50 protein-coding genes and 1 other RNA gene (2 of these 51 running past the window's edge) are annotated in these 57,671 nt (G+C 58.6%); 24 read left to right on the top strand and 27 right to left on the bottom strand.

The genetic code is table 11. The features are described from left to right. The 4 genes from CDA63_RS05665 to CDA63_RS05650 all read left to right on the top strand — a co-directional run. A protein-coding gene (locus tag CDA63_RS05665; protein WP_088463473.1) for a PAS domain S-box protein crosses the window boundary here: on the top strand, positions 1-3,161 show its 3' portion. It extends 985 nt beyond the left edge of the window; the window shows 3,161 of its 4,146 coding nt (coding positions 986-4,146); the start codon falls outside the window, past its left edge; the stop codon is at positions 3,159-3,161. Positions 3,162-3,236: 75 nt separating this feature from the next. Beyond that, positions 3,237-3,620: a response regulator gene (locus tag CDA63_RS05660; protein WP_088463472.1), complete on the top strand. Its 384-nt coding sequence runs from the start codon at positions 3,237-3,239 to the stop codon at positions 3,618-3,620. A 104-nt stretch (positions 3,621-3,724) separates the two neighbouring features. Then, entirely contained in the window at positions 3,725-4,492 is a 768-nt protein-coding gene (locus tag CDA63_RS05655) for an MBL fold metallo-hydrolase (RefSeq protein ID WP_088463471.1), read from the top strand. Between the two features lie 78 nt (positions 4,493-4,570). Next, positions 4,571-4,933: a cupin domain-containing protein gene (locus tag CDA63_RS05650; RefSeq protein WP_088463470.1), complete on the top strand. Its 363-nt coding sequence runs from the start codon at positions 4,571-4,573 to the stop codon at positions 4,931-4,933. Between the two features lie 23 nt (positions 4,934-4,956). On the opposite strand, the gene CDA63_RS05645 is transcribed toward CDA63_RS05650, so the two are convergent. Further along, the gene (locus tag CDA63_RS05645) at positions 4,957-5,412 is read right to left on the bottom strand and encodes a hypothetical protein (RefSeq protein ID WP_088463469.1); all 456 of its coding nucleotides are present in this window, start codon (positions 5,410-5,412) and stop codon (positions 4,957-4,959) included. 180 nt (positions 5,413-5,592) lie between these two features. Between CDA63_RS05645 and CDA63_RS05640 the strand changes: the two genes are divergently transcribed. Next, a complete protein-coding gene (locus CDA63_RS05640) occupies positions 5,593-7,170 on the top strand; it encodes an NFACT RNA binding domain-containing protein (protein ID WP_088463468.1) in 1,578 nt (525 codons plus the stop codon). 517 nt (positions 7,171-7,687) lie between these two features. Here the strand turns inward: CDA63_RS05640 and CDA63_RS05635 are convergent. From CDA63_RS05635 to CDA63_RS05620, 4 genes are all read right to left on the bottom strand, one after another. Continuing rightward, positions 7,688-8,053 carry a CZB domain-containing protein gene (locus CDA63_RS05635; protein ID WP_088463467.1) on the bottom strand — a complete coding sequence of 122 codons (366 nt, stop codon included), beginning with the start codon at positions 8,051-8,053 and terminating at the stop codon, positions 7,688-7,690. Between the two features lie 38 nt (positions 8,054-8,091). Continuing rightward, positions 8,092-9,333, bottom strand: coding sequence for a PAS domain-containing protein (locus CDA63_RS05630; protein WP_088463466.1), 1,242 nt, complete (start codon positions 9,331-9,333; stop codon positions 8,092-8,094). A 96-nt stretch (positions 9,334-9,429) separates the two neighbouring features. Beyond that, on the bottom strand, positions 9,430-9,828 hold the full coding sequence (locus CDA63_RS05625; RefSeq protein WP_088463465.1) for a hypothetical protein: 399 nt from the start codon (positions 9,826-9,828) through the stop codon (positions 9,430-9,432). A 141-nt stretch (positions 9,829-9,969) separates the two neighbouring features. After that, positions 9,970-10,386, bottom strand: coding sequence for a hypothetical protein (locus CDA63_RS05620; protein WP_088463464.1), 417 nt, complete (start codon positions 10,384-10,386; stop codon positions 9,970-9,972). Between the two features lie 371 nt (positions 10,387-10,757). Here CDA63_RS05620 and CDA63_RS05615 point away from each other — a divergent pair, with 371 nt between their 5' ends. The 9 genes from CDA63_RS05615 (at position 10,758) to CDA63_RS05575 (ending at position 18,215) form a co-directional block, all read left to right on the top strand. Then, positions 10,758-11,081: an ArsR/SmtB family transcription factor gene (locus tag CDA63_RS05615; protein WP_242434559.1), complete on the top strand. Its 324-nt coding sequence runs from the start codon at positions 10,758-10,760 to the stop codon at positions 11,079-11,081. A gap of 65 nt (positions 11,082-11,146) precedes the next feature. Further along, on the top strand, positions 11,147-11,965 hold the full coding sequence (locus tag CDA63_RS05610) for a sulfite exporter TauE/SafE family protein (protein WP_088463463.1): 819 nt from the start codon (positions 11,147-11,149) through the stop codon (positions 11,963-11,965). Between the two features lie 34 nt (positions 11,966-11,999). Further along, on the top strand, positions 12,000-13,355 hold the full coding sequence (locus tag CDA63_RS05605; RefSeq protein ID WP_088463487.1) for an MBL fold metallo-hydrolase: 1,356 nt from the start codon (positions 12,000-12,002) through the stop codon (positions 13,353-13,355). Between the two features lie 60 nt (positions 13,356-13,415). Further along, positions 13,416-13,757: a rhodanese-like domain-containing protein gene (locus CDA63_RS05600; RefSeq protein WP_088463462.1), complete on the top strand. Its 342-nt coding sequence runs from the start codon at positions 13,416-13,418 to the stop codon at positions 13,755-13,757. Between the two features lie 63 nt (positions 13,758-13,820). Further along, positions 13,821-14,390 carry a YeeE/YedE family protein gene (locus CDA63_RS05595; protein ID WP_199797501.1) on the top strand — a complete coding sequence of 190 codons (570 nt, stop codon included), beginning with the start codon at positions 13,821-13,823 and terminating at the stop codon, positions 14,388-14,390. Between the two features lie 27 nt (positions 14,391-14,417). Then, positions 14,418-14,828, top strand: coding sequence for a DUF6691 family protein (locus tag CDA63_RS05590; protein WP_088463460.1), 411 nt, complete (start codon positions 14,418-14,420; stop codon positions 14,826-14,828). Positions 14,829-15,194: 366 nt separating this feature from the next. After that, a complete protein-coding gene (locus tag CDA63_RS05585) occupies positions 15,195-16,511 on the top strand; it encodes an ABC1 kinase family protein (protein ID WP_088463459.1) in 1,317 nt (438 codons plus the stop codon). Positions 16,512-16,627: 116 nt separating this feature from the next. After that, positions 16,628-17,491, top strand: coding sequence for a dienelactone hydrolase family protein (locus CDA63_RS05580; protein WP_165768202.1), 864 nt, complete (start codon positions 16,628-16,630; stop codon positions 17,489-17,491). Between the two features lie 256 nt (positions 17,492-17,747). Then, complete coding sequence (locus CDA63_RS05575; protein WP_088463458.1) at positions 17,748-18,215, top strand: Mpo1 family 2-hydroxy fatty acid dioxygenase; 468 nt, start codon at positions 17,748-17,750, stop codon at positions 18,213-18,215. A gap of 81 nt (positions 18,216-18,296) precedes the next feature. Here CDA63_RS05575 and phhA read toward each other — a convergent pair whose 3' ends face one another. From phhA to CDA63_RS05510, 14 genes are all read right to left on the bottom strand, one after another. Continuing rightward, positions 18,297-19,055, bottom strand: a complete 759-nt coding sequence (gene phhA / locus CDA63_RS05570; RefSeq protein WP_088463457.1) for a phenylalanine 4-monooxygenase — start codon at positions 19,053-19,055, stop codon at positions 18,297-18,299. Positions 19,056-19,333: 278 nt separating this feature from the next. Further along, on the bottom strand, positions 19,334-20,131 hold the full coding sequence (locus CDA63_RS05565; RefSeq protein WP_262490644.1) for a phenylalanine 4-monooxygenase: 798 nt from the start codon (positions 20,129-20,131) through the stop codon (positions 19,334-19,336). A 570-nt stretch (positions 20,132-20,701) separates the two neighbouring features. After that, on the bottom strand, positions 20,702-21,091 hold the full coding sequence (locus tag CDA63_RS05560; RefSeq protein ID WP_088463455.1) for a hypothetical protein: 390 nt from the start codon (positions 21,089-21,091) through the stop codon (positions 20,702-20,704). Between the two features lie 88 nt (positions 21,092-21,179). Then, positions 21,180-22,466, bottom strand: a complete 1,287-nt coding sequence (locus tag CDA63_RS05555; protein ID WP_088463454.1) for a helix-turn-helix domain-containing protein — start codon at positions 22,464-22,466, stop codon at positions 21,180-21,182. Between the two features lie 486 nt (positions 22,467-22,952). After that, positions 22,953-23,363 (bottom strand): hypothetical protein, encoded by a 411-nt coding sequence (locus CDA63_RS20355; protein ID WP_126546749.1) that lies wholly within the window; start codon positions 23,361-23,363, stop codon positions 22,953-22,955. 374 nt (positions 23,364-23,737) lie between these two features. Continuing rightward, positions 23,738-24,751 carry a 3-deoxy-7-phosphoheptulonate synthase gene (gene aroF / locus CDA63_RS05550; protein ID WP_088463453.1) on the bottom strand — a complete coding sequence of 338 codons (1,014 nt, stop codon included), beginning with the start codon at positions 24,749-24,751 and terminating at the stop codon, positions 23,738-23,740. An 82-nt stretch (positions 24,752-24,833) separates the two neighbouring features. Next, entirely contained in the window at positions 24,834-25,610 is a 777-nt protein-coding gene (trpA, locus tag CDA63_RS05545) for a tryptophan synthase subunit alpha (protein ID WP_088463452.1), read from the bottom strand. Between the two features lie 106 nt (positions 25,611-25,716). Then, a complete protein-coding gene (gene trpB / locus CDA63_RS05540; protein ID WP_088463451.1) occupies positions 25,717-26,913 on the bottom strand; it encodes a tryptophan synthase subunit beta in 1,197 nt (398 codons plus the stop codon). Next, a complete protein-coding gene (locus tag CDA63_RS05535) occupies positions 26,910-27,554 on the bottom strand; it encodes a phosphoribosylanthranilate isomerase (protein WP_242434558.1) in 645 nt (214 codons plus the stop codon). The genes trpB and CDA63_RS05535 overlap by 4 nt, the downstream gene beginning before the upstream one ends. Before the next feature lie 129 nt (positions 27,555-27,683). Further along, a complete protein-coding gene (trpC, locus tag CDA63_RS05530; protein WP_088463450.1) occupies positions 27,684-28,469 on the bottom strand; it encodes an indole-3-glycerol phosphate synthase TrpC in 786 nt (261 codons plus the stop codon). A 108-nt stretch (positions 28,470-28,577) separates the two neighbouring features. After that, positions 28,578-29,570 carry an anthranilate phosphoribosyltransferase gene (trpD, locus tag CDA63_RS05525; RefSeq protein WP_088463449.1) on the bottom strand — a complete coding sequence of 331 codons (993 nt, stop codon included), beginning with the start codon at positions 29,568-29,570 and terminating at the stop codon, positions 28,578-28,580. Positions 29,571-29,756: 186 nt separating this feature from the next. Next, positions 29,757-30,323, bottom strand: coding sequence for an anthranilate synthase component II (locus CDA63_RS05520; RefSeq protein WP_088463448.1), 567 nt, complete (start codon positions 30,321-30,323; stop codon positions 29,757-29,759). A gap of 95 nt (positions 30,324-30,418) precedes the next feature. After that, positions 30,419-31,834, bottom strand: a complete 1,416-nt coding sequence (locus tag CDA63_RS05515; protein ID WP_088463447.1) for an anthranilate synthase component I family protein — start codon at positions 31,832-31,834, stop codon at positions 30,419-30,421. A 307-nt stretch (positions 31,835-32,141) separates the two neighbouring features. Then, positions 32,142-33,581, bottom strand: a complete 1,440-nt coding sequence (locus tag CDA63_RS05510) for an alpha/beta hydrolase-fold protein (RefSeq protein WP_088463446.1) — start codon at positions 33,579-33,581, stop codon at positions 32,142-32,144. Between the two features lie 952 nt (positions 33,582-34,533). Here CDA63_RS05510 and CDA63_RS05505 point away from each other — a divergent pair. The 3 genes from CDA63_RS05505 to CDA63_RS05495 all read left to right on the top strand — a co-directional run bounded on the left by CDA63_RS05505 (position 34,534) and on the right by CDA63_RS05495 (position 40,037). Beyond that, on the top strand, positions 34,534-37,557 hold the full coding sequence (locus CDA63_RS05505; protein WP_088463445.1) for a SusC/RagA family TonB-linked outer membrane protein: 3,024 nt from the start codon (positions 34,534-34,536) through the stop codon (positions 37,555-37,557). 160 nt (positions 37,558-37,717) lie between these two features. After that, positions 37,718-39,142, top strand: coding sequence for a RagB/SusD family nutrient uptake outer membrane protein (locus tag CDA63_RS05500; protein ID WP_317044038.1), 1,425 nt, complete (start codon positions 37,718-37,720; stop codon positions 39,140-39,142). 94 nt (positions 39,143-39,236) lie between these two features. Next, positions 39,237-40,037 (top strand): SusE domain-containing protein, encoded by an 801-nt coding sequence (locus CDA63_RS05495; RefSeq protein ID WP_088463444.1) that lies wholly within the window; start codon positions 39,237-39,239, stop codon positions 40,035-40,037. A 425-nt stretch (positions 40,038-40,462) separates the two neighbouring features. Here CDA63_RS05495 and CDA63_RS05490 read toward each other — a convergent pair whose 3' ends face one another. Next, the gene (locus CDA63_RS05490; RefSeq protein ID WP_088463443.1) at positions 40,463-41,569 is read right to left on the bottom strand and encodes a T9SS type A sorting domain-containing protein; all 1,107 of its coding nucleotides are present in this window, start codon (positions 41,567-41,569) and stop codon (positions 40,463-40,465) included. A 355-nt stretch (positions 41,570-41,924) separates the two neighbouring features. Here CDA63_RS05490 and CDA63_RS05485 point away from each other — a divergent pair, with 355 nt between their 5' ends. Continuing rightward, positions 41,925-42,776 (top strand): N-acetylglucosamine kinase, encoded by an 852-nt coding sequence (locus CDA63_RS05485; RefSeq protein ID WP_088463442.1) that lies wholly within the window; start codon positions 41,925-41,927, stop codon positions 42,774-42,776. Positions 42,777-42,964: 188 nt separating this feature from the next. On the opposite strand, the gene CDA63_RS05480 is transcribed toward CDA63_RS05485, so the two are convergent. Next, positions 42,965-45,856: an alpha-amylase family glycosyl hydrolase gene (locus tag CDA63_RS05480; RefSeq protein WP_242434557.1), complete on the bottom strand. Its 2,892-nt coding sequence runs from the start codon at positions 45,854-45,856 to the stop codon at positions 42,965-42,967. A 216-nt stretch (positions 45,857-46,072) separates the two neighbouring features. Here CDA63_RS05480 and CDA63_RS05475 point away from each other — a divergent pair, with 216 nt between their 5' ends. Beyond that, complete coding sequence (locus tag CDA63_RS05475; RefSeq protein ID WP_242434556.1) at positions 46,073-47,014, top strand: YfiM family protein; 942 nt, start codon at positions 46,073-46,075, stop codon at positions 47,012-47,014. Here CDA63_RS05475 and CDA63_RS20350 read toward each other — a convergent pair. Continuing rightward, complete coding sequence (locus tag CDA63_RS20350; RefSeq protein WP_126546748.1) at positions 47,011-47,316, bottom strand: hypothetical protein; 306 nt, start codon at positions 47,314-47,316, stop codon at positions 47,011-47,013. The two genes, CDA63_RS05475 and CDA63_RS20350, sit on opposite strands and share 4 nt — an antisense overlap. A gap of 27 nt (positions 47,317-47,343) precedes the next feature. Here CDA63_RS20350 and CDA63_RS05470 point away from each other — a divergent pair, with 27 nt between their 5' ends. Further along, positions 47,344-48,471 (top strand): Smr/MutS family protein, encoded by a 1,128-nt coding sequence (locus tag CDA63_RS05470; RefSeq protein ID WP_088463441.1) that lies wholly within the window; start codon positions 47,344-47,346, stop codon positions 48,469-48,471. A gap of 168 nt (positions 48,472-48,639) precedes the next feature. Then, positions 48,640-50,508, top strand: coding sequence for a M1 family metallopeptidase (locus CDA63_RS05465; RefSeq protein ID WP_088463440.1), 1,869 nt, complete (start codon positions 48,640-48,642; stop codon positions 50,506-50,508). Between the two features lie 97 nt (positions 50,509-50,605). On the opposite strand, the gene CDA63_RS05460 is transcribed toward CDA63_RS05465, so the two are convergent. Further along, on the bottom strand, positions 50,606-51,826 hold the full coding sequence (locus CDA63_RS05460; protein WP_242434555.1) for a S8 family serine peptidase: 1,221 nt from the start codon (positions 51,824-51,826) through the stop codon (positions 50,606-50,608). 427 nt (positions 51,827-52,253) lie between these two features. On the opposite strand from CDA63_RS05460, the gene rnpB reads away from it, so the two are divergent. Continuing rightward, positions 52,254-52,668, top strand: an RNA gene (gene rnpB, locus CDA63_RS05455) — RNase P RNA component class A. 66 nt (positions 52,669-52,734) lie between these two features. Here rnpB and CDA63_RS05450 read toward each other — a convergent pair. Further along, entirely contained in the window at positions 52,735-53,187 is a 453-nt protein-coding gene (locus tag CDA63_RS05450) for a c-type cytochrome (RefSeq protein WP_088463439.1), read from the bottom strand. 8 nt (positions 53,188-53,195) lie between these two features. Continuing rightward, positions 53,196-54,491, bottom strand: coding sequence for a PQQ-dependent sugar dehydrogenase (locus tag CDA63_RS05445; RefSeq protein ID WP_088463438.1), 1,296 nt, complete (start codon positions 54,489-54,491; stop codon positions 53,196-53,198). A 236-nt stretch (positions 54,492-54,727) separates the two neighbouring features. On the opposite strand from CDA63_RS05445, the gene CDA63_RS05440 reads away from it, so the two are divergent. Then, positions 54,728-55,906: a sigma-54-dependent transcriptional regulator gene (locus CDA63_RS05440; protein ID WP_088463437.1), complete on the top strand. Its 1,179-nt coding sequence runs from the start codon at positions 54,728-54,730 to the stop codon at positions 55,904-55,906. Between the two features lie 87 nt (positions 55,907-55,993). Here the strand turns inward: CDA63_RS05440 and CDA63_RS05435 are convergent, their stop codons facing one another. Both CDA63_RS05435 and CDA63_RS05430 read right to left on the bottom strand, forming a co-directional pair. After that, on the bottom strand, positions 55,994-56,428 hold the full coding sequence (locus CDA63_RS05435) for a hypothetical protein (RefSeq protein WP_088463436.1): 435 nt from the start codon (positions 56,426-56,428) through the stop codon (positions 55,994-55,996). A gap of 60 nt (positions 56,429-56,488) precedes the next feature. After that, positions 56,489-57,490 (bottom strand): acyl-CoA synthetase family protein, encoded by a 1,002-nt coding sequence (locus CDA63_RS05430; RefSeq protein WP_088463435.1) that lies wholly within the window; start codon positions 57,488-57,490, stop codon positions 56,489-56,491. A gap of 118 nt (positions 57,491-57,608) precedes the next feature. On the opposite strand from CDA63_RS05430, the gene CDA63_RS05425 reads away from it, so the two are divergent. Further along, a protein-coding gene (locus tag CDA63_RS05425) for a hypothetical protein (RefSeq protein WP_126546747.1) crosses the window boundary here: on the top strand, positions 57,609-57,671 show its beginning. It continues 504 nt past the right edge of the window; the window shows 63 of its 567 coding nt (coding positions 1-63); it begins with the start codon at positions 57,609-57,611; its stop codon lies off the right edge, out of view.

Raw genomic sequence — 57,671 nt, 5'->3', positions numbered from 1 at the left:
AGCTGGGCTACGACGACGAGGAGCTGCCCCAGCTCACGCTCTCCAATGTGGTGCACCCCTACTACAAGGCCAAGCTGCTCTACCAGTTGCGGAACCTCTACAAGGGCGAGAAGGTCAACAAGCTCGAAACCGTATTCCTGACCAAATCGGGCAAGCCCATTCACCTGATTGGCTCGATTTCCTGCTCTTGGCAGGACAACGAGCCGGTGAGCACCCGCGCCATTCTGCACGACATTACCGACCGCATCAAGGCCGAGCGGTTGCAGAAGGTGTACTACAGCATTGCCAACCTGGCCATCAGCTCCAAAGACCTGCACTCCTTATATGGGGCCATACATCGGGAGCTGAGCAAGATTATCGAGACCAACAACTTCTACATCGCCCTCTGCGACGAGGCCCGCACCCAGCTCCAGTTCGCTTACTTCGTCGACCAGAACGCCCAGGGTGACCAGAGCATGATGGCCCGCCCGTTCTCGTCGGGCGTGTCGGAGTATATTATTCGCACGGGGCGGCCCCAGTATTTGCTGCGCGACGACTTGCAGCAGCTCATCGATGGTGCCGCCATCACGGCCTATGGCCTGATGCCGGAGGTGATGCTGTGCTCACCACTAAGCATCGGAGAGCGGATCATCGGCGTGATTGCCGTGCAGGACTACCAGAAGCCCAACGCCTACGCGCCCTCCGATATCGAGATTCTGCACTTTATCTCCAACCAAGTAGCCCTGGCCATTGAGCGCAAGCGCAACGAGGTGCAGATTCAGAAGCAGAACGCCCGCCTGAACGCTATTTTTGAGAGTGGCTCCCACCTGATGTGGTCGGTGGATATGCAGTCGCGCCTGGCCTCTTTCAACCGCAACTACGCCGCTTATTTCCTGCGCCGCAACGGCGTGTACCCGGCCCTGAACGTGAACATGTGGCAGGCCGACGTGGCCATGATGGAAGAGGAAGCCCGCCGCTCCTTTATCGAAAACTACCGCCGGGCTTTCCAGGGCCACCCGCAACGTTTCGAGGTGCGCCTGCGCGATGCCCGGGGCCAGGATACGTGGCGCGAAATCTACCTCAACCCCATTTACCTCGACGACGGCTCGTTCGAGGAAATTTCGGGTATTGCCCACGACATCACCGAGAAAAAACGCTCCCAGCTCGAACTGGCGGCCCAGGAGGAGAAGTTCCGGGCCATCTTCGAGTCGTTTCAGGATGTGTATTACCGCACCGACCACCAGGGCCTGATCACGCTGCTCAGCCCTTCGGTATCCGATATGCTGGGTTACCAGCCCGAGGAGGTACTCGGCCATTTCATCGGCGACTACTACATCAACCCTCAGGAGCGCGACAACCTGCTGCGCCAAGTACAGGAGCACGGCGAGGCCCGCAACTTCGAGCTGGCCATGCGCCACAAGCAGGGCCATGCCGTGAGTGTGCTCGTGAATGCGCGCCGGCTCGCCGGCAGCAGCCCCGACGACAGCAGCACGAACGGCACCGAAGGTATTGGCCGCGACATTACCGGTCTCAAGCAGATGCAGGATGACCTGCGCCGGGCCAAGGAGGCTGCCGAACTGGCCCTGGAGGCCAAAACGTTGTTTTTGGCCAACATGAGCCACGAGCTGCGGACGCCCATGAACGGCATCATTGGCATGATCGACCTGTTGCACCAAACTGTGAGCAGCGAGGAGCAGGAGGAGTACGTGGATACGCTGCGTAAATCGTCGGACGCGCTGCTCGCCATCCTCAACGACATTCTGGACTTATCCAAGATCCAGGCCGGTAAGCTCCAGCTCAACGAGGTGGGCATCGACCTGCATTATACCCTCGACAAAATCTACTCGCTCTTCTCGAACCGGGCCAACCAGAAGCGCCTGCGGTTCACCTACCATATCACGCCCCACACGCCGCGCTTCATTATCACCGACGAAACGCGCCTGCTCCAGATTCTGAGCAACCTCACGTCCAACGCCATTAAGTTCACGGCCCAGGGCACAGTAAACATCGTCGTGTCATCGTCGGTGGCCGATGAGAACGAGCATGTGATACGATTTGCCGTGCAGGATTCGGGCATTGGCATTTCGCCCGACGACGAAAAACTACTCTTCACCAACTTCACCCAGCTCGATACCACGCCCACCAAAGCATTTGGCGGCACCGGCCTCGGCCTGGCCATCAGCAAGCAGCTGTCCGACATGCTGGGGGGCGAGATTGGGGTGTACTCCAACGTGGGCGAGGGCTCCACGTTCTGGTTCACCATCCGCTGCCAGGTGGCCCACAACGAGGCCCAGATTGTGCAGGAGCGCCTCACGGCCCGCGAGCGGCCCCAGGAAGTAGTGCGCTTCGAATCGACGCCGCGCGTGCTACTCGTCGACGATAACCCCATCAACCAGCAAGTAGCCTCGCGCCTGCTCGACAAACTGGGCTGCGACGTAGTGGTGGCTTCCGATGGCTTCGAGGCCATCAGCCGGGCCATTGCCCCTGATACGCAGTACGACCTGATTTTCATGGACATCCAGATGCCGGAGATGGACGGCGTAACGGCCATGCACGAAATCCGCCGACGCCTGGGCACTATCTGTCCGCCGATAGTGGCCATGACGGCTTACTCGATGAAGGAGGACGCCGAGCGTTTCGTGCAGGAAGGCATGGACGACTACATTTCCAAGCCTGTTAAGAGCCAGGACCTGTACGCGGTGATGCGCCGCTGGACCATTGGCGAGCCCGGACCGGAAGACCTCCCGGTTACCGAAGCCACCGTGGCCATTCCGGCCCCCGAAGCCCTTGCACCTGCTCCGACCCCCGCCCCGGCCGAGGCGGCCGCGACTTCATCGGCCGCCATTATCGATCTGGCCATTCTGGAGCAGTTGCGCCAGCTGGGCGGCGGCGAGTTTGCGGCCCAGCTCTACGCCGACTTCGAACAGGAGGCTGACCAAGTACTGAGTGAAGCGGCCAAGCTGGTAACAGAAGGCCAGTACGCCCAGATTTTACCACATTTGCACCAGTTGAAAGGCACCAGCTTCACGCTGGGCATCCGGGAGGTGGCCGAAAGCGCACAGGCCTTGGAACATGAACTCAAAAATGAGCGTACGCACAATACGGCGCGCGATTTTCAATTTTTACTTGGTTTCTTTGCACAATACAGGGCCGTTTATGCCGACCTAACGCAGGCACCCTGAACCAATTATCACCGGCCTGCCTTCCCGCAATTTGGCCTTACTAACTCCTAACCCTACTTCTTCTCCCCCCTTCCCATGGCCGACTCTACTCCCAAAACCATTCTGATTGCCGAAGACAGTTCCGTTATCCTGAACCTGACCAAGAAAATTCTGGAGCTCCAGAAGTACCGCATCGTATCGGCCAAGAACGGGGGCGAAGTCATCAAGCAGATTGAAAGCCAGCCTATCGACTGCGTGCTGATGGACATTAATATTCCGGTAAAAGATGGCATGGAGTGCACCCGCGAAATCCGCCGCCACTCCGACCCAAACATTGCCAAAATCCCGGTTATCGCCATTACTGGCAACGCCAACAACTACTCGATGGAGCAGTTCCGCGAAGCCGGCGTAACCGATTATCTGCCCAAACCGCTCGATTTCGATGCTCTGGTACGGGTAGTAAAGCAGTACGTAGGGTAAGGGGGAAGTGAGATTATGAGAGGTGAGAAGTGAGACTCTGTTCTGACGTTTGCACCGCTGCAACGTAGTCTCACTTCTCACCTCTCATAATCTCACTTCTCCTTATGCAAGTTACTTTCCTGGGTACGGGCACGTCGCAGGGGGTGCCCATGATTGGCTGCACCTGCGCCGTGTGCCGCTCCGTTGATTACCGTGATAAGCGACTGCGCGTGTCGGTGCATCTGCAGGTAGACGGGAAAAGTATCGTGATTGACTCGGGCCCCGACTTCCGGCAACAGGCCCTGCGCGAGCGAATCGACCACCTCGACGCCCTCGTGTTCACTCACGAGCACAAGGACCACACCGGTGGCCTCGACGATATAAGGGCCTATAACTTCCGCCAGCAGCAGGATATGCCGCTACACGCCGAACCCCGGGTGCTGGAGCAGCTGCAACGTGAGTACGCCTACATTTTTGCCGACCGCAAATACCCGGGCATTCCGCAGGTGGAGCTGCACCCGATTGTAAGCGAAACGGCGGTTTTCGAGGTGGCGGGCATCCCGTTCGAGCCCATTCGGGCCATGCATTACAAGCTGCCCGTGCTCGGCTACCGGGTAGGCAACTTCACGTACCTGACCGATGCCAACCACCTCGGCCCCGAGGCCCTGGAGCAGATGCGCGGCTCGGAGGTTATCGTGCTCAACGCGCTGCGCCACGAGAAGCATATTTCCCACTTCAATTTCCAGGAGGCGGTCGATATTCTGGAAGACCTTGCCCCCACCCGCGCCTACCTCACCCACATCAGCCACCAGCTCGGCCGCCACCGCGACGTGGAGGCCCAACTACCCGCTTTCATCCGCCTGGCCTACGATGGCCTAAGTGTTAGCTGTTAGCTGTTAGCGAAGGGAACGACCCTGCTCCAGGCTTGGGTTTGAATTACCAAAACAACCAGTTCCCTGCACCTCTGAAATATGAACGTTATCCGGCTTGAAGACAAGTTTGCCCAGTTTACCGACCAGTGGAATCCGCGCATCATCGGGGAGCTTAACGACCAACACATCAAAATTGCGCGGGTGCAGGGCGAATTCATCTGGCACAACCACGCGCAGGAAGACGAGCTGTTCATTGTGGTAAAGGGTCAACTGCTGATTGATTTCCGTGACGGGACGACTGCCGAAATCAACCCTGGCGAGTTGCTGGTGGTACCCCGCGGCGTCGACCACCGCCCCCACAGCCAGGATGAAACCTGGATTATGATGATTGAGCCCCGCACCACCGTGAACACCGGCGCCGTGCAAAGCGACCGGACCCGCACCAACCTAGAGCAGCTCTAACCTAGCCCCTGCCCACCTGAGACTCAGGGGCGCGCTACCCGCAGGTTAAGGATGATATCGGCCTTCCCAGGCGTGTCCTTGCTTCGGGCAGCCGTCCAGCTCCGGTAGTAAACCACGTAGCGGCGGCCGTTGGCCCGCACGCTAGCCGTGTCGATCCAGGTAGGGCTATAGGGGCGAACGCCCTCTACGGGTAGTTTCAGCTGCTGCGGTTGCCCGTTGGCAGCGGTAATGGTCAGCGTGGGAGCCGCGTAATCGGGGGCGATGCAGTTAACGTTTTTTGGGCAGATACTGTAGTCGAGCTCCGCTACGGCAATGGTTAGCTCCGGGGGCGATGCGGCGGCGGGCAGGGAGGCCGACTGGCGGTAGTGCAGGGCAAAATCCTGATTGAAGGCGGCCGCGACGGTTTGCGGGCCGTCTTCCTTGGATGAGCAACCGCCCAGAGCGGCCAGCACTAAGGCGGCAAGTACGTAGTGTTTCATGGCAATAGCGTAACAGTAGGCCGGGGTGGTAGTTAGGGCCGGGGCGGAATATAAGCGGGAGTCTCTAACCGGCCGCCCAGGTTGCATGCAGCGGCAGGTAGTTGGCCAATTCGGGCGTTATTTGCGAGGCGGACAGCATTAATTCCAGCCGCCACCTGTACCTTTTTTCCTCTCGTCGCCATGCCCAGTAATTACTATTTCCTGCGCCAGCTGGCCCCCGCGCTTACCCGGCAGCTGGCGGGCTACCGGGTGGCTACCTGCTTTTCGCAGGAGAAAGATGAGCTGGCCGTGGGCCTGACCAACGGCGGGGCCGAGTTCTGGCTGAAAATTACGCTGGCCGCAGCCGGCACCTTGCTGGCTTTGCCCGAATCGTTCCAGCGGGCCCGCCAGAACTCGCTGGATTTGCTGCCCGGCCTGTTGGGCCAGGAGGTAGCCGCCGTAAACGCCTGGCCCCAGGACCGGGTGCTGGAGCTGGGCTTCCGAAGCGGGGCCCGGCTGGTGCTCAAGCTCTACAGCACCCGCCCCAACGCCATCTTCCACCCCGCCGACCCCACTGCCCCGGCCGAACTGTTCCACCCCCGCTACCTGGCCGATGCCGAGCTGCGCCCCGCCGACCACGCCGAGCCGTTGGCGCCACCAGCGCCCGCCGCCGACCCCGCTAAAGCCTACCCCGGGCTCGGCGACCTGGGCCGGGCCTACCTGCGTACGCTCGGCTACGATCCGGCTCCGCTGTCGACCAAGCAAACCCTGGTGCAACAAGTGGTGGAGGAGCTGGAAAACCCAGCGGCCTTTTTCATCATTCGCCTCGCGCATCGCACCCGCCTGAGCCTGTTGCCCGTGGGTGAAATAGAAACCGAACTACCTGCCGCCGACCCCATCGGGGCGTTGCGGTACTTTGCACCCCGGCTGCTCAATCGCCAGGCCTACGAAACGGAGCTGCGCCAACTGCAGCAGGCACTGGAAAAACGGGCGGGCGAGGCCGAAGCCGCTGCCCAGCACGTGCGCCAGCGCCTGCACACGCTCGAAAACACGGCTGGCTACCGCCAAACCGCCGATCTCATCATGGCCCACCTAACCCAGATTCCGGTCGGGGCCACTCAGGTGGAGGTCGAGGATTTTTACCAGCCCGGCCAGCGGCGCGTCATCAAGCTGAAGCCCACCGAAACACCTCAACGCACAGCCCAAAACCTGTACCGCAAGGCCAAAAACCAGCAGCGTGAAACCCAGGAGCTGGCTGCCCGGGCCGAGCGGCGCGAAACCGACGCCTTCCGGGCCCTGGAACTACTCGACGAGCTGGCCGCTCTGCCCGCCGACGAGCTGCGGCCGTTACGCCAGTGGCGCAAGCAACGGGGCCTCGATGCCGCCACCGTTGCCCGCGCCGCCGCTGCCGAGCTACCCTTCAAGGTGTTTGAAGACAGCGGCTTCACGATTCTGGTAGGCCGCAACGCCGTCAACAACGACCTGCTCACCCAGCGCTACGCCCACAAAGACGACCTCTGGCTGCACGCCAAAGACGTAACGGGTTCGCACGTAATAATCCGGCAGCGCCCGGGCCAGTCGGTGCCCGCGCCGGTGCTGGAACGGGCCGCCCAGCTGGCGGCCTGGTACTCGCGCCGCCAAAACGATTCGCTCTGCCCGGTTACCTACACCCCGAAGAAGTACGTGCGCAAACCCCGCGGCGCCAAACCGGGCCAGGTAGCCGTGGAGCGCGAAAAGGTGCTGCTGGTGGTGCCGGCCAACCCCTTCGAACGGGACTAGCACTCAAACGAGACGTAAGGCGGAAGCAGGATGGCTGCCGCCGCGACCATACCCCGCATAACCTCTCAGCACTGCGCAAGCGGACCCAAATGCTGTTACGGCGCGAGCCAACCGTAATGAGCCTCGGCCAGGAAGCTGCCCATAAGGCACAGAACAACGATTTTTTGCTTCAGGCATTGGCTCGACTCGACTACCCGCCTGAACCCGCCCAAACCTGACTACCAACTTGGTGCAATAACCATACATCAGCAGCTGTTACTTGCGCCGAGTTAGTGGCGAAGCTGTTTGGAAAGTACCCAGAATCAAGCAGAAGGGCATGAAGACGACTATTCCGATCGGTCTACGGCGGCGGCCCACCGGTACCCGCTGGGTCGTCGCCAAAAAAACGCAAGCCTGAGCCATTGCTATGGATGCGTTTGAACGGCGGCAGGCAGTCCAAGAAAATGCCCGGTAAATAGCCGAGTAGCAGCCGCAGCAGCTGACCGACAAGGCCCAGACGCGGCCTTCAATCCAAGCGTCAGGACGCCAGCTTCGGCGAGGGGGAACTGAGCTGCTGCAGCACGGCGACCATCTCTTCTCCCACTCGCTCGATGCGAGTAAGGCCGCGGCGGGCTTCGTCGATCTGGCCCTGGCTGTACTGGGCCGCCAACTCGCGGCCGATAGCAAGGAGTTGCTGCAGCAGGCGTTCGGCTTCCTGGACTTCGGGGCGGTCGGGGTAGCGGGGCTTGACTTCCGTGCTCAGCCACTGGCCCAACGCGTTACGCTGAAGTGAGAACATGGCCTCATCGGCCTCGCGCACGCCATAAAGCACCGAACGCAGCTGCGATTTAAACAGAATCTGCTTAATGCGGGCTTGCTGAAGATCGAGGGTGGTCAGGTCCATGAGGGAGGAAGAGGGCAATGAAGAGGCGGCACACCTGCTTAAGAAGCAACGGGGGGCGGAGTCAGGAGCGTTTCGAGTTTGTGCTGGGCCTGCACCAGTTCCGTCACGTCGAAGGCAAAACTGAGAATGCCCACAATCTGTCCATTTTCGCGGAAGGCCTGGTAGCTGAAATCAAAGTAGCGCTCCTCTATCTGGCCCGTGGCGCGGCGATGAAGCTGCAGCAGCATTTGTTTGCCGTAGAAGGGTTCGCCGGTTTCGTAAACCTGGTCGAGCAGCGCGATAAAGCCCTGCTCGCCGGCTTCGGGCACCACATCGAGCACCGTGCGGCCGAGGATATCGTCGGTAGCGAACAGCTCGTGATAGGGTGGGTTGGCAAACTCAAACACGTACTGCGGCCCCCGGGCAATGGCAATGAGAGCGGGTGCCTGCTGAAACAGGGCATAAAAGGTTTCGCGCTGCGACTGGGCCAGTTGGTAGGCCTCGTATGCCTGGTCGGAAAGGGCGGCCTGCTCTTCGCTGGCCTGCAACAGCTCCTGCACCATCAGCTTCTGGTCGTGGATATCGATGCTGCAACCTACCCACATGGTAATGGCCCCCTCGGCGTTGTGGCGCGGGACACCGCGGGCCAGCACCCAGCGGTAGTCGCCGTCGGTGCAGCGCAGGCGGTACTCGGTCTGGTACGGCTGGCCCGACTTGTAGGCCCCACGCCAGGCCTTGGCCGCGCCGTCGCGGTCTTCGGGGTGCACGCCATCGAGCCAGCCCGAGTCTGTTTCGGCCGCCAACGGCTTACCGGTAAAGTTGAGCCAGCGCTGGTTGAAGTAGTCGGCCGCGCCATCGGGCTGGGTAGTCCAGACCATAACGGGCAGCGACTCGAGAATAAAGCGCGAACGTTCCTGGCTTTCGCGCAGTTCGCGCTGCATGATTGTAGCCTGCTGCTCGGCGCGGTGCTGAGCGGTTACGTCCTCGGTTTTGAGCAGAATGTACTGGAGCCGACCCTGGTCGTCGAGCTGGGGGTAGTTGGTGGTTTGCCAGTAGCGCTCTTCCAGGCCGCCTTGCCCGGCAGGGCGCTGCAGGTCGTAGCGGATGCGGGGCATCGTGTGGGCCGTGGCATGCTGGCGCACGTATTCCAGAGAGTTGAACAGCACCTGCCACTCGCTCTGCTCTTCGCGCGGAAAAACATCAAACACGTCGCGCCCCACAATGGCATCGCGCTCCAGTAGCGTGGTGGTCAGGTACCGGTCGCTGGCGTCCAGAATAGTGAAATCCGGTGCTACCAGCATATAGTGCTCCGGCAGCTGCCACAGAGAGTAGAATGTACGGGGGCGGGAAGAGGAGGAGTCATAGCGCGAAAATAAGACGAGGCAGGCGACGGGAGATTACATGCTACGGAGCCATGCGGCTGCCATGGACAGATCGTTGAACGCCATAAAAGTAATACCAGCAGCGGTTTGCTGTACGGCTAGCTCGGCCGAAAGCTGGCTGTAACGCTCGGGCGAATGCACCCACGAGAAGTAGCGGCAACCCACCGCGTAGAGCTGCGGAAAAAACACGTCGCTGCCCCACTTGGCCGCGTCAGCCCACAGGCCCGTGACGCGGGTGTTATCGTTAAGCACTTTGGCACAGCGCTCCTGGGGCAGCAGTTCAAGCAACTTGAGGGCTCCGGCCATGGCCTTGTCATCGTCGAGATTGCCGTGCCAGTCGAGGTAGAGCCAATCGTCGAGGTAGCTGAAGGAGATGGTGAGGTTAGGACTTTCGTGGAGGATGCGTTGGGCCATGGCAGGATGGTTTTCGGCGGGTATCTGGTGGCTTTGACGAGGGGTGGCGCCGGACCTGCGTAGGCAGACCTGACCTGACCTAGCCCGGCGCTGTTGCGGCCGCTTTCCACCAGCCTCTTCCAGCCGGTGGGCTGCCAGGCCTTACGGCACTTGCCGCAGCCATTCCTGGGCTGCTGCCTCCGAGTCGAACAGGCGGTAAGTGAGGGCGGCGGCCTGGGCTTCGGTCATGACCTGGCTCACGGAAAGACGGGCAAAGACATCATGGGGCAGCAACACGGCCCCGTAGATAGTTGCGCTGCCGCGCTGCTCGGCCGTGAGCCAGTAATCGACAATCCACTGGCTTTCCTCGGGCGTGTAGGGGGTCATCAGGCGCTGGTCGCCGAAAAGCTTGTGCCAGCCCCGCAGGCGTAGCAGTTGGCCCGTATGGGTGAGGAAGGCCTGGAGGTAGTCTAGCCGGCGGGGGCCGGGCTCGTAGATAAGGTGAGCATACCCATCAGGGTGTTCCATAATCCGTCCTACGGGGTTGTTGAAGTAGAGCCGGGAGGCAGAGGTGGGCATGAGCAGTAGCTAATTGATCAACAGACCAAAGATAGGTAGGAGCCCAATGTAATTTCACCTGCCCGTGCATAGAAAATGCAGACGAGCTCCTAACATTGCTCACGACCGTTGAGCTAGTCGTTGTTGCGGAAGCACGCCTGCACGCCATACTGACAGATCCCAACTACTTCACAGGCAGTTTCTTTTCCCGCACGCCGAGCATCATAGGGATTACGCCAAGGGGAGCCAGATGCTTGTAGCGCGAGCCGCAGGACAGCGAAGCGTATGGCTCCCTTTTGCCTAAATCCTGCGGAAGAAGTTATCGAATGCCATGAACTTATGGGGGCTTATGGCTGTATGCATGACAAGTTGTTCATATATTTACTCCCGTCATGCTACCTGCTACCTCCACCCTTGCTGTTGATATGGGCCTCTCCATCGAGAAGATGGAAAAGGTGGCCTTCATTCTCAAGGTCACGGCCCACCCTACCCGCATTGCCATCGTGCAGCTGCTGGCGGCTCAGGAGAGTCTGTCGGTAACCGAAATCAGCGACAAGCTGAGCGTGGAGCAGAGCCTGCTCTCGCATCACCTGTCGGGTATGAAGCTCAAGGGCATTCTGAGCAGCACCCGCGAGGGCAAAAACATCTTTTATTCGCTCAAAATGCGGGAAGTAGTAGATGTGATTCAGTGCCTGGCCGGCTGCACCTTTTTGTAGAGGGCCGGCATTTTTTTTGTCTTTACACATGAACAAACCTTCATAATTTCATACGTATTTTCCTCATGCTCCATTACTTCGGCTATTTCGCCGCCATCTTCATCGGCCTCTCGCTCGGCATCATGGGCGGCGGCGGCTCCATCCTCACAGTGCCCGTGCTGGTGTATCTGATGGGCGTGAGCCCGGTGCTGAGCACGGCCTACTCGCTGTTCGTGGTGGGCAGTACGTCGGTGCTGGGCGCGGCGGGCTACTTCCGCAAGGGGCTGGTGTCGCTGAAAACGGCCCTGGTGTTCCTGGTTCCCTCGTTGGCGTCGGTGTTTCTGGTGCGCAAAGTGCTGATGCCGGCCATCCCGCACGAGCTTTTTACGGTGGCTAGCATCATGTTTACCAAAGACTTGCTGGTACTGGTGGCCTTCGCCGTCCTCATGGTGGGCGCGGCCGTTTCCATGATTCGCAGCAAGCAGGCGGAGGAGATGCTGGACGGGGAGTTGCACCAGAAGCACGCCTTCAACTACCCCCTCATTCTGGGCATCGGCTTGGTGGTGGGCCTGCTCACGGGCTTCGTGGGCGCGGGCGGCGGCTTCCTCATCATTCCGGCCCTGGTGCTGGGCGCGCGCCTGCCCATGAAACTGGCTGTGGGCACCTCGCTGGCCATTATAGCGCTGAATTCACTCATCGGATTCACCGGCGACCTGAGCGCAGGCACGCCCATCGCGTGGCCGTTTATCCTAGGCTTTCTGGCCTTTGCGCTCGGCGGCATCGTGCTGGGCACCTACCTGGCCCGCTTCATTCCGGGGGCCAAGCTGAAGCCGGCTTTCGGCTGGTTCACGCTGGGCATGGGCACGTTTATTCTCGTCAAAGAACTCCTGTTTCACCAATCCTAACCTGCCTTCTTTCTCACTCTTTATGCTTACCGACATGAAAATCGAACAGTTCGAAGATAAAGGCCTCGCCCACTACTCCTACGCAGTGCTCAGCGAGTGCGCCCGCGAAATTGTGCTCGTAGACCCCGCCCGCGCCCCCCAGCCCTACTACGATTTCGCCCAAAAGCACAACGCAAAAATTGTGGCCGTGCTCGAAACCCACCCCCACGCCGACTTCGTGAGCAGCCACCTGGAAATTGCGCAGCAAACCGGCGCGGTAATCCGCGTCAGCAAGCTGCTGGGAGCTGAATACGACCACGAGGCGTTCGACGAGGGCCAGTCGTTCATGGTGGGCAAGCTCACCTTCCGGGCCCTGAACACGCCCGGCCACTCGCCCGACTCGGTGAGCACCGTGCTCAGCCGCGAGGGCCACGACGTGGCCGTGTTCACGGGCGACACGCTGCTCATCGGCGACGTGGGCCGGCCCGACCTGCGCGAAAAAGCCGGTACCCTGACCGCCAAGCGCGAGGAGCTGGCCCGGCAGCTATATCACAGCACCCGCGAGAAGCTCATGCCCCTGGCCGACGACGTGCTGGTGTATCCCGCCCACGGCGCGGGCTCGCTCTGCAGCAAGGCCACCAACTCGGCCAACAGCAGCACCATCGGGGCCGAAAAGGCCGGCAACTACGCCCTGCGCCCGCAGTCGGAGGAGGCCTTCGTGCAAGAGCTGCTGGCCGACCAGCCGTTCATTCCCAAGTACTTCGGCTACGATGTAGACCTGAACAAAGCCGGTGCGCCCGACTTTGCCCGCAGCATCGCCAAAGTACCTCGCCTAGCTCCCGGCGCCACGCTGGAAGCCGGTGTAGTGGTGGTAGACACGCGCCCCGAAGCCGAGTTCAAGAAGGGCCACGTGGCTGGCGCCATTAACATTCAGCAGGGCGGCAAGTTCGAAACCTGGCTGGGCTCCATCGTGGGGCCGCAGGAGTCGTTCTACCTGCTGGCGACCGACGAGGCCACGCTGACGGATTTGATTCAGAAAACGGCTAAAATTGGCTACGAGCCGCTGATTGCGGGCGCTCTGGTGGGTATGCCATCCGCTAAAGAAACCCTGCCCCCAATAGACGTGGAGGCCTTCCGCCACCACCCCGAGCACTACACCATCGTGGACATCCGCAATGCCTCGGAGGTGAAAGCGGAGCCGCTGTTTGCCGGTGCCCTCAACCTACCGCTGCCCGAGCTGCGCGAGCGGGTGGGCGAGATTCCAGCCGGCAAGCCCGTGGTGGTGCATTGCGCCGGCGGCTACCGCTCGGCGGCGGGCAGCAGCATTGTGGCCCCCGCCCTGCCCGGCACCAAAGTGCTGGATTTGGGCGAGGCCGTGAAGTCTTTCCAAACGACTGAGGCGGCTCACTAGGTTCAGCTTGTGCTACCCCAACGTTATACTCATCCATTTACCCTTTCAAAATCCCACGCCATGTCTGGTTTTAATAAATCTGCTGACTCCGCCTTCCACAACCTCACGCCCGCCAAGTTCGCCGAGGGCTTGCGCCAGCCCGGCGCGGTGCTCGTGGATGTACGCCGCCCCGAGGAGTTTGCCCAGGGCCATTTGTCCGGGGCCGTGAACATCGAAGTCACCGCGCCCGACTTTACCCAGCGCGTGGCCAGCCTCGATAAGGACGCGCCCACTTACGTGTACTGCCGCAGCGGAGCCCGCTCGGCCACGGCGGCCGGGCAGCTCACAAAAACCGGCTTTGCCAATGTCAGCAACCTGCTGGGCGGGGTGCTCGACTGGCCCGAGCCGCTGACCACGCGGTAGTTCCTGAATTTTCTTATTCCGGGCGTCAGGCGCTGAGCCGGGCCGTACGCTCTTTTTTCTTCTCTGAATAGCATGCTTGAACTTCTGAAACAGCCCTGGCCCTGGTACGTGGCCGGGCCCCTTATTGGCCTGACGGTGCCGGCCCTGTTGCTCATCGGCAACAAGGCCCTGGGTATCAGTTCCTCGTTGCGCCACGTGTGCGCGGCCTGCGTGCCGGCTGGCATTCCCTTCCTGACTTATAACTGGCGGGCCGAAATCTGGAACCTGGTGTTTGTGCTGGGCGTGGCGCTGGGCGGCTTTATCGGCTACCACCTGATGGGCCACCCCGACGTGGTGGGAATATCGCCCGAAACTATTCAGGACCTCAAAACTGAGCTGCACCTGACCGACTTCTCGGGTCTGCTGCCGCGCGAGCTATTCTCGCTGGATAACCTAGCCAACTGGAAGGGCTGGTTTTTCCTGGTATTCGGGGGCTTCCTGGTGGGTTTCGGCACGCGCTACGCCGGGGGCTGCACCTCGGGCCACGCCATTTCGGGCCTCTCGAATCTGCAGTGGGTTTCGCTGGTGGCCGTTATCGGCTTCTTCGCCGGCGGCCTGCTGATGACCTGGGTGATTTACCCAGTGCTGTTTTAACCTGTTTCGACCCCGTTTCTCAACCCCATGAAATACTTAAAATACCTGGTGCTGGGCACCTTGTTCGGCATCATTCTCACCAAAAGTGAAGTTATCAGTTGGTTCCGGATTCAGGAGATGTTCCGCTTCCAGGCCTTCCACATGTACGGCGTCATCGGTTCGGCCATTGTGGTGGGCATGATTTCGATTCAGCTCATCAAGCGCAACCGCCTGAAATCCATCAACGGCGAGGAAATCAAGCTTGCCGACAAGAAATTCAACCACGGCATCTGGATTGGCGGCTTCATCTTCGGCTTGGGCTGGGCCATTACCGGGGCCTGCCCCGGTCCGCTGTTTGCCCAGCTAGGAAGCGGCCTAGGCGCGGCTGCCGTGATGATTCTGGCGGCCCTGGCCGGCACCTGGACTTACAGCGCCCTGCGCGAGAAGCTGCCTTACTAGTAGAGAACCTGATGGTCGTTCTGGCAAGCGGCTTACTCCCTGGCCGACAGGCGAGGCCCGGTATGTAGTAGACAAGGCAGACATGCGCCATAGGTGCGTAAGTCCTAAACAAATTACTGGTAAACGTCTAACGAGTTAGCATGCGCACGGTGGGCAAGTGCTGTAGAACGGTTGTAGTCCTGGTGATGAGGCATTACTTCACGGGGCAGAAAGGATTTGGTGGCGTAAAAAACCCAAAGGTGGCCTACCTGTTTAGAAGACCTAGACTTTCAGTAGGGTATAGTGGTGGTTACGGTAGAGATGCTTCGGCTTCACTTCGCTCTGCATGACCCGATTTTTAGACCAGCCATTCTTTCCCTTGCTCCTATGCCCGACGACACCCCTAAATCCCTCACGTCGCTGCCGACGACCAAAGTGGCGCGGGCGGCGCGCTTCGCCAAAACCGGCCTCAATGTGGGGGCCAACTACGTGAAGCATTACGCCAAGCGGGCTGTGGGTGCCGACAGCCAGATGGCCGACCTGCACGCCGCCAACGCGGCCGAGCTTTATGGCACGCTCAGCGAAATGAAGGGCTCGGTGCTGAAGGTGGCGCAGATGCTGGCCATGGAGAAAAACCTGCTGCCCACCGCCTACGCCGACCAGTTTGCCCAGGCCCAGTACCAGACCCCGCCCCTCTCGGGTCCCCTGGTCGTCAAAGCCTTCCGCGATGCCTTCGGCAAGTCGCCGTTTGAGGTGTTTGAGGAGTTCGATTTGAGTGCCCGGCAGGCCGCCAGCATCGGGCAGGTGCATTTTGCGCGGCAAGATGGCCGGGAACTGGCCGTGAAGGTGCAGTACCCCGGCGTGGCCGACAGCATTCGCTCCGACATCCGACTCGTTAAACCCATTGCCCTGCGCGTACTGGGCCTCGATGAGGCCACCGTGCGGCCCTACATGCAGGAAGTGGAAACCCGGCTCATCGAGGAAACCGACTATGCCCTGGAGCTGCGCCGGGGCCAGGAAATTGCCGCTGCCTGCGCCGGGTTGGCCCATTTGCAGTTCGCGAAGTACTACCCCGAGTTATCGTCGGCCCGCATTCTCACCATGGACTGGCTTCCGGGTAAGCACCTGAAGGAGTTCCTGCTCACCGAGCCTACCCAGGCCGTGCGCAACCAGTTGGGCCAGGCGCTCTGGGATTTCTATATGTTCCAGCTCAACGAGCTGCGCCGCGTGCACGCCGACCCCCACCCCGGTAACTTCCTGTTGCAGACTGATGCGGGTGGCACCGTAGGCGTGCTAGATTTTGGTTGCGTGAAGGAGATTCCGGCCGATGTACACCGCCTCTTCACGGCCCTGCTCACCCCCGAAACCCTGGCTGATCCGGCCAAGCTGGCCGCTTTGCTCGAAGAAGGCGGCGTGCTCCGCCCTGATGATACGCCTGCCCGCCGGGCCTTCTACGTCGATACCATGCGCGCCTCGCTGGAGCTGGTGGGCCGCCCCTTCCGCCAGCCCACCTTCGACTTCGGCGACCCCAGCTATATGCAGGCCCTTTACGCCCTCGGCGACGACCTGATGCAGCAACCCGAACTCCGCCAGCAACGCGAACCACGCGGTTCTGAGCATTTCATCTACCTCAACCGCACCTACGTGGGCCTTTACGCGTTGCTCACCGAGCTGAAGGCCAGCATCCGGACCCAACCCGAATAGCAGGCGGCCGAAACTAATTTTCCCGCTTCCGGTTAATGCAGCCCCGGCCCACCCGTGTAGTTACACGAATTGGTCTGGGGCTTTCTTCACCCCCTCATTTTCTCCCCTCTTTTATTATGAAAAAAATCTGGACTTTGTGCGTCGCGCTCTTGAGCGTCGTTTCCGTGGCTTCGGCCCAAAACTCCCTGCTTTGCTGCGCCAAACCTGCAGCCGGCCAGAACGCCACCGAGGCATTCGCTATGCTGGCAACCAATGAGGATTTCTCGGGTGGCCACGATGCACCGCTGCCCTTCACCTACGCTGGTTCGGGCGAGATGATTGAGTTCAAAACCACCGATGGCGGCAGCAGCAAGGCCTTCGAAATTAAGAGCAGCATCCGCTCCGACAAGTACCTGTTCGTGATTCACGAGTGGTGGGGCCTCAACGACTACATCAAGCAGGAAGCCGCCCGCTTGGCCAAGGAGTTGCCCGGCACCAACGTCATTGCCCTCGACCTCTACGACGGCCAGGTAGCCAGCACGCCCGACGAAGCTGGCAAGCTCATGCAAAGCGTGAAGACTGAACGGGCCCAGGCCATCATCAAAGGTGCGTTGCTGCACGCTGGTTCCCGGGCCCAGGTAGCCAGCATCGGCTGGTGCTTTGGTGGTGGTTGGAGCCTGCAAACGGCCCTGCTGGCCGGCAAGCAGGCCGTGGGCGCGGTGATGTACTACGGCATGCCCGAAAAGGACGTGGCCAAACTTAAAACCCTGAATACCGACGTGCTGATGGTGTTTGCCAAGCAGGACAAGTGGATCAACCAGGAGGTAGTAACCCAGTTCGAAAAGGACATGAAGATGGCCAAAAAAGGCCTCACTGTGAAAGCTTACGACGCCGACCACGCCTTCGCCAACCCTTCGAACCCCAAATACAACAAGGCCATGGCCGAGGATGCTCATGCCGCCGCCGTTGCTTACCTGAAGAAGAACCTCAAGCTCAAGTAGGAGCACGGATTAGCGCGGATTCTAACGGATTGCATGAATTTTGTGGACGATTGTAGGACGAAGCACTGCTTCGTCTTCAGTTGTAAATCCAGTATTTGGAAACCGCTTCCCACTCAAAAAGGCTGCCCCAGTAGGGCAGCCTTTTTTGTTTGATTGTGATGATGATGCCGGGGAGAAGTATTACTGAATCAGCTGGTAAATCCTTACATTCCAGTCGCTACCCGCCATCTATCCACCTCTGCCTACCTCTACTTGCATGGATACCACTATTTCACCGGTACAACGGCTGCTCAACGAGTACGCCGAGAGCCACCAGAACCCGACCAACAAGCTGGTGCATTGGGTATGTGTGCCACTGATTATGTTCGCGTTGCTGGGGTTGCTGTGGGCGCTGCCGGTGCCGGCCGGCTTGGCCGCTCTAAGCCCTTGGCTGAACTGGGCCACCCTAACGATGGCGCTGGCTGTAGCGTACTACTTACGGCTTTCGGGGCGGCTGGCGGTGGGCATGGTACTGGTGTGGCTGGCTATGGCGCTGGCCCTGCGGGTGGTGCAGGCCCAGGCCGCGTTGCCACTCTGGGCCGTGTGCCTCATCATTTTCGTGCTGGCTTGGGCCGGGCAGTTCTGGGGTCACAAAGTCGAGGGCAAAAAGCCTTCCTTCCTCAAGGATTTACAGTTTTTACTCATCGGCCCGCTCTGGCTGCTGCACTTTATCTACCGTCGGTAGGGGTGGCGGTATTAGTGGTGAGAGGTAAGAAGAGGAACGTCATTCAGCGCAGAGCAAAGAATGACGTTCCTCTTCTCAGTTCTAATTTCTCACCACCTCAAGCAACTCGACCAAATTCGTCAGGCTCTCCGGGAGCTGCTCCATGTTATCGAGCACGAAATAGAGGTCCTGGAATTTGTCTTTTTCGAAGGGGGTCTCCAGTACGCCTCGGAGGCTGAAGGGCAGGCGGGTGGGCTGGTCGCTGAGGCTGAACTTCACCTCCCCGTGCGAGGAGAGCAGCCCGGCCCCGTAGATGCGCAGGCCTTCGGGCTGCTGCACCAAGCCGAACTCGGCCGTGAACCAGTACAGGCGCGTGAACATTTCCAGTACCTCAGGCCGGCCAGTGCCGTGCTGCACGGCCGCCGCGCCCAGCGCCTGCAGAAACGCCGCGAAACCCGGGTTCGTGAGTAGCGGCACATGGCCAAATACGTCGTGAAACATGTCGGGTTCCTCCAGGTAATCGAGCTGTTCAAGGGTACGCAGCCAGGTAGTGGCCGGGAACTGGCGGTTGGCCAGCAGCCCGAAGAACACAGTGTCGTCCACGATACCAGGCACCACGACCAGCTCCCAGCCGGTTTGCTCCAGCAGGCGCGGATTTACCTCCCGAAAGTCAGGAATGGCGTTGCGGGTGAAGCCGACCTGGCGCACACCTTCCAGAAAGTCATCGGCGGCGCGGCCGGGCAGCAGGGTCATCTGGCGGTCGAAAAGCAGCTGCCACACGTGCTGGTCGGCGTCAGTGTACTGATCGTATTGCTGGCGGAGCAGTGCCTGGGGAGCGAAGGTTTCAGTCAGGAAGTTCATTGGATGAATCAAAAGGCAAAAAAAGAAAAAGCCTGCCCCCGCACGGAGCGGAAGCAGGCTTGACAAAACGTGGGAAGGGAAATGCTACTCCTGCTTCCGGCACGCCGCCGCCGCTCCGCTCCGGGCCGGAGCATAATAGGCATAAGCGTAATAGCGGGAAGTGAAGCGCATCATCAAAAGCAAATGTAGGGCGGCGACGGCGGAAAGCAACGATGGAAGGAGAAAAACCGGAATTTTATGTCGCCCCGCGAAACGGAGTTGAGCGGTACGAGCCGCTTTTACTCCGCCACCAGCACTGGTTGCGGCTCCGCAGACAGAGCCGCGGCCAGATCGGCAACGCTTTCGGTGAGCTGGTCCCAGCTGCTGAGCTCGAAATACTGGTCCTGCAAGTGCACCTCGCTGTAGGGCGTATCGAGCACGGCGGCCAACTCGAATGGCCGGCGCGGGGCCGTATCGGCCAGGTAGTGGTGGATTTCGCCCGAAGAGGAAAGCAGGCCGGCCCCGAACAACCGGGTTTCGCCCTTCTCCTGCACCAGCCCAAACTGCACCGCGAAACCGTAAAGCCGCTCCAGCCGCACGAGAGCTGCCGCATCGGTCAGGTGGCGAGTGGCCACGTGGCCAAGGAACTGCAGGAAATCGGCGAAGGCGGCATCCATCAGCAGCGGTACGTGGCCGAATACGCCGTGGAACAGGTCGGGCTCCTCGATGAAATCGAACTGTTCCATGCTGCGGATCCAGACCGTGGCCGGGAAGCGGCGGCGGGCCAGCAGGCCGTAGAAATCAGCATCGCCCAGCGCGCCGGCCACGGGCTCCAGCTCCCAGCCGGTGGCCTGCCGCAGTCGCTCACTCACCTGCCCGAAGTCGGGCAAGGCGTTGCGGTGCAGACCAGCAGCGGCCAGTCCCTGCCAGAAAGCCGCGCAGGCCCGCTTGTGGAGTAGCGCCGTCTGGCGGTCAAACAAGACTTTCCAGACCAAGTGGTCCTGGGAAGTGTAGCGCTGATAGGACTGTTCAAGCATGGCAGTAGGGCATAAAAAAAGGCCCGGTTCCTGTCGGAATCGGGCCTTACTGGATTTCAGAGGAGAAGGATTTTCATGGTTTCCTTAACTTCCGTACCGGCAACGCCGCCCGACTCCGTCCTGCATAAAGCAGGCGGTAATGGGGTTAAAGCGCTGGGTTGTTAGGTTCAACATGATGGGCGAATATAGAGAAAGAATAAATGAATCAAAACATCTTGACCTTTATTTTTTAAGGTCTAAATCCACCAAATTTGCTTTTTTTGTCAACGAATCTATGTATTTAATACCCTACATCCAGGGGGACACACCTTGATTGAATGAATTACCTTCTTTTTTTACCCCTGTTTCAGAATATCTACTTTTACCACTAAATCTGATAGCTTCTTCTGTTTTCTACTCGGCGAGGTAAAAATACAACAGTCAGCGTACGCTTTACCTACCTGTTTCCTCACTGAGTCTCCTATTCCGGGCTGACTTTAGAGGTTGTATTTCGTGCCGGCTCACCCGCCTCCGGGCGGCGTTGCTCAGCCAATAATCGGGCGAATAGCGGCCGGTGCATAACCTGGTTTGCCGGAACTGAGGGCAGGGCGATGGTGCTGAGTACTATTCACAACCCAGCCGACCGCCTCATTACTTTTGGCCGTTGGGTTCGTACCCCATTCCCAGCCGAGTGTCACCGGTGATGCGCAACTTAAGATTGGCCGTACGGGCCGACGGATTAAGGACCAAGGCCGCAGAGCCTGCCAGGAAGCGCAGCGTTGCCGCCTGCCCCGGCTGCAGGATGGCACGCCCAAATACGCCGCCCCCTTTAGGACGCTCCCGTAACTCAACCGGGACGTTGCCTACGTTGTGGGCCACCACTTTGAACGACCCAGGCTGCCCGCCACCCAGCACGAATTGTTTGCCGGACTCGATGAACAGGTTGGAGTTGATACCGGCCCGGCAAACGGAGAGCAGACCACCCAGCCCAATGAGCAGGCACGGCCCCAACAGGGCACGAAGAAACAAGAAACGGCGCATATCACAGAGAGCTAGGGTGAACGATGCCCCAAAACAACTACCTGGCAGCAGCCCGAGCGCCCCGATTTACTTTCCGGGACGTCCCGATTTATGGTTTGGCACCTGAGCCAGGTTCGGCTTCCAGCTTCTTGGCCACCGCGCTGGGCGTGGTACCGCGCAGTTTCCGGAATACCCGGTTGAAAGTGGATTTCGAATTGAAGCCCGCCTCCAGGGCCACCGCCAGCAGCGTGTAATGCCGGAACCGCGGGTCACGCAGGCGCCGCTCGGCCTCCCGCACCCGATACTCGTTGGTAAAATCGTTGAAGTTCTGTCCACAGCCGGAATTGATAACCCTCGATAGCCAAGAGGTATTGGTCCGCAATTGGGCAGCCAGCTGCCCTAACGTGAGCTCGGGTGCCAGATACGGCCGCGCCGTTTCCATGTGTTGCAATAGCCGGGCAGTCCAGCGCGTCAGCTCTTCGGCCGCCTCAGTGGTTGCGGGGTCTTTGATGGAATCAAACGCTACCGGCACGGCCTCTGGTGTTTCCTCGGCAAGGGCTTCCGAGGCAACAGCATCGCTACTTGCGGTTCCCGTAGGAGGTTGAAAACGCAGGGACGCCAGCCGGTGCCCCGTGAGCAGGCCCGCTATGCTGAGGTAATAAATCAGCAGGCCCGTAAACAGGTAGTCGTACCACGCCTGATAATAATCAAGGGGCTGGATAAAATCACTGATAAGCGCGAATAGCAGCGTGATACTGGTACCCACCACCACGGCTATCAGCACGTTGCGCAGCCACCGGAACCGAATCTGATGCGTATCCGAAAAGTTGTCGTCGAGGTAATTGGCATAGGCGCGGTACTCGCGCAGGGTTCGTACGGCGTAGTAGAGCACCAGCGCGTAGCCTACTATACCAACCAATAGGTCAATGGGTTGGCCATCGGCCCAGGCAGCCAGTGGACCTTTGGTGCCAAAGTGGGCGAAAAACGGCCGCCCGCGCCAGCCGTGCCACCAGCCCAAATCGTAGGCCAGCACCACCAACCGCCAGCCCAAGTACAGCAGCGCCGGCAGAAAGTGCCGCCAATGCATACCGCCAAACCGAAACTGCTGGTTGGTGAGACTTCGAAAATAGAAGTACAGCACCGGGCCAACTGCCAACCAATTGCTGAATGGGAAGTAAAACATGAACACGGTGCGCCCGTCGTGCGCGTCGTACCAGCCCGCGAAACCCAGCATCCACTGCGCCAGCCGAACCGCAAACAGCAGCAGCAGCAACGCCAGCCAAGCATCAGCCGCCGATTCCTCGCGCCGGCTGCGCCATCCGAGCACCCCGCTCACCACCACGCCCTGCACAAAAAACGGCAGTAGCAGGGAGCTATACAGGTTGAAGCTGAACATGGGTTTACTTTTAGTTTTGACTTCTATCTGATTTATTACACAATAAAGAGTTCACGCCAAAGACCCAACGTCAGCAACCAAAAATCAATTACTCTAACTCCTGTCAGAAAGCCGCGCAGACTCGTTAATAAACTAGCGCCGTTTGGCAGTCGAACAACATTTTCCAAATTGGATGGTTCTATTTTATTGGAGCATAGCAAAAAAGCGTAAAAAAGACCCGATTCCTGGCAGAAACGGGTCTTACTGTCTTTCAAAGGAGAAGGAAGGAATACATTTTCACTTTTAACTTCCTTACCGGCAATGATACTAGCTTCTACGATACATACAGCAATTAGTGATTGATTTAAAACACTGGCTCCTCACATTTAATATTGCAAAATATATTTAAATAAATAACAGCGTTTACAAAAAACGCGTATTGCGCTTTAATAACCGCCGATTTTTGGGAAATAAATTACCCTTTGGATTTAAGATATTTGTGCCGATTTAAGGCAGTAACAAGCCTACAATTGTACCGTCGAGCGTTGTACCATTGGCGAAACGAGAGGTAAAGCTGCCCGTCACCGCGTTTTTGCTGCCATCTCGAGTAGTGCGCCCACTAGCCTGCACCGCATCGCCCAGCTTTTCGGAATATACCTCCACTTGGTCGGTGATGTTAGCTCCAGCCGTTACCGGGCTACTTTGTTTGAACGTGATGCGAACGGGAGTGCCAGTATTTAATTTACCACTCACCACCAACAGGGCTGTGGGCCCCTGATAAGTAGCAAGGCCAATTTCCGTTTCAGGTAGCACATACGCAGGAGCCCCGCTTTCGCTAACATTAACTGCCGTACTGTACACTTTAGATGCAGGCTTTGGCTGTACTGTTTCTTTGCTTTGGCAACTATGCAAGACCATACAGGCAACGGAAGCGCTTACGAGTGTTAATCTCATGTTCAAAAAAGAGTAAATGATAATGCGTAGCGGGCAAGTTAGCACCCTTATTCATAAATCTGCGAACAACTGCAACCGGCCTTTTAATTCCGACTCTTCTTTTTCCTTCCTGCGGCTTCTTCTGCGGCCGACACCCCCCATACAAACTACGGATCAGGCCGATTCCTCGCGCCGGCTGCGCCATCCGAGCACCCCGCTCACCACCACGCCCTGCACAAAAAACGGCAGTAGCAGGGAGCTATACAGGTTGAAGCTGAACATGGGTTTATTATCATTTATTCGCTGTCAGACTATCTTTTTCAAAGACAAATAACAACGAATAACTGACAACGACCTACTTACTCTAACTCCTGACGCAGTGCGTACACCCGGCGCAAGTTGCGAATCAGGCGGGCCGACTCATCAAAGTTAAGCGTCTGGGCACCGTCGGAAGCGGCTTTCTCGGGGGTTTCGTGGGCTTCATAGATGATGCCATCGGCCCCGGCCATCACGCCGGCCAGCGCCATCGGGGCCACGTAGTCGCGGATGCCGATGCCGTGCGAGGGGTCGACGATAACGGGCAGGTGGGTTTTCTCCTTGAGAATCGGCACCGCGTTCAGGTCGAGCGTATTGCGCGAGGCCGTTTCGAAGGTCCGGATGCCCCGCTCGCAGAGAATCAGCTTCTCGTTGCCACCCGAAAACACGTACTCGGCCGACGAAAGCAGCTCCTCCAGTGTACCCGAAATACCGCGCTTGATCATCACCGGCTTATCGACGCCGCCCAGGGCATCGAGCAGGTTGAAGTTCTGGGTGTTGCGGGCGCCCACCTGGAACACGTCCACGTAGTCATGCATCTCCTCCACCTGCGACACCTGCATTACCTCGGTGATGATTTTGATGCCGCGGGCGCGAGCCATCTGGTGGAACAGCCGCAACCCTTCCATGCCCAGGCCGCGGAACGAGTAGGGCGAGGAGCGCGGCTTGTACACGCCGCCGCGCATAATGCGCACGTCATTATCCACGAGGTGCTGCATGATGCTTTCCATCTGGGCCTCGCTCTCGATGCTGCACGGACCGGCGGCCAGCGTTAGCGTGCCCTCCCCGATGCGCACGCCGTCGCCGAGGTCGAGCACGGTGGGGCGCACGCGCCACTTGCGGCTCACCAGCTTATAGTCGTCGGACACGCGGTGGATGTCCTGCACGCCGGGCAGCTGGCCCAAGCTGCGCAGGTCGATTTCGGCCTTGCCGATGGCCACGAGGTAGTTGGCCCGCTGGGTTTTTACGGCGGTAGACTTGTAGCTGAGGGCCTTTATTTTGGCTTCAATTTCCTGCTGGTTTTGCGCGGAAATTTGGGGGTCGAGTTGGAGAATCATCGGATGGGGAGAGGTGCTTTCTTGTAGAGGTTAGCGGGAAAGCATTTAACCTGATTTGCGGAGCGGATTGCGAAGAACGAGGTTATTGAATGATAGAAGAAACGAAAGCCGCTGCCGCCGCCGGAGCGTCATCAGCGCCTTCCAACGCCTTAATCAGGGCCGAGCCAATGATGGCACCTTCGGCGTAGCGGCAGGCGCTGGCAAACGACTGCTTATCCGAAATACCAAAGCCGATGAGGCGGGGATTACGGAGCTGCATATCCTCGATGCGCTGGAAGTAGGCATCCTGCACGCCCGCAGCCTGGGTGTTGGCCCCGCCCGTGGTGCCGGGGCCCGATACCAGATAGAGAAACGAATCGGTCAGCTCGTCGATGCGGCGGATGCGCTCGGGGGCAGTCTGGGGCGTGATGAGGAACACCGGCCGCAGGTTGTGGCGGCGGAAGATATCCTGGTACTCGGCTACGTAATCATCAAGCGGCAAGTCGGGCAGAATCACGCCATCGACCCCAGCGGCGGCGGCCTCGCAGCAGAAGTTTTCTACCCCGAACTGCATCACCGGGTTGAGGTAGCCCATGAGCAGAATCGGCGTATCGGGCACCGTGGCGCGGATACCGGCCAGCTGCCCGAACAGCACGCGCATGTTCATGCCGTTGTGCAACGCCACCGTGCTGCTGGCCTGAATCACTGGCCCGTCGGCCAGCGGATCGGAAAACGGCATCCCGATTTCAATCAGGTCGGCTCCGGCATCGGCCAGGGCTTTGAGCACGGGCACGGTTGAATTTAGCTCCGGGTAGCCGGCCGTGAAGTAGATGTTGAGCAGTTTCTTGTCCTGCTGGAAGGCGTTCTGGATTCGGTTCATGGGTTGGGTATGAACTGTCATCCTGAGCGAAGCGAAGACCTGGAAAGAAGCCAATCAACAACTGACACCTTCTTCAGTCCTTCGCTTCGCTCAAGATGACAGGATATTACATCAGGTCCTGCTGGATGTACGTTTCGAGGTCCTTATCCCCACGACCCGAAAGGTTAACAACCACCACATCGTCGGGGCCGGCGCCAATTCGGTCGAGCACGGCCAGGGCGTGGGCAGTTTCCAGGGCCGGGATGATGCCTTCGAGGCGGCTGCATTCGATTACCGCTTTCAGCGCGTCGTCGTCGGTTACGCTGAGGAAGCGTGCCCGGCCCGCATCGGCCAGAAACGCGTGCAGCGGCCCGATACCGGGATAATCGAGGCCCGCGCTCAGCGAGTAAGGCTCGGTAATCTGGCCGTCCTCATCCTGCATGAGCAACGTGCGCGAACCGTGAATAATGCCCGGCTTGCCCAGCACCGACGTGGCCGCCGAGTGGCCCGAATGCACGCCGTGCCCGGCCGCTTCCACAGCTACCAGCTGCACCTCCGGGTCTTCCAGAAAATGGTAGAATGCGCCGGCCGCATTCGAACCGCCGCCCACGCAGGCCACCACGAATTGGGGCAGCTCGGAGCCGGTTTTTTCGAGCAGCTGCTTGCGCATTTCCTCGCTGATAACGGCCTGCAACCGGGCCACCAGATCGGGGTACGGGTGCGGGCCCACCACCGAGCCGATGATGTAGTGGGTGTCGACGGGGTTTGAAATCCAGTCGCGGATGGCCTCATTGGTGGCGTCTTTCAGGGTTTTGCTGCCACTGCTGGCGGGCCGCACCTCGGCCCCGAGCAGGCGCATGCGGTACACGTTGGGCTTCTGCCGCTCCATGTCCACTTCGCCCATGTACACAATGCACTCCATGCCCATCAGGGCGCACACGGTGGCCGTGGCCACGCCATGCTGGCCGGCCCCGGTTTCAGCAATAATGCGGGTTTTGCCAAGCCGCCGGGCCAGCAAAATCTGCCCCACCGTGTTGTTGACTTTGTGGGCGCCGGTATGGCAAAGGTCTTCGCGCTTGAGAAACACGCGGGTATTGTACTTAGCCGACAGCCGCTTGGCTTCGAACAAGGGTGTGGGCCGGCCCACGTAGTCGCGCAGTAGCTGCTGATACTCCTGCTGGAACGCAGGTTCGGCCATGATGTCGAGGTATTGCTGGCGCAGCTCTTCCACGTTGGGGTAGAGCATTTCGGGGATGAACGCGCCCCCAAACTGGCCGTAGTAGCCGCGCTCGGTGGGTTGCTGGTAAGTGGGAGTAGTTGTCATGACAAGGAGGAAGTTCGGAGTGAATTGCCCGCTGCGGGGCGGGTGCGGAGTTGCGTGAGGAATGCCTGCAGCCGGACAGGGTCTTTGCGGCCGGGTGCGGTTTCAAAATGGCTGTTGAGGTCGAAGCCGTAGAGTCCGGGCAGCGTCAGCTGGGCCAACTCCTGGGCCTGCTCGGGGCCGATGCCGCCGGCCAGCAGGTAAGGCACCGGCAAATCGTAGCGCCGCAGCAGCTCCCAGTCGAAACGGGTGCCATTGCCGCCCGGCTGGGGCCCCAGCGTGTCAAAGAGAAAGTAGTCGCAATGCGGCACGTAGGGTTCCAGGACCGCAAAATCGACAGCCTCGCCCACCGCAAACGCCTTGATGACGCCCACGTCGGCCGCCCGCAGCTCGGCGCACTGCGCGGGTGTTTCGTCGCCGTGTAGCTGCACCAGATCGAGGCCGTAGCAGGCCACCCGGCGCAAGATTTCGGGGGTACTCTCGTTCACGAACACGCCCACTTTGCAAAGCGTTGGTGGCAGGCTTCGCAGCAGCTCCCCCTCCAGTTCCTGGCCCACAAACCGCTTCGATTTCGAGTAGAAAATGAAGCCGATCAGGTCAGGTTCGAGGCCCGCCACTTCCTGAATGTTTTCGGCGTATTTCATCCCGCACACCTTAATATGCAGCGGGGCAACAGCAGACAGCGAGGATTCAGGTAACATGGCAAAGGTATTTGAGGAGCCAACAACGGAACGGTGGCGAAGTTTGATGCAGGACGAAGCCGGCGCTGCGTCCTATAACTGCTGCACCAGGGCGGCGCAGGCCAGCTCGGGGCGGGCGTGGCGCATGAAGGCCTCCCCCATCAGGAAGCCCCGGTAGCCTACTTCGCGCAGGGCCCGGATGTCGGCGGCGCTGGTCAGGCCGCTTTCGGTCACCTTCACGTAGTCGTTGGGAATGCGCTGGGCCAGTTCGCCCGAGGTGTCGAGGCTCACGACGAAGTCGTGCAGGTTGCGGTTGTTCACGCCTACCAGGCTCACGGCGTCGGGGTGCAGGGTTTTGTCGAGCTCCTGGGCATCATGGATTTCGAGCAGCACTTCCATCCCCAGGCTTTTGGCCAGCCGGCCCAGGCGCAGCACTTCTTCGCCCGAGAGCACGGCCGCAATCAGCAGCACGGCGTCGGCCCCAATGCTCTTTGCCTCGATAATCTGGTACTCGTCCACCACGAAATCTTTGCGCAGAATGGGGCAGAAATTGTAGCGCCGGGCCGTGGTCAGGTCCTCGTTTTTGCCGCCGAAAAACTCGGTATCAGTAAGCACCGACAGCGCCGAAGCGCCCGCCTGCATGTAGCCCAGCGTGGTACGCTCGACCGGCGCGTGGGCATTTATCACGCCTTTGCTGGGCGACTTGCGCTTGAACTCGGCAATGATACCGCTCAAATCGTCGCGCAGCAGGTAGCGGCGCAGGCTTAGCGGCGTCGCCTCCATGTACAGGCTGGTTTCCAACAGCTTCACCGGCACCAGGCTCTGGCGGTCGGCCACTTCGCGGCGCTTATGGGCAATTATTTTATCGAGAATGGTCATGGTTTTTGAGCTATTAGCTGACAGCTGATAGCTGTTAGCTTGATGTTCAGTAGTATGAACGGAGTTGGATTGATTGAGCCTGAATCTGACAGAACGAAAAGCTAACAGCTAGTGACTGTCAGCTAACAGCTTAAGAGCCTTTCTAGCCCGGCCCGTATCCAGGGACTCGCGGGCGGCGGCCAGGGCTTCGGCGAAGCTGAAGTTGGGCTCGCGGCAGCTAATGGCCAGCGCAGCGTTGGCCGTTACCACGTCGCGCTGGGCGCGGGTGGCGCGGCCTTCAAGCACCTCTACGAACAGGCTTGCCGATTCGGCGGCGGTACGGCCACCGGCCAGCTCCTCGGGGCGTGTGGCACTCAGGCCCAAATCGGCGGCCGACACCACCCGCTCGCCTTCGGGCGTGGCCAGCTTGGCGGCCGCCGTTAGCGAGAGTTCGTCGTAGCCATCGAGGGCGTGCACCACGGCGTAGCGGGTATCGGTTTGCTGGAGCAAATAGTGGTAGAGGCGCAGCAGCTCCAGGCTGAAGGTGCCGGCCACTTGGAATTTCGGCCGGGCCGGGTTCACGAGTGGCCCCAGAATGTTGAAGAACGTACGTACGCCCAGCTCGCGGCGCACCGGCCCGGCGTGGCGCATGGCCGGATGAAACGAGGGTGCGTGCAGAAAGCAGATGCCGGCCCGCTCCAGCTGCCGCTTCAGCCCGTCGTTGTCAGCCGCCAGATCAACCCCCAACTGGGCTAGCACGTCCGACGAGCCGCACACCGACGACACGCCAATGTTGCCGTGCTTGGTGACGTGGTAGCCCGCACCCGCCACCACGAAGCAGGCCAGCGTGCTGATGTTGAGCGTATCTTTGCCGTCGCCACCGGTGCCCACAATATCAATGGTGTCGCGGGTGCCCAGCTCCGGGTCGCGGCTCAGACTCAGCAGCGCGTCGCGAAAACCGGCCAGCTCGGGCACCGAAATGGGTCGCATCCGGTACACGCTCATAAAGGCGGCCATTTCGGCGGCGTTGGCTTCGCCCTGCCCGATGCGCAGCATGGCTTCGTGGGCCTCAGCGTGCGTAAGCAACTGCTGGTCGAAGAGTTGGGTGAGAATATGTTTCACAGAATCACTGATGTTGCTGATGATGGGATTTTGTAGATGGGAACAGTTGGTTTGGGCGTGTCATGCTGAGCCGAGCCGAAGCCTCTCTACCAAAATGGTAATGTCAACTACCTTGGCAACGAAGCGGTAGAGAAGCTTCGGCTGCGCTTAGCATGACACTGTTCATTTTACCAGGTGCTGATGTCCTCATTTCAGCCAGTTGCGCAGCATTTGGTGGCCGTGTTCGGTGAGAATGGATTCGGGGTGGAACTGCACGCCGCGCACGTCGTACTCGCGGTGGCGGAAAGCCAATACCTGACCGTTCTCATCCACGGCCGTTACTTCCAGCGCCGCCGGCACCGACTCGGACCGGACGCTCCAGGAGTGGTAGCGGCCTACCTTAAAGGTATTGGGCAGCTCATCGAACAGCCGGTCGGGGGCTGTAAGGTGAGCGTCGGTGGCGAGGCCGTGCAGCACCTGGGGCAGGTTGTACAGTTCGCCGCCGAAGCTTTCGGCCAGCCCCTGATGGCCCAGGCACACGCCCAAAATACGCTTGGTGGGCGCGTAGCAGCGGATAATCTCCGGCATCAGCCCTGCCTCGGAAGGCAAGCCCGGGCCTGGCGACAACAGCACGGCGTCGTACTGCGCCACATCGTCGAGGGCCAGCTTGTCGTTGCGAATCACGGTTACGTTGTCGCGGTGCCCCAACTCGCGTAGCACCTGCACGAGGTTGTAGGTAAAGGAGTCGTAGTTGTCGAGAACGAGGATATTCATTGGGTATTAGTTGTCAGTTGCTAGTTGTCGGATTATTGGCGGTCAAAAGGCAACATGAAAGCCTGAAAACTGACAACCAATAACTGACAACCCATTTATACCTGCTCCGCTTCCAACAATGCCTTGCGCAGGGCGGCTAGCTTGTGATGCACTTCCTGGAGTTCAGAATTGATGTCGGAGGCGGCCACTACGCCGGCCCCGGCCTGGAAATAAAGCCGGCCGGCGGTGCTTAAAAAGGAGCGGATCATGATGGCGTGGTTGAAGTCGCCGTTGAAGCCCAGGTGGCCGATAGCCCCGCCGTAGTAGCCGCGGGCGGTGGGCTCCAAACCGTCGATGAGCTGCATGGCGCGGTGCTTGGGCGCCCCCGAGAGCGTACCGGCCGGAAACGTGTCGGCTACCACCTGCAACGAGTTGGCCCCCTCGGCCAGCCGGGCTTTCACCTCGCTCACTAGGTGAATAACGTGAGAGTAGAACTGGATTTCGCGGAAGGTTTTCACTTCCACCGCGTCGCCGTGGCGGGCCAGGTCGTTGCGGGCCAGGTCCACGAGCATCACGTGTTCGGCGTTTTCCTTAGGGTCGTCGGCTAGCTGTTGGGCCAGGGCGGCGTCCTCGGCATCGTGGCCGGTGCGGCGGAAGGTGCCGGCAATCGGGAACAGGCTAGCCTCTCGACCCTTGATGCGCACCTGGGCTTCGGGTGAGGAGCCGAAAATCTTGAACGCGCCGTAATCGAAGTAGAACAGGTAGGGCGAGGGATTGATGGAGCGCAACGCCCGATATACGTTGAACTCATCGCCCGAAAAACCCTGCTCGAAGCGCCGCGAAAGCACGATCTGGAATACGTCGCCGCGGTGGCAGTGCTGCTGCCCGGCCGCTAGCACCTGCAGGAACTGCTCATCGGTCTGGTTGGTCTGCTCCTCCCCTTCCGTCTTGAACTTGAAATCGGGCAGCGAAGGATTGCGAATCAGGTTCACGAGCCGTGTGAGGCCGTCCTCATCCGCCGGCTCGCCTTCGAGCGTGTGCTCGAACACGTAGAGTTCGTTGCGGAAGTGGTTGATGGCAATAACGTGGCGGTAGGTGCCGTAAAGAATATCTGGAATTTGGCCGGCGGGTTGCTTGTCGGGGTTCAGCGTAAGGTCCTCGAAGGCCTGCACGGCTTCATAGCCCAAGTAGCCGAACAGCCCGCCGGTGATGAAGTCGTGGCCCGTATCCTCGGTTTTGAAGGCGGCGGTAAACTCCTGAAGCCGGCCCAGCGCCGCCCGGGGCGAGTCGAGGGTTTCGGTTTCCACGGTATCGTCGGGCAGGCGCAGCGTCAGCTCCCGGCCCCGCAGCTCGAAGCGGGCCAGCGGATCAAAAGCCAGGTAACTGAAGGCGTTCTGCTGGCCGTGATAGTCGGAGCTTTCGAGCAGCAGGCAGTTGGCGTACCGGTCGCGCAGGCGCAGGTACAGTCCTACCGGCGTTACGGTATCGGCCAGTACGCGGCGAAAGCGGGTGGTCAGGGAATAGGATTTCATGGGCGGGCTGGTTGCGGGGAAGTGGAGGCCAGCACCGGGCACAAAAAAAGCCCGGCGGGGCGGCCGGGCTGACTCTGGAGCAGTTGCGAAAGAAGAAACAGGTCTCGGTTCTAACGCACGCACAGGTTGTCCCGTCCGGAATTTCCGTAGGGCCACCACCAGATCTGCTGCGTCGTCGAGAAAGTCATTGCAAAAAACTGATTTGGGTCGTTGAACGCTGCAAAGCTAGCCACGGTTGCCGGCCCCGCAAGCAAAACCCCGATTTTTTTGCTTGCGGAGTAGTCGGTGAGCAGTGTTAAAGTAACGTCTACTCCTTCACCAACGCCTGCGAGCCTTTGCGGCCGCCGGCCGATACACGCAGCTGATAGAAGCCCCTGGCCAGCCCACTAACATCGATGGCAGCGCCGTTGCGCAGCTTTTCGCGCAGCACGACCCGGCCGCTCGTGTCCATGATTTCGACGTGGACGGCGCCACGCGCATCGGCGGGCAGCGTTAGCGTCAGGCGGCTTTGGGCCGGGGTGGGGTAGGCGCTGAAGGCTAGTGGGGCTGGTCGACCGGTGGCCGTAGCCACGGCCGGCGCGAACAGCCACTGGTAGGCCGCCGAAAACTCGCGCCGCCAGAACCATTCGGCGTGCTGGCCATCGGCCACGGCCTGGTAGCTGAGGTTGCGGGCTGGTACACCGACGCGGGCCAGCGAATCGTGCATAGCGCGCATCAGGGGGGCCATGGTGGCGCTTTCGGTGGTGCCACTCACAAAGTAGAAGCGCGTATCGGGGTTGGCCGGATGCTGGCGCAGGTAGGCGAACAGAGGTTGCTCGGCAAACCAGAAGGCCGGCGAAAACGCGCCCACCTTGCCATAGACCAGCGGATATTTGAGGGCCGCATAGGTCGAGATGAGTCCGCCCATACTGCTGCCGGCCACACCCGTAAACTCGCGGCCCGTGAGAGTGCGGTACTGGGCATCGACGTAAGGCTTGAGGGTCAGGACCATGAAATCGACGTACTCGTCGCCCTGGCCGCCACCGTACTGGGCATTTTTCCAGGGCGACATCTCATTCAGGCGCTCGGCTCCGCCATTATCCACGGCCACCACAATGCTACCGGTGGCATCGAGGCCCTGCTCCTGGAGGCGGCTCAGGGTTTCATCTACGCCCCACTCGCCCGAAAAGCTCGTGCAGGCATCGAACACATTCTGGCCGTCGTGCATATAGAGCACCGGGTAGCGCTTGTTTGGGGCCGTGGCGTAGTCGTTAGGCAAATACACCCATACGCGACGGGTGCGACCCAGCTGGGGCATGGCAAACGACTCACTGATAACGCGCACGTTGGGTTGCAAGGCGGTGCTCACGCACGGAGCCGGACCACTGCTGCCCTGGTCTTTCCAGCCGGCCACCTGCCACTCTACTGTGGCCGGGCTACTGCCGAGCGTGTAGCTGCGGTTGCTAATGTCCTGCTGGCGGGCATCAGCTTCAACGGTGGCCCAGGAACCACGGGTGAATTTGAACTCCACCTTGCCCGTTATGTTAGCGGGCAGCGTGAGTTGGTAGGTGCCATCGGCGGCCGGGCTGGGCGCGAAGGCGTAAGCCGGGTTGTTGGGAGTCCAGTTATTGAACGAGCCAGCCACGTAAATAATGGCCCCAGCAGGGGTACTGGTCGGCAGGCTGGTGAGCCGGAAGGTGGTTTGGGCTTGCAGTGCGGAGCAGGTAGCCAGCAGCATTGGCAGCGCCAAAGACAGAAAACGGTTCATTGATTTTTTAGGGTTGCATGAGTGGTTGGCCCCGCAAGCTACACCAGCTGTATCAACCCGCCTGATTTCCGCTTGGGGAGGTTATTGAAACGGCCCCCATGTAGCCATTTTTGCCCTAACGCAACCTGCATTTTTCCCAGAAAACCATTCCACCGAAAAAATCAGACTCACCTGGCAAGCAGTAAGTAAGCCCTCACAAAGGATGCGTGACACAAGCTCAACCGCGGGGGTGTTGAAGCAACCAAAACGAGCCTTCTGTAGAAGTGGACGAATCCTGAGATATATGCAAAAAACATTGTAGTAACGTCACAATTTTCAACGCACAAACTACTGCTGTATTAACATCAACCATTCCTCTATTCACCAGATTAACTTTAATGATCCTGTCTCTTGCTACCATTCTATAGGTAGCAGGAAGTCCATTCAGATCAATACAAGCCCACTAGGGAACTGAAATAGAAGTTATGAAGCATTTTCCAACTTCCTATATCCAGATTTTGTATCCGGACAACAGAATTGCTGGCTCCCGCACTTAGCCATAGCAATAGGGCATTGCATTTAGTCAATTCAAAACCAGCGCCTGGGCAACCGGCAACCGGTCCGATAGTGCTGGCTAGAAGCGCTTTTACCACTTTTTCATCCTGTCAACCTTCAAGCATGGCGCCCCAATCAGTCAGTTAACAATGCACAACTAACCATCCTCAATCTAATAACCCACAAAATACAATTATAACTAAACCGATTTTACACTACCCAAGCGTTGTTTTTGTGCGCTTTTACACGTTAACTTGCGCTGTTTATTAACATTTTGGTGCTGTTGAACGCGGCTGTTTGCTCCCGGTACAGAAGGGGTCACTTACTTCGTCAACCCCCGACCACGACTCCTGGTTAGGACCACTAAATTCCCACTTCGGCTTCGCCGGAAAATCACTTCACCCCTAACACTTTTTCCATGAAACACCCTTATCTAGCGAAATTGGTGCTGCCAATCCTGTGCGCAGGCGTAGGCATGAGCAGTGCGCACGCTCAGGGAATCGGAACGGTCAGCGGCCGCGTACTGGACGAGAAAGGCGACGGACTACCCGGCGTAACCGTACTGATTGAAGGCTCCTCGCTGGGCGGCTCCACTAACTCCGATGGTACGTACGCCATCCAGAACGTACCGGCCGGGCCGCATACGCTCATTCTGTCGTTCGTGGGCTTCTCTACCCAGCGTCAGGCCATAAATGTAACCGCCGGTCAGAACACGGCCGTGGCCGCGCTCAAGATGTCGGAAAACAGCACCCTACTCAATTCGGTGGTGGTAGTTGGCTACGGCACCCAGCGCAAGCAGGACCTGACCGGGGCCGTGGAGCAGGTAACGGAAAAGCAGTTCGTTAAGGGCCAGGTATCAAGCCCCGAGCAGCTTATTCAGGGCAAAGTGGCGGGCCTGCAGGTAGCCACCAACGGCGGCGCGCCAGGCACTGGCTCTTCCATTCGTATCCGGGGCGGCTCGTCGCTGAGCGCTTCCAACGATCCGCTCTTTATTATTGATGGCGTGCCGGTTGATAACCGGGGCATCCAGGGCACCTCCAACCCGCTCACGCTCATCAACCCCAATGACATTGAGAGCGTAACCGTTCTCAAGGACGCTTCGGCAACGGCCATTTACGGCTCCCGGGCTTCGAACGGCGTGATTATCGTGACGACCAAAAAAGGCCTGCAGGGCGAGACGTTGCGCGTTAATGTATCGACGCAGAACTCGGTTTCTACACCTTACCAGTATTCGGACCTGCTCAACGGTGACGAGTTCCGGGCGCTGGTAAATACCCGGGGCAACGCCCAGCAGAAGGCATCGTTGGGTACGGCCAACACCGACTGGCAGCGCGAAATCTACCGCACAGCCTACACCACCGACAACACCGTGAGCCTACTGGGCTCCGCAGGTAACCTCCCGTTCCGGGTTTCGGGCGGCTACCTCAACCAGCAGGGTCTGCTGAAGCAGAACGACCTGAAGCGCTACACCGGCTCCATCGGCCTGACGCCAGTGCTGCTCAACGGCAACCTGCGCGTTGATGCCAACCTAAAAGGCTCTTGGATCGATAACAACTTCTCCAACCAAGATGCGGTGGGCTCCGCCGTTCGTTTCGACCCCACCCAGTCGATCCGCTCCACGGAGTCGCGACTGGCTCGCTATGGCGGCTATTTTGAATTCCTTAATAACGATGGCCTCGTCGAGCCGCTGGCCACGCGCAACCCCGTCGGCCGGATTGAGCTGAGCCGCAACCGCAGCACCGTGAAGCGGAGCATCGGCAACGTGCAGCTCGACTATAAAATGCCTTTCCTACGGGCGCTGAGTGCCAACCTGAACGTCGGCTACGACTACCAGCAGGGCCAGGGCACCGACGTTGTAAAGCCGAACTCCGCCATTCTGAACGGTGGCCGCTTAGGCCGCAACAACCAGTATCGTGAAGAGAACCGCAACCGCCTGCTCGAAGCGCTAGGTAAGTACAATGCCGAGCTAGGTATTGGCCGGGTAGACGCTTTGGCGGGCTACTCGTACCAGAATTTCAGCTACCGGACCTACGTGTTCGACGACCGGTTGGCTAATGGCGACCTCAACAACAACCAGCGGGCCGACCGCCCCATCAATGGCCGCGAGTACTACGACCCCAGCTACAACCTGCAGTCGTTCTTCGGGCGGGTGAACTACAACATCAAGGACAAATACTTATTCTCGACTTCCTTCCGGGCCGATGCTTCGTCGCGCTTCGCTGAGTCGGAGCGCTGGGGCTACTTCCCAGCCGCTTCTGCCGCTTGGCGCCTGAAGGGTGAGGAATTCCTGGCAAATTCGGAAGCCATATCGGAGCTAAAAATCCGGCTGGGCTACGGCCAGACCGGCCAGCAGGACCTAGGTAACGACTACGCCGACTACTACGGTTACCAGGCCCTTTACGATCCTAGCCGCGTAACGGCCCAGTACCAATTGGGTGGCCAGTTCATCACCACTCAGCGCCCGGCCGCCTACAACGCGTTCCGCACCTGGGAGAAAACGACGACCTACAACGTCGGCTTGGACTACGGTTTCCTAGATAACCGCTTCACGGGTTCCGTTGATGTGTACCAGCGCGACACCCGCGACTTGTTGCTGACGGTGAACCTGCCCGCCGGCTCCAACCTGTCGAATGCTTACAAAGCCAACGTGGGCAGCCTCACCAACAAAGGGGTAGAAGCGTCGCTGAATGTGGCGGCCGTACGAGGCGAGCGGTTCAACCTGAATTTCAACGCCAACGCCACCCTCAACCGTAACAAAATCACGGAACTGGATGCCAATTCGGCTAACAACCCTAATTTCCGGGGCTATGAAACCGAAGGTATCGATGGCGGCGTAGGTAACAACATCCAGATCAACTCGGTGGGTTACCAATCCAACTCCTTCTACGTCTATCAGCAGGCGTATGGTACCGACGGCAAACCTCTCGATGGCGTAGTAGTGGACCGCAACGGAGACGGCGTTATCAACAGCCTCGACCGTTACCGCTACAAGTCGTCGCGGCCGCAGGCGATTCTGGGTTTTGGCTCAAACGCCAGCTACGGCAAGCTCAACTTGGCCTTCACGATGCGCAGCAACCTCAACAACTACGTGTACAACAACGTCCGTTCGCAGGCCATCTTCGTGCAAAACTCCAACGGTTTCGTCAACAACTTCAACCGCGAAGTACTCGACAACAACTTCACCAGCACCAACCCACAGGTTATCCAGTCGGACTACTTCGTAGAAAACGCCTCGTTCCTGCGGATGGAGAACATCTCATTGGGTTACGATTTTGGCAGCATCTACAAGGAGAAGGCGAACCTTCGTGTCTCCTTTGCTGTTCAGAACCTATTCGTCATCACCAAATACAAGGGACTTGATCCTGAAGTGTTTAATGGAGTTGACCGGATCATTTACCCGCGTCCGCGTGCCTATACGGTCGGTCTGAATTTCGGCTTCTAAAATCCCACCCCGATGAAAAATAAATTTACCCGTAACGCCGCCACCGCCCTGTTGGCCCTGGCCCTGTTGCCCCTCTCCTCGTGTTTGAACGAGCTGGACCAGACGCCCTCTTTCCAGGATAACACGGAGACCGTATACAAGGACCCCGTAAAGGTTAAAGGTGCCTTGGCCCGCCTCTACGCTACGCTGGCTGTTAGCGGTCAGGAAGGTCCGGCCGGCGCCCGATATCGTGGGCATCGACGAAGGTTTCTCCAATTACCTGCGCCAGTATTGGAAAGCGCAGGAGCTGACCACCGATGAAGCCATTATCGCTTGGAACGATGGCTCGCTGCCCGACTATAACAAGGTGACCTGGAACTCCAGCAACGAGTTTGTGCGGGCCATGTACGACCGTATTTTCTACCAGATTTCCCTCTGCAACGAATTCATCCGGCAGACCAGCGACGCTAAAATCGACGAACGGGGCTACAGCGAAGCCGAGAGAAGCAACGTGCGGACCTACCGGGCCGAGGCGCGCTTCCTGCGGGCGCTCAGCTACTGGCACGCCATTGATATGTATGGCGATGTACCGTTCTTCACCGAAACCGCTAACGTAGGCAGCACGCCGCCACCCCAAGGCAAGCGGGCCGATATCTACGCCTATGTGGTGAAGGAACTGCAGGAAATTGACGGCGACCTAATCGCCCCGAAAACCGAGTACGCCCGCGCCGATAAAGCCACGGCTTGGACGTTGCTGTCAAAGGTGTATCTGAATGCTTCGGTGTACACCGGCACGGCCCGTAACACCGAAGCCGCTACGTATGCCAAGAAAGTATTGGACGCTAACGTGTACAAGCTGGCTCCTACCTACAAGAATCTCTTCTTGGCCGATAATGACAAGGGTGCAACGCGCGACGAAGTTATCTTCCCGATTACCTTCGACGGCTTGCGTACCAAAACCTTCGGGGGCATGACGTTTCTGATCCACGCCTCGGTTGGCGGGGAGATGAAGCCGAGCAACTTCGGCATTAATGGCGGCTGGTACGGCTTGCGGACCAAGAAGAACTTGGTAGACCTATTCTCGGCAACCGATCCGCGGGCCATGTTCTTCACTGAAGGGCAGAACAAGGAAATCAACGACATTTTCAGCTTCACCGATGGCTACGCCGTGTCGAAGTACCGGAACGTAACTACTGCTGGCGTTGCTGGCTCGGATGCGACTGGCGACTTCCCGGACACCGACTTCCCAATGTTCCGTCTGGCCGACGTGTACCTGATGTATGCTGAAGCCGTATTGCGCGGTGGTGCGGGCGGTTCACTCACGCCCCTACAAGCTGTCAACACTGTCCGGGCGCGGGCTGGGGTTCCGGCGCTGGCCACCTTATCCTTGGATGATGTGCTGGCCGAGCGGGGCCGGGAGTTGTATTGGGAAGGCCACCGCCGGACTGACCTGATTCGCTTTGGTAAGTATGTTGCTGGTTATAACTGGCCTTTCAAAGGCGGCGTCAAAAACGGTCAGGATGTGAATACTAAGTATCGCCTCTTTCCTATTCCGGTTACCGACCTGACGGCGAACCCGAACCTGAAGCAGAACCCCGGTTACTAATCCGGCGGTTAAAGTAGCATAGAGCGGAGTAGCTGCGCTATTGGAGCTGCTCCGCTTCTACATTTCTTTTTCACCTCCCACATCTCATTTTCCCATGAAAACTTTGTTCGCAAAAGTTGCTGGCTTGGGAATGGTTGCCACTATGTTCTTCGCCTCCTGTGAAAAGGAAGGGGATAATGTGACCATTAACCAGACGAGCGTTCCTCAACTCACAGCTTCTACCACCACTCCGGTGTTAAGCAAGCCGGATGCCGATAAGCCGGCCGTAACTTACAACTGGAAGCCTGCCAGCTACGGTTTCGCGGCCGCGCCTTCCTACACGCTCGAATTCGACGTGAAGGGCAACAACTTCAAATCCGCACGCACTATCGGCGTTGGATCGGCTACCAAATACACGCTTACAGTTGGTGAGCTGAACGGAATTTTCAACGATTTGAAGCAGGCTCCGGATAAAGCCTCGGAGTTGGAAGTGCGCCTTAAGTCAACGTTGAGCGCCAATGCGGGCTTGGCAACCTCCGCTGTTAGCTCGGTAAAGGCTACGCCTTACGAAAGCCGCGAATTGCCCAAGGATGTTTGGGCTATCATCGGTGCTGCGACGCCCGGCAGCTGGGACAAGGACACACCCATGACGTACGACTTCGACAAAAAGGTATGGGTAGTAACGTTACCGCTCGTAAGCGGAGAGTTTAAGTTTCGGGCTAATAATGCTTGGGCGATTAACCTAGGCGATGCAGGAACTGGCAGTGCTACCGGTGCGGGTAGAGAGTTGGTTTACAACGTAGCCCCCACGCCTAACCCACCAAATTTGGTAGCCCCCGCTACTGCCGGCACTTACACTATCACGCTCGATACAAATGCTTCGCCGAAGCCTATGTACACCATTCGCCCTCAGTAAGCCCCTCCGCTTGACTGATGTCAGTTGAGTGAATAGTTTAATGGCGAAAGTAAAGGCCCCACTCGAACTTTGCGAGTGGGGCCTTTACTTTCGCCTGAAATCACTCACGTTTTAGCCCCCCAAAACCCAATCGCTCCTCATTGCAAGTGTTGGTCACCAATTATCGGCTGGCTCTTGTGATAAGCCAACATTTGCAGCTGTCACCTATCTACTCGGCTGATATTTTCAGGCGATGAACTTCAGTCACGATCAATCCACTTCATCTTTAAATCAGTAGCTCAGCCAGCCACTAGAAAAACTGGCTGTCAGTGATTGAATGCAGTAATCGGTTGGCCATTTGATAGTTACCCCCTAGACTACCAGGCAAAAAAAGAAGGCCCAGCAAATGCTGGGCCTTCTTTTTAAACAGTTAATACGAAGTGCAATTATTGCACAATCAGTTTCTGGCTGGTGCTCTGCTCACCAACCTGCAGCTTCACGAAGTAAGCACCGGAAGCCAAACCACTGAGTGAGTACTCGTTGGCACCGGCCTGTTTGCCGGCTGCCAGCGTACGTACGCGCTGACCAAGCGAGTTGAACACATCGAGGGCAACCTCCTGCTGGCCGGGTACCACATACGATACGGTAGTAGCCGCGCCCACGCTTGGGTTAGGGTATACGCCGAACTTAAGAGCGGTAGCAACGGCGCTTTGGTTAGCCGTTACAACAGCCGCGTAATCGATGCGCTGAATCCCGGGCAGCGTAACGAAGTTCGGATCAGTCCCGAAGTTACCCTCCGCATTGGTACCGATTGGAAGTACCTGCGGAGCCGTATTACCGATAACCTGTGGAATCACATCGGAAGAGAAGAATCCACCATCACCGCCATTCTGGGCTGCGAACAGCTGGATAACAGCGCCAGCGGTAATACCGAGGTCGGCTTTATCCAATTCAATTTCCCATCCCTCAACACCAGTGTTGGTAGTCAGAAAATCTTTGTTGAGGAAGGCCATACGGGTCTTGCTAAAGCCCCCGGTGATGCCACCAGCAACAGTAGTGCTAACCGTCCTAACAGTGCCATCAATGGGTAGATCACCCGTGAGCTGGTTGTTCGCTTTTCCAGCCGTTACGTTGGTGTAGTCAATGATGCTGGTAGAAGAAGCCGTTGCTCCACCTTTCGTTCCGAAAGCGTAGTCCACTTCCATTTCCATAGTAGGGGCAGCCTTTTCAAACGAAGTTCCAGTGATGTTGCTAACCGGCAACTTAGTACCCAGAGCCACGCCCGTCTTGTTGGGCAGGTTCATGTAAATCTGGAATGAGTTACCATTGGTTTCCAACGCGCCTACGAGGGCGATATACAATTTGGTCGCCGTTGTTTTAGCGTAGAGAGCCGTCAGGCCATGGTTGCCAAAGCCCCGTACCGTGCTGTTGTATTCGCCGATTTTAGTGTAGCCTTCAGCCGCCTGCACTTTGCCGTCGAGAGTCTGGGCCTGGGCCGAGAAAGAGCCAGCCGTGAGCAGCCCGAGAGCCGCGAGAGTAAAAACTTTTTTCATAATAAAAGAAGAAAAGAATGTGGGTGAAATGTCACAAAACTCAGCATCCGACGAATAGCCAGACACTTTGTTTCGCGTTATAAAAATAGTGTTTTAGCTCGGAAAATCGATGTTTACTCTAAAAAAATATATACATTTTATATATTGATAGTCAGCTATTTACATTCTAAGCAGCACCGTAGCAGTCATCCTGTATCAACGGTCACTCTTTGAGTTGACCGAAAAGACGAGTAATTCAGCCGCGAGCCATTTTTTTCTACCGAAAAGTTTTCCGTGTTTCGTTCTTCTCTGCCGCCATGATGGCCTTACTGGCCTTCTGGCACGCGCTTTTTTTCTTCACTTTTCAGACCCTGATATGATTCTTATTGCCGACGGTGGCTCGACCAAGAGCAGCTGGTGCCAACTCGACGAAACGGGCCACCGCGTGTACTTCAACACCGAGGGCTACAACCCCGATTTCATGAAAACGGCCGCCGTGGCCGAATCGCTCGACCATAACTTACCCGATAACCTGCCCCGCCCCGACGTGACGGAGGTGCACTACTACGGAGCCGGCGTATCATCTGCAAAAAAGGCCGAAGTACTGGCCGCCGCCATGCGCCAGATTTTCCCGAACGCTCAGGTAACCGTTGACCACGATTTGCTGGCGGCCGCTCGGGCATTGCTGGGGCGCAAACCAGGTTTCGGCGCCATTTTGGGTACAGGCACTAACTCCTGCCTCTATGATGGACAGAAGATTATTCACAACGTCGACTCGCTGGGCTACTTTCTGGGCGACGAAGGCTCGGGTTCGTTCATTGGTAAGCGCCTGCTACGCGACTACCTGCGCGGGCTGCTGCCCGAGGGACTGCAGGATATTTTCCAGGAGGAATTCAACCTAACCCGCGAAGACATTCTGGACCGGCTCTACAACCAGCCTTTGCCCAACCGCTTCCTGGCCAGCTTTGCCAAGTTCACTTACGACCATAACAACATTAGCTACTGCCGCGAAATTGTGCTGCAGGGCTTCGAAACCTTCTTCGACAACATTGTAGCCCACTACCCCAACTACCAGGACTACACTTTTAACTGCATCGGTTCGGTGGGCTACAACTTCCGCGACGCCCTCACCGAAGTAGCCCTGTCGCACAATATGGAAGTGGGCAAAATCATCCGCTCCCCCATCGACGACCTCGTAGCTTTCCACGAAGCCGAGCTGAGCGCTTAGGCTGTTAGCTGTTAGCTGTTAGCTGTTAGCTGTTAGCTGTTAGCTGTTAGCTGTTAGCTGTTAGCTGTTAGCTGAAGAAACGAAGAAGGCCCCGCACTCAGTTGAGTGCGGGGCCTTCTTCCATGTAAAAGAATTGGATTAACTGAAAGAGAGCTAACAGCTATAAGCTCTCAGCTAATAGCTGAAAATTAATGATTTACCACCAGCCGAATCGACTGCTGCTGCGCGCCGGCGTTCAGGCGCACCAAATATACTCCGTTGGCCAGGTTTTGCAGGGGCAACTCCAGGGTTTTGGAACCGGCCGACTGGCGACTGACGGGCAGGGCTTGCACCGTGGCGCCAAGCAGGTTGGTAACCGTTACCTGCACCATAGCGGCCTGGGGCAGTTCGTAGCGGAGCTGGGCCACCGAGCCAGCCGGGTTGGGCTGGGCCGTAAGCTGAAGCACGGCAGCGCTGGCGCGCTGGCTGCTGAGCACGGTGCCGGTCGGCAACACGATTTTACGCGAGGTGTAGACCGCGAACTGGCCGGGGGCCAGCGTAAGTGGAGCCGACGTATTGGTTACGGTCAGGGTTTCGCCGGTCAGGTAGTTGTACCAGGTGCCGGCCGACTGGAAGTCGGGCACTAAGGTAGCGGTCTGCACGTCGAAGTTGCCCACGATGGTCACATTCAGGCGGGGGTCGGTGAGGTGCAGGCTTTTAACTGCGCCGTTCAGATTCTGGGTGAAGCTGGCGGGGTTCTCGAAGGCTGGCTCCTGCACTTTCAGGGCAATCAGGCTGCGGTACACGTCGTAGAGGTGGCGGCGGTCAGCTTCTTTGTAGTAATCCCAAAGGATGGGCTTGTTGCTGAGTTTGCACTGATCGTTTGCCTGGTAGGGCATAGGAACGGTGCCATCGGGGCACTGGAAGATGGACTTGTCGTAGCCGACTTCGCCGAACTGCCAAATCATTTTTGGGCCGGGTACCGTGAAGAAGAACGCGCCCGCCATTTCCTGGCGCTTGAGGGCAGTGCTCAGGTTTTTCACCGAGTACGAGCCCGAACTGTTGCCAAAAGTGAGGTTTTTGTACATCAGCCGCTCCTCATCGTGGCTTTCCATAAAGGTAATCAGGTTGGGCTGGCTCCAGTTACGGGCCTTGTAATAGCCACCGCTGAAGTTGGATTTACCGTTTTCGTGGTAGCCCATAGTGGCTTCGTTGTACGGGTCGGTCATCTTGCCCCACAGCATCAGGCCCATGTCCGACAGCACCTTCTCCTCGTCGTTGCTGCCCAAATGCTCCAGAATGGCGTACGAAGTCGGCGACACGCTCACCTGGTAATCGTGGTAGTCTTTCCAGATATCCACCCGCGACTGGTCGTACTGGTTCCACCCATTCACATCGGTCGACACTTTCTGGGTGAAGCCCTTGCTGAGGTCGAAGCGGTAACCGTCGATGTTGTAGTTCTTCAACCAAAACTCGATAACCTGCTTGCTGAAGTAGCGGGTGAAAGGGCTTTCGTGGTTGAAATCATAGCCCACGTTGAAGGGGTGGGTAGCCGTGCGGTTGAACCAGGGGTTGTTGGTAGCCGGGTTGCCATCTTCGAAATACATCTGCACCATTGGGCTCTGGCCGAACGACTGGTTGAGCACCATGTCGAGCACTACGGCAATGCCGCGTTTGTGGCATTCGTCAATAAAGCGCTTCAGGTCGTTTTTGGGGCCGTAGTACTTATCGGGCGCGAAGTAAAACGACACGTTGTAGCCCCAGCTTTCGTTGCCCTCGAACTCGTTGACGGGCATCAGCTCAATCACGTTCACGCCTAGGCGCTGGATGTAGGCCAGCGTATCGGTTAGGGTTTTGTAGTCGTGGCGGGCCAGGAAGTCCCGCACCAGCAGCTCGTACACTACCATGTCCTCTTTCTTGGGACGCTGGAAGTTGGTGTTCTGAAAGACGTATCCCGGGGCATTGGGTTGCAGCACCGACACGAGGCCGGTGGTTTTACCGCTCGGGTAAGCTTTCAAGCCAGGGTATACTTCGGCCGAAATAAACCGGTCGTTCTGGGGGTCGAGCACCTTTTCGGTGTAGGCATCCGGCACGCGCAGCTGGCCATCTATCAAATACTGGTAGCTGTATTGCTGGCCTGGCGTCAGGCCATCGACCTGTACCCACCAGCGGCCATTCACCGAATTGTCGGGCTGGCCAGCGGCGTCGGGCGTGCGCTTCATGTAGCCGGCGGCCGTGGCCGTCCAGTCGTTGAATTCGCCGATAACGTGGACGAAACCCTTGTTGGGCGCGGTCAGGCTGAAAATGGCTGAGGTACCATTATTAATATAGGTTACTCCATCGCGCTTGGCCGTAGCGGGCAGCGCGGCTACGGTTACGGCTTCGCGGGTTTGCAGCGCCAGTTCGGCGGAGGCCGTAGCGGTGCCTTTGGTGGCGGTGAGGCGCAGCGTGTTGCTGCCGGCCTGGGTGAGCGTAACGTTGGCCTCAATGGCCGTGGCGTTGGTAGCAGAGGCTATCTGCGTGCCGTTGAGCAAAAGGGCCAGGTCGGCGGCCACGGCCGAGGTGCCTTTTACGAGCGTAGGCGAATTCAGCGCGAATACAAACGGGCCGGAGCCGCTGGGCTGGGTGAAGCGCAGGTCGAAATCGTTCTGGGCTACGTCTACGAAAATGTCGCCGCCGGGGCCGCGACCCACGATGGAGCCATCGGCGTTGCGGAACACCATGGCCAGCTTGAGAATCTGCTCGGCGGCCGGCACGTTGTACCAGGCCCGCACGCTGGGCGTGATATTGATGGTGTAGATATTCGGGTTGGTGGTGCTGCGCGTGAGCTTCACCGACGGGTCGGGCGCGTTGAAATTGGTGAACTTGACGTACTTCCAGTCAGACGGATTGCTGCTCAAGTTGGTGATGACACCCGTATGCACATACACGTCGCCGGTGAGGTTGGCTAGTGCTGCATTGCCCTGGGTGGCATCAAAAGTGAGCGTAACGGCCTTATCGGCCGTGAAAGAGGTGGGTTGAGTGGTGACTACCTGAGCCCACGAAACCGGCGTAGCGGCTCCGAAAGCCAGCAGGACCAGCAAGAGTCGAATTATTTTCATGAAGAATTGAGTTGGGAATTTTAATGGAACAAAAAGCTTCCATAGTGCTATATTGACTTGAAACTTCATTCAAAAGCGTCAATGCAGCACATTGGGGCACTAAATATACAACCAGGCAGTACTAGTTACCAAGTCAATAGCCGCATTTCTCGTAGCTTTAAACAGTTTTTCACCCCTCGCTCATCCGTGACGCTGCTCCCCGGCCTTCGTTCTCTCTTGCTCGCAGGTATCCTGGGTTCACTCCTGCTGGGAGCTGGGCCGGTACGGGCGCAGGTGCCGTTGGCTCATGCTGCGGTTGCGCCGGCTCCCCTACCCTTCGCGCCGGCTCCCGATAGCCTGCCCGCCCGGGTAGACATCAACCGCCGCTTGCCGCTGCTGGCCGGCGGGCTGGTGGTGTCGTATTCCTCGTTGATATACCTGCTTAGCAAGGGTTGGTACACGGGCGAGAAAAGCCGGTTTCATTGGTTCAACGACCTGCCCGAGTGGGAGCAGCTAGATAAGGCCGGGCATTTCTGGGGCGCGTTCCACGAGAGCCGGGGCGCGGTAGATATGCTGCGCTGGGCGGGTGTGCCCGACCGCCGCGCCATCTGGTACGGGGGCTTCGTGGGCTTCCTGCTCCAGACCCCCATCGAGCTTTTCGACGGCCGCGACCCGGCCTACGGGGCCTCGGCCACCGACCTGACGGCTAACTTTTTGGGCTCGGCCGGCCTGATCGGGCAGCAGCTGGCTTGGAACGAGGTACGCATTATGCCCAAGCTCTCGTTCCACCGCACCCGCTACGCCGCGTTACGGCCTAACGTGCTGGGCCGCAGCCTGGGCGAGCAGTTCCTGAAAGACTACAATGGCCAGACCTACTGGCTCGCTACCGACGTGGGCGCATTTCTGCCCGCTACCAGCCGCTGGCCCCGCTGGCTGCAGCCGGCCGTAGGCTACGGGGGCCAGGAGATGGTGTATAACGACGATGGTACCAACGCTGCCCTAGGCCTGCGCTCCTACCGCCAGTTCTACCTCAGCATCGACGTGGACCTACGCCGCATCCCGACCAATAACAGGGTGCTCAAGAAGGTGTTCTACGCCCTGAGCATCTTCCACCTGCCCGCCCCCGCCCTGGAGTGGAACCCACGCCGCGGATTCGTGGCGCATGGCTTGTATTACTAAATCGCAGATGTTGCAGATGGGACAGATGTCGCAGATTTGTTCTGATAGCAGATACGCTCTGAATAAAGGTTGTTTGAAAATTTACGCTGCTTATCTGGCAGCCGGCTATTAGAATTCATGCTCGGCTCTGAGATGGCACTTGCGGCGTAAGGCTTGTGCTGTAGGTTCTTTCGTCCCGCTAAGCGGCTGACCATTTTACCGCAATCAATCGAGCCGGGATATCCGTAAGCAATGGCGACCTTTACGCTTTCACCCGTAAACAACGCCGGAACGAATCTGTCACCAGAACGAATCTGCGACATCTGCCCCATCTGCAACATCTGTGATTTATGAATATAGGAGACCGAGTGCGCCTGCTGACCGGGCGCGAGGAAGGCATCATTACCCGCCTGCTCAGCGACGAGCTGGTAGAAGTAGCCATTGACAATGACTTCACCATTCCAGTGTTGCGCCGCGAAATTGTGGTAGTAGCAGCCGAGGAAACCAAGGCTTTCGGCAAGAGCGCCACGGCCGTAGCCGCCGAAAAGAAAGCCGCCGCCAGCGGGGCCGCCATGGCTGCTGAAGCCGCCAAAAAGGCCGGTATGGCTACCACCCCGGAAGCTCCCAAGCCGACTACCAGCGAAGGCCCACCACCCCTCAAGGCCGATAAAAACCAAACGCCGCCGGTGCAGAAAGGCCTGTACCTGGCCCTCACCCACCAGTCGCCGGAGCTGCTGGCGTTGCATTTGGTTAACCACACCGACCGCGACGTGCTGTTCACTTTTGGGGAGGAGAAGGCCGGCGGGCAGTACCGCGGGTTAAAGTCGGAAAAGCTGGAAGCCAAAACGGCCAGCGCGGCTCTCGGGCACTGGCACCTCAAGGATTTCGACCAGTGGCCGGCCCTGCTGGTGCAGCTACTGCCGTTCCAGTTCAACAGCCCTACGGCCTTCGAGCTGCTCACCAAGCGGCTGCAGTTCAAGGCGGCCAGCTTCTACACCAGCCGCCAGCCCAACGTGCCGGTACTTCAGCGCGAGGCTTACCTGTTCCAGCTCGATGAAAAGCCCGCCGCCCCGGTAGCCGTGGCCCCCGAGAAGCTGGCCGAAACCCTGAAAGCGCAGTTGACCGGCAACGCCCCGGCCAAGCCCGCCGCCGTGGCGCCCGCGCCCCAGCCAGCCAAAGCCCTGGTAGCCCCGCCTCACGAAGTCGACCTGCACCTAGAAGCCCTCCAGCCCGAAGGCGGCATTGAGGGGCTGAGCAACACGTCCATCCTCAAGCTCCAGCTCGAAGCCTTCGAGGACACGCTCAGCCGCGCGCTGGCCACCAACATGCACGAAATCATCTATATCCACGGCTCCGGCAACGGCACGCTGCGCAAGGAGCTGCACAAGCTGCTGAGCCGTAACCGCGACATCAAGTTCTTCGAGGATTCGATGAAAGAGAAGTTCGGCTACGGTGCCACGCTGGTTCGGCTGAAGTAAGTTAAGAGAACCTGCCTGTCATCCTGAGCAACGCAAAGGACCTATACAGCAGTGCCATCATCAGGCATTAGCTTTTGTATAGGTCCTTTGCGTTCTCAGGATGACAGTTTTTTTGTTCTCTGCTCTCCTTCCGACTCTCTACCTTGCAGCCCCAACTCACTTACCTGCATGAAACTCCCTGCCCTTTTCGCCGCTTCCCTCCTATTCCCCCTCTCCCTAGCGGCCCAACAGCTGCCGGTGTCGCGCACCATCCGGGCCACCTACGACAAGGGTACCCGCGCCGAGAGTGGGCGCCCGGGCCCCAAATACTGGCAGAACTCGGCCGACTACACGATTAAGGTGAACTTCGACCCGGCCACGCGGCGGGTGAGCGGCACGGCGGCTATTGCCTACCACAACGCCAGCCCCGATTCGTTGCGGCAGGTGTGGTTTAAGCTCTACCCCAACCTCTACCAGAAGGGCGCGCCCCGGGCCGGCGGCATGCGCCCCGAGGACGTGGGCGAGGGTATCACGGTGGAAACGCTGACCATCAATGGCCAGGCGGTGGCCGCCGCTGACCGCCAGGCCAGCTTCACCAACCTCGCGGTGCCCGCCCGCCGGGCCATTGCGCCGGGCCAGACGGCCAACATCACGGTGGCCTACTCCTACACGCTCAACAACGGCTCGCACATGCGCACCGGCGAGGTGGAGCCGGGGGCCGATTTTGTGGCCTACTTCTTCCCCCGCGTGGCCGTTTACGACGACATTGAAGTCTGGAACAAGCACCCCTACCTCGGTTCCCAGGAATTCTACAACGACTTCGCCAACTTCTCGGTCGACGTGACCGTGCCTCGCAACTTCGTGGTCTGGGCCACCGGCGACCTGACCAACGCCAACCAGGTGCTGACAAAAAAGTACGCCCAACGCCTGCGGGAAGCCGAAACCAAGGACGGCATCACGAGCATCATCGGCCCCGCCGACCTGAAAGCCGGTAATATTACGACCCAACAGAAACCCGACAATACCTGGCACTTCGAGGCCAAGAACGTCACCGATTTCGTGTTTGCCACCACCGACCACTACGTGTGGCAGGCCAGTTCGCTGGTCGTGGACCCGGCCACCCAGCGCCGCACCCGCGTGGATGCCGTGTACAACCCCAAACACAAGGACTACGAGGAGGTAGTGCAGTTTGCCCGCAAAACGGTGGAGGCCATGAGCTACACCTTCCCCAAGTGGCCCTTTCCCTACGCCCACGAAACCATTTTCGACGGCCTCGACCAGATGGAGTACCCGATGATGGTGAACGACAACCCCACCAGCACCCGCGAAGACGCCATTACGCTCACTGACCACGAAATCTTCCACACCATGTTCCCTTTTTACATGGGAATCAACGAAACCAAGTACGGCTGGATGGATGAGGGCTGGGCCACCATCGGGGAGTGGATCATCTCGGGTATTATCGACCCCAAGCTCGACGACAACTACGGTATCGCGCCCTACGCCGCCGCCGCGGATACCGAGGTAGATACGCCCATCATGACCCTGAGCACCCAGCAGACGGGCACGGCCTTCTTCCTCAATTCCTACCCCAAACCCGGCCTGGGCTACCTCTACGTGAAAGATTTGCTCGGCGACGAGCTGTTCACTAAGGCCCTGCACACCTACATCCGCAACTGGAATGGCAAGCACCCCATGCCTCATGACTTCTTCAACTCGATGAACGAAGGCGCTGGCCGCAACCTGAACTGGTTTTGGCAGCGCTGGTTTTTCGAAGGCGGCTACCCCGACCTAGCCATCAGCCAGGTTACCAAAACCGCCACCGGCTATGACGTTGTAGTAGAGTCCAAAGGCACCAAACCCGTCCCGGTTGACCTTACCATCACCTTCGCCGACAAGTCCACCCAGAAAATCCACCGCACCATCGGCGTCTGGGAATCGGGCGCGAAAACCGTCACCGTGCCCGTTGCCACTACCAAAGCCGCGAAACAGATGAAGCTCGGCGCCACGCTGGTGCCGGATAGCTACCCGCAGGACAACGTATGGGTGGGGAAATAGCCGCTTGATTTGAAATTCCCCAGTTGGCATTTTTCAGCGCCCATAAAAAAAGGCCCGCCGATTGGCGGGCCTTTTCACTTAGTGTGGTTCAACCTGATTAGAGGTGAGCAATCAGATCAGCATTGCCATCGGGGTCGTTTTTGACGGTGCCGCTGGTGGTGAAGTTCTTACCGCGCATCAGCAGTACGCCGGCCATATGCGGGGCGGCCATTGAGGTACCGCTGATGCTGTTATAGCCGCCGTTGAGCCAGGTTGAGTTGATACCGACACCAGGCATGCAGTAATCAATGGGCGGGTTGCCGAAGTTGGAGAACGAAGCCCAGCTATCCGTGCTGTTCATGGCCGAAATCGTGAAGATGTTCGGGCCGTTCACGCGGGCTGGGGAGTGGTTGTTAGCGTCGTCGGTTTCGTTGCCGGCAGCCAGAGCGAACAACACGCCGCCCGCGGAAGCGCGAAGCACAGCATCGTCGAGGGCCTGCGATACGCCGCCGCCCAGGCTCATGTTAGCTACGTCGCCGACCTTGCCGTTGGCCCCTACATAATCAACACCGGCAATTACGCCGGAATTGGAGCCGCTACCGCGCGCATCGAGCACCTGCACGGCAACTACCGTTGCGTTGGCGGCTACGCCTACTACGCCAATCGAGTTGTTGATGGCGGCAATCGTACCGGCTACGTGCGTGCCGTGCCCGTTGCCGTCGTCCGCACTGCGGGCTCTGGATACGAATGTAACGCTACGGGCTACGTCCACATTCAGATCTGGGTGGTCGAGGTCGATGCCCGTATCAATAATCCAGGCTGTGCGGCCCGTACCATCGGCGGTGCCCACGCGGGTAATACCGTAAGGGGTGGTCTGGGCAGGGCTGGTGGTTCCGCCGCCGCTTGCAGGCTTACCAAGCGCAATAATCTGGTCCTGCTCCACGTAGGCCACGCGGGCATCAGCACGTAGCTGCTTGGCCTCCTGGGCCGTCAGCGTGGCCGAGAAGCCTTTAAGGGCATGGCCATAGGCGAAACCCATCGCCTCGGCCCGGGCACCGCGCGACCGAAGCACGCCCTGGCCTACGGCCTTCACTTTCTTCACCTTTTCAGCGTACGAATCGCTGCTGCTCGTACTTACGGCGTCGTCCTTGAGCACCACGATATACTGGCCGGGAATCAGGTTGGCTCCCTGGCGCACGTCGCTGCTGCTGCTTTGCGCAATACCGGCTATTTCCGGTTCTACACCATCTTTACTACAGGAAGTGAAAGCGGCGCTGGCAACGAGCGCAGAGGCGCTCAACAACATAGCAAGGCGGGCATTGTAGGATTTCTTCTGCATTCTACTGGGTAAAAGGTGAAAAAAACAAGGTAAGAAAGGGCTATAGTCTCATACACTAAGTCCTATTGAGCCAAGTACTACAGCAAGCAACTTGTGCATTCGCAATGTATATGATTTAAAATTAAAAAGCCTTCCATATTTGTAAATTTTTCAATCAAATTGGTCACAAAGAGTCAAATCAACAATGATTTACATCGAATCAAGCTTTTAAGAGCACTTTTTCGAGATAATGTTTTGGATTGGTAAATTCAAACAAACAACCATATAAACGATGGAATCAATAAATATTTTTTATTAACTATATTTAATAAATTATAAATCACGTGCTGTACATTTCTATTATTTAAGGCGTTGGGATTTGGCATTTTTTCGCACCAGCCATCTCTTGAATGCATCGTCCACTCGTGGTGTATTATCTTTGCTCACAGTGATGGGTCGCCCCACCGCGGCGTGGAACGCAAGAACCGCGACGAGGAAAGTCCGGGCAACGCAGAGCACCCTGCTTCCTAACGGGAAGGACTGGCAAGCGTAATGCGAACCAGGACAGCCAGTGCCACAGAAAATACCGCCTACGTTGCCTTCGGGCAGCCGGTAAGGGTGAAAAGGTGCGGTAAGAGCGCACCAGCGGCTGGGTGACCAGTCCGGCTGGGTAAACCTCAGGGGTTGAAAGACCAAATAAGCCAGTACGTCGGCCCCGCTTCCAGGGGACGGCACCGGGCGGCTCGTCCGGCGCTGGCGGGTAGGTTGATGGAGCCTTTCGGCAACGACTGGCCTAGATAAATGGTGGGGCCGCCTGCTCTCGGGCAGGCGGACAAAACCCGGCTTACAGACCCATCACCCCCAACGCAAAAAGCCGCCGCAACACTAGTTGCGGCGGCTTTTTGCGTTTCGGCGTGCTCCTGCAGCGGCTATTTTTTATTAGCCGCCCGAATTGCTTTTACCTCAGTAGTTTGCACGGCGCTGGCCTTGTTGCCGAAGCTGTTGCGCACGTAAGTGAGCACATCGGCAATTTGTTGGTCGGTGAGGAAGGCGTGTGCGGGCATCACGTTGTTGTACGGTTCGCCGTCCACATCCAGCCCCTGCATGCCATGGAGCACCACTTTGGTGAGGCGGGTTTTATCACCGAGCACGTAACTGGTTTTAATAAGTGGCGGGTTCATGCCATCTACCCCGTAGCCATCGGCCATGTGGCAGGTGAGGCAGTTTTGGGTGTACACCACTTTCCCGCGAGCCAGTACGGCCCCCGGTACCGCTGGCGAGGTGGTGGTTTTGCGTTTAGCGGCGGGTTTCTGCTGGGCCGCCGCCGGGAGGCTGCCAGCCCACCAGCACAGGGCTAGTAGTAGTAGTGTTAATTGCTTCATCAGAATCCTTATTTCGCGTTGTACACAATGCGGTAAATAGTCCCTTTCTTATCATCCGACACATACAGGGACCCATCGGGACCCTGGGCCAGGCCGCAGGGCTTGTGGTCGGCCCGGCCAGCGGCTTCCTTCTCAGGAGAACCGGCGAAATTATCGGCGAAAACTTCCCAGTCGCCGCTCGGCTTGCCGTCCTTAAAGGGCTGAAAAACGACTTTAAAGCCCTTCTGGGGTTCGGGAGCTCGGTTCCAGGAGCCGTGAAATGCAATAAACGCCCCGTTGCGGTAGCGCGCCGGGAACATAGTACCCGTGTAGAATAGCAGGGCATTGGGGGCCATGTGCGCCGGGTAGGCCGCGGCCGGCTCCAGATACTTACCGTTGACCGTTTTCTTGCCGTCGCCGCCGTATTCGGGGGCCAGCATCTGGGTCTTCTTTTGCAGATTATAGTACATGTAGGGCCAGCCGGCGTTGTCGCCTTTCTGCAACGCATACAGGCATTCGGCCGGATTCTGGGCCGATTCTTCGGTAGTATACAGATCGGGGAAGATGCTGTTCAGCTGGTCGCGGCCGTGCTGCATCACGAATAGTTGGTTGCTTTGGTTATTCCAGTCGAGACCCACCACGTTGCGCAGGCCGGTGGCGTAACGCACACCGTCGGTATAGGTCTGGTTAAGCTTATCGGCCCGGAACTGCCAGATCCCGCCGGCCGAGTCCAGAACCGGGCAGTTCGGAATCCCCATCGAGCCCTTCTGTCGGTCCTGCACCTGGCAGGAGTTGGAGTAGGCCCCGACGTTGACGTAAATATTACCGGCATTATCCAGCGCCACCGACTTGCTTTCGTGCTGCTTGCGGTTGATGAGGCCCTTGATGATGGTTTCGGGCTGCTGCTTGTTCACCACCTCGCCCTTGTCGTTGAGCTTATAGCGGTACACATTCTCGTCTGACGACGCGTACAGATAGCCGTTTTTGGTGGCGATGCCGGTGCCGCCGTAGCTGCCGAAACCACCGGCCACTGTGGCTTTACCATTCGTGGCGGGCTGCAACGCCAGAATCCCCTGGCCCGCTTTGTCGGGCCGGTTTAGCTTCACGTAGATGGTGCCAGAGGGCGTAATGGCCAGGTGGCGGGCCTTGCCCCCGGTTTCGGCTACTACTAAGGCGCCAAATCCGGTGGGCAGTTTAAGGTCGGCGTTGTTGGCATCGGCCACTACTAGGGAGCGGGCAGGAGCCGGCCGCAGCGCTACTAGAGCAGTGCCGCTGCCCAACACGGCCAAGGCAACCAGGCCGGAAGAAAGAACTGAACGTTTCATAAACAGAAAAAACTTGTGTCCCGGCAGCCCGACATTGAGCCTGCCCGACACAGCAGGTATACAGACGCAAGGTAGCCCCCGCTTTGTTGCAGCAAAGCCAAAACGCTTTGCGCCGGCCGCGCTTGCGGCCGCAAATCATCCGTTTCCTGCGGGGCTTACGTATCTTTCAGCAGCTGCGGCACGCCGGATCGGGTGCGCCGCGTTGTTTCCACCCGCCTTCTGTTACGTTCCGCTTTATGCCCCGCCTACTCATTATCGACGACGAAAAAGCCATCCGGCACACGCTCAAGGAGATTCTCGAATACGAAAGCTACCAGGTCGACCAGGCCGAGGACGGCCCCACGGGCCTCGACATGCTGATCCAGGAAAAGTACGACGTGGTACTCTGCGACGTGAAAATGCCCAAAATGGACGGCCTCGAAGTGCTGGAACGGGCCCGCATCCTGGCTCCCCACTCTACCTTCATCATGGTATCGGCCCACGGCAACGTCGAAATGGCGGTGGAAGCCACCAAGAAGGGCGCCTATGATTTCATCCAGAAGCCACCAGACCTCAACCGCCTGCTCGTAACGGTGCGCAACGCCCTCGACCACGTGCAGTTAGCCACCGAAACCACCAAGCTCAGCTCGGAGAACAAAACGCTCAAGAAGAAGCTGGCCAAGGGCTCGGAAATGATTGGCGACTCGGCCGGGTTGCAGGCCGTGCGCAAGGCCATCAAGAAGGTGGCCCCCACCGATGCTCGGGTGCTCATAACAGGCCCCAACGGGGCGGGCAAGGAGATGGTGGCCCGGCAGCTGCACGAGCTCAGCGGCCGTAGCAGCGGCCCGCTGGTGGAAGTGAACTGCGCTGCCATCCCGTCGGAGCTAATTGAGTCGGAACTGTTCGGCCACGAAAAGGGCTCGTTCACGTCGGCCATCAAGCAGCGCATCGGAAAGTTTGAGCAGGCCGATGGCGGTACGCTGTTCCTGGACGAAATCGGCGATATGAGCCTCTCGGCCCAGGCTAAAGTGTTGCGCGCTCTGCAGGAAAACAAGATTACCCGCGTGGGCGGCGAAAAGGAAATTTCGGTGAACGTGCGCGTGCTGGCCGCCACCAACAAGGACCTGCTCCAGGAAATTGCCGACAAGAACTTCCGCGAAGACCTCTACCACCGCCTCTCGGTTATCCTCATCCCGGTGCCCTCCCTCAACGAGCGCCGCGACGACGTGCCGCTGCTCATCAGCAAATTCCTCAAAGACATTGCCGACGACTACGGCAACAAGCCCAAGAAAATCGACGACAAGGCCCTCGCCTACCTTCAGCAACTAGATTGGCGCGGCAACATCCGTGAGCTGCGCAACGTGGTCGAGCGCCTCGTCATCATGAGCGACGCCACGATTAGCGAAGCCGACGCCAAGGCCTTTGCGGGAAAGTAATACTGGCCACAGCGTTACGCGCGTCATAAAACAGCTTGCCAATCAACAACAGCAGTCTTTCGATTGCCATTGTTGATCGGCAAGCTGTTATTTTTTGCAGCAAAGTAGCTTTATACCCTGCTCATCCTTCTCCAGCAAGAATAAACCAATGCTATTTAAGATAGCCTCAATTTGCTCTAAGTCTTGTTCTTCCTGCTCGATTGAGGTAATCTTTTTTGGAAAAAACAGGTATTCTATTTCCTTAAAAGTAAGCCAACCTCCGAGCGAGTTGCATCCCTCGAATCCGTTTTGCCAGTAATCAAATCCAAATTCCGTATCACCTTCTAAGTACAGCTCGCCAATCTGGTCTTGCTGTACTTTCTTGAATTCGATTTTCAGAATATTATCCGCATTTTCCACCAGCTTGCAGATGAGGCGAACCCACTTTGAATTCGACATCAGAGGCTGAGTGAATCTGGAAACATCTTTCTCAATTTCCCGCTCTATTTGCGCATAGTGCCTCAATGATTTTTTTGTCATCATATAGCAAAGAATAGCACTTAGGTTTGAATAAGGGTTTACTGCAGGGCTATCGATCAGACTCTACACCATCTGATTGCAGCCGCGCACGTCGGAATTATCCAGGCGGCCTAGTACCTCGAACGAGCCGTCGGGGTGGCGGCGGGCCAGGTCTTTGGTTTCGAGGAAGGCGCAGCTGTCGATGTTGGCCAGGTCGATGACGTTGAGGGCGCCGCTGGCCCGGGTGGTCGACACGGAGAACGGGTCGGAAGGGTCGCGGAGCAGGATTTGCAGTTGGGACGGGGTGTGGAAGCGGCCGTCGCCGAAGCTGTAGGCCTGGCCCAGCATCTCCGTCATGCCGTACTCGGAGTGGATGCCCACTGGCCCAAAGGCGCGTTGCAGTTCGGCGTGCAGCTCCTCCCGAATCATCTCGCGGCGGCGGCCTTTCATGCCGCCCGTTTCCAGCACCGTGAGGTCCAGCAGCTCGGGCCGGCCGGCGTAGGCAGCCGCAAAGTCGAGCAACGCGTAGCTCACTCCAATCAACAGCACCTTCCGGCCCGGCTCCTGCTTGGCGGCGGCCAGGGCGGCGAGCAGCGCGGCATGGTCGTGCAGGAAAAATGCCGGCTGCCGCTGGCCCGACACCTGCGCGAAGTGCTCGACCATGGCCACCAGTGAGGAGCCGCCCTGCTCCAAGTAAGAGGGCAGCAGCGCCAGTATCGTCCAGCCGGCCAGCGGGCCGTAGCAGTGCTCGAAGATGCGCTGGGCGTGCTGCCGGTACACCTGCGGCTCGCGAATGTAGTGGTGGCTACGCGACTGTTGAGTGGTGCCGCTGCTCAGAAACGTTTCCTGCGGCTCCCAGTCGGCGGCAGCGGTGCGTACGGTGTGGGTCTTAAAGAACTCGAGGGGCAGAAACGGGATATCGGCTAACTGCTGCACGGCGGCCGGGTCGCGGCCCAGGGCGGCCAGGTAGGCGGCATAGGGGGCACAGTGGGCGGCTTGGTAGCGGAAGAGCTCCAGGGCCGCCGCTGGGGCAGTGGCGGCCGTCAGGTGAGGTAGCGCTTGCAGGTACTTATCGCGGAAACTCATTCGGGAGTATTGGGGTTAGCGAAGCGTAGAACAAAGCGGGCGCTGGTTCGTTCGTGGAGATGTTGTACCTTCCGGGCCGTCCACTACGGCCGGCGCTGGCCGTTATTTTTGCTGCTATATGACTCTTTCCCGTACTCTTCGCTATGCCGCGCTGCCGGCCTTACTAGCCTTGGGGGTTACC

This window comes from Hymenobacter amundsenii (assembly GCF_002204745.1).
Taxonomy (GTDB): domain Bacteria; phylum Bacteroidota; class Bacteroidia; order Cytophagales; family Hymenobacteraceae; genus Hymenobacter; species Hymenobacter amundsenii.
Note: the sequence above shows the minus strand (reverse complement) of the source record. Positions and strands in the feature narration are given on the sequence as shown.

Excerpts from the sequence above, each read along its gene's own strand:
- CDA63_RS05660 (WP_088463472.1), top strand. The coding sequence starts at position 3,237 with ATGGCCGACTCTACTCCCAAAACCATTCTGATTGCCGAAGACAGTTCC.
- CDA63_RS05655 (WP_088463471.1), top strand. The coding sequence starts at position 3,725 with ATGCAAGTTACTTTCCTGGGTACGGGCACGTCGCAGGGGGTGCCCATG.
- CDA63_RS05650 (WP_088463470.1), top strand. The coding sequence starts at position 4,571 with ATGAACGTTATCCGGCTTGAAGACAAGTTTGCCCAGTTTACCGACCAG.
- CDA63_RS05645 (WP_088463469.1), bottom strand. The coding sequence starts at position 5,412 with ATGAAACACTACGTACTTGCCGCCTTAGTGCTGGCCGCTCTGGGCGGT.
- CDA63_RS05640 (WP_088463468.1), top strand. The coding sequence starts at position 5,593 with ATGCCCAGTAATTACTATTTCCTGCGCCAGCTGGCCCCCGCGCTTACC.
- CDA63_RS05635 (WP_088463467.1), bottom strand. The coding sequence starts at position 8,053 with ATGGACCTGACCACCCTCGATCTTCAGCAAGCCCGCATTAAGCAGATT.
- CDA63_RS05630 (WP_088463466.1), bottom strand. The coding sequence starts at position 9,333 with ATGCTGGTAGCACCGGATTTCACTATTCTGGACGCCAGCGACCGGTAC.
- CDA63_RS05625 (WP_088463465.1), bottom strand. The coding sequence starts at position 9,828 with ATGGCCCAACGCATCCTCCACGAAAGTCCTAACCTCACCATCTCCTTC.
- CDA63_RS05620 (WP_088463464.1), bottom strand. The coding sequence starts at position 10,386 with ATGCCCACCTCTGCCTCCCGGCTCTACTTCAACAACCCCGTAGGACGG.
- CDA63_RS05615 (WP_242434559.1), top strand. The coding sequence starts at position 10,758 with ATGCTACCTGCTACCTCCACCCTTGCTGTTGATATGGGCCTCTCCATC.
- CDA63_RS05610 (WP_088463463.1), top strand. The coding sequence starts at position 11,147 with ATGCTCCATTACTTCGGCTATTTCGCCGCCATCTTCATCGGCCTCTCG.
- CDA63_RS05605 (WP_088463487.1), top strand. The coding sequence starts at position 12,000 with ATGAAAATCGAACAGTTCGAAGATAAAGGCCTCGCCCACTACTCCTAC.
- CDA63_RS05600 (WP_088463462.1), top strand. The coding sequence starts at position 13,416 with ATGTCTGGTTTTAATAAATCTGCTGACTCCGCCTTCCACAACCTCACG.
- CDA63_RS05590 (WP_088463460.1), top strand. The coding sequence starts at position 14,418 with ATGAAATACTTAAAATACCTGGTGCTGGGCACCTTGTTCGGCATCATT.
- CDA63_RS05585 (WP_088463459.1), top strand. The coding sequence starts at position 15,195 with ATGCCCGACGACACCCCTAAATCCCTCACGTCGCTGCCGACGACCAAA.
- CDA63_RS05580 (WP_165768202.1), top strand. The coding sequence starts at position 16,628 with ATGAAAAAAATCTGGACTTTGTGCGTCGCGCTCTTGAGCGTCGTTTCC.
- CDA63_RS05575 (WP_088463458.1), top strand. The coding sequence starts at position 17,748 with ATGGATACCACTATTTCACCGGTACAACGGCTGCTCAACGAGTACGCC.
- phhA (WP_088463457.1), bottom strand. The coding sequence starts at position 19,055 with ATGAACTTCCTGACTGAAACCTTCGCTCCCCAGGCACTGCTCCGCCAG.
- CDA63_RS05560 (WP_088463455.1), bottom strand. The coding sequence starts at position 21,091 with ATGCGCCGTTTCTTGTTTCTTCGTGCCCTGTTGGGGCCGTGCCTGCTC.
- CDA63_RS05555 (WP_088463454.1), bottom strand. The coding sequence starts at position 22,466 with ATGTTCAGCTTCAACCTGTATAGCTCCCTGCTACTGCCGTTTTTTGTG.
- CDA63_RS20355 (WP_126546749.1), bottom strand. The coding sequence starts at position 23,363 with ATGGTCTTGCATAGTTGCCAAAGCAAAGAAACAGTACAGCCAAAGCCT.
- aroF (WP_088463453.1), bottom strand. The coding sequence starts at position 24,751 with ATGATTCTCCAACTCGACCCCCAAATTTCCGCGCAAAACCAGCAGGAA.
- trpA (WP_088463452.1), bottom strand. The coding sequence starts at position 25,610 with ATGAACCGAATCCAGAACGCCTTCCAGCAGGACAAGAAACTGCTCAAC.
- trpB (WP_088463451.1), bottom strand. The coding sequence starts at position 26,913 with ATGACAACTACTCCCACTTACCAGCAACCCACCGAGCGCGGCTACTAC.
- CDA63_RS05535 (WP_242434558.1), bottom strand. The coding sequence starts at position 27,554 with ATGAAATACGCCGAAAACATTCAGGAAGTGGCGGGCCTCGAACCTGAC.
- trpC (WP_088463450.1), bottom strand. The coding sequence starts at position 28,469 with ATGACCATTCTCGATAAAATAATTGCCCATAAGCGCCGCGAAGTGGCC.
- CDA63_RS05520 (WP_088463448.1), bottom strand. The coding sequence starts at position 30,323 with ATGAATATCCTCGTTCTCGACAACTACGACTCCTTTACCTACAACCTC.
- CDA63_RS05515 (WP_088463447.1), bottom strand. The coding sequence starts at position 31,834 with ATGAAATCCTATTCCCTGACCACCCGCTTTCGCCGCGTACTGGCCGAT.
- CDA63_RS05510 (WP_088463446.1), bottom strand. The coding sequence starts at position 33,581 with ATGAACCGTTTTCTGTCTTTGGCGCTGCCAATGCTGCTGGCTACCTGC.
- CDA63_RS05505 (WP_088463445.1), top strand. The coding sequence starts at position 34,534 with ATGAAACACCCTTATCTAGCGAAATTGGTGCTGCCAATCCTGTGCGCA.
- CDA63_RS05495 (WP_088463444.1), top strand. The coding sequence starts at position 39,237 with ATGAAAACTTTGTTCGCAAAAGTTGCTGGCTTGGGAATGGTTGCCACT.
- CDA63_RS05490 (WP_088463443.1), bottom strand. The coding sequence starts at position 41,569 with ATGAAAAAAGTTTTTACTCTCGCGGCTCTCGGGCTGCTCACGGCTGGC.
- CDA63_RS05485 (WP_088463442.1), top strand. The coding sequence starts at position 41,925 with ATGATTCTTATTGCCGACGGTGGCTCGACCAAGAGCAGCTGGTGCCAA.
- CDA63_RS05480 (WP_242434557.1), bottom strand. The coding sequence starts at position 45,856 with ATGAAAATAATTCGACTCTTGCTGGTCCTGCTGGCTTTCGGAGCCGCT.
- CDA63_RS20350 (WP_126546748.1), bottom strand. The coding sequence starts at position 47,316 with ATGTCGCAGATTCGTTCTGGTGACAGATTCGTTCCGGCGTTGTTTACG.
- CDA63_RS05470 (WP_088463441.1), top strand. The coding sequence starts at position 47,344 with ATGAATATAGGAGACCGAGTGCGCCTGCTGACCGGGCGCGAGGAAGGC.
- CDA63_RS05465 (WP_088463440.1), top strand. The coding sequence starts at position 48,640 with ATGAAACTCCCTGCCCTTTTCGCCGCTTCCCTCCTATTCCCCCTCTCC.
- CDA63_RS05460 (WP_242434555.1), bottom strand. The coding sequence starts at position 51,826 with ATGCAGAAGAAATCCTACAATGCCCGCCTTGCTATGTTGTTGAGCGCC.
- CDA63_RS05450 (WP_088463439.1), bottom strand. The coding sequence starts at position 53,187 with ATGAAGCAATTAACACTACTACTACTAGCCCTGTGCTGGTGGGCTGGC.
- CDA63_RS05445 (WP_088463438.1), bottom strand. The coding sequence starts at position 54,491 with ATGAAACGTTCAGTTCTTTCTTCCGGCCTGGTTGCCTTGGCCGTGTTG.
- CDA63_RS05440 (WP_088463437.1), top strand. The coding sequence starts at position 54,728 with ATGCCCCGCCTACTCATTATCGACGACGAAAAAGCCATCCGGCACACG.
- CDA63_RS05435 (WP_088463436.1), bottom strand. The coding sequence starts at position 56,428 with ATGATGACAAAAAAATCATTGAGGCACTATGCGCAAATAGAGCGGGAA.
- CDA63_RS05430 (WP_088463435.1), bottom strand. The coding sequence starts at position 57,490 with ATGAGTTTCCGCGATAAGTACCTGCAAGCGCTACCTCACCTGACGGCC.